The organism is Streptomyces sp. NPDC027189, assembly GCF_055566975.1.
Genome location: NZ_JBVHRI010000026.1, coordinates 1 through 56641 on the forward strand (window position 1 = coordinate 1; position 56641 = coordinate 56641).

Below are 56641 nucleotides of genomic sequence, written 5' to 3' on the forward strand. Positions count from 1 at the left end.
TGCGGACCCGAGCACCCGCGCAAGTCAGAGCAGTCCAGAGAAGCGCTTCCTCCCGGGCGTGAACGCCCGGGGTTCCGCGCTAGATCATGCTGAACGTACGGTCGCTTCAGCATTGCGGCCGGCAGGCCGGGTCTGCGGGGCCACTTCGCCCGAGGGCGTCGAGCACCCCTCCTGCGGCCGCGCCCCGTCCGTGAACTGTCCGGCGTCGGCACCAAGTCGGCCGACGTACTGGCTGAGTACGGCCTTCATACCGTCGCCGACTCCCCCAGCTCACCCCGCAGCGCCTGCTCGGCGCCCGCGCCGGCCGTACTCTCCACCGGCCTTGGTGCCCGGCATCTCCTCCGCAACGGCAACCTGGACAGGCCTACTCACCTCAAGCGAGCGTCCGGGTCCCACCAGACCGGCGGCCTGGTGGGACCGTCTCGTCGTCGGCCTTGAAAGGCCGCACCCGCTGGGTGATGCGCGGCTGCTGGAGTCGATCGGCCTGTCGGTCGAGCCAACGCCTCGGACGCAGTCGCCGTGTCAGCGGCCGCCGCCTGCGGCCGGCTCGGCGCAGGCGCCTGCGGCGCACGTGGTGAGCCAGTCGTCGAAGTCGGCGTCGTAGCGGGTGCCGATGTCGGAGTTGTAGACGGCGTAGCCGCCCGTGTAGTCGCCGGCTCGGAAGTGGGCGAGCATGCGCTGGATGTCCGCCGGGTGCTTCTCGAACATGTAGCGGACCGCGAGGTAGCCCCAGGGGTAGGTGCGGGTCACGTCGCTGTTGGCGTAGGTGTTCTGGAACAGCGTGCTCAGCGTGTAGGTGTGCCTGCCCGCCTCGGTGACCGCCTGGTCATCGGTGATCCCGCGGTAGCTGTAGGAGATGTATTCGGCCAGGCCCTCGATCCACCAGACATCGGGGACGGAGATCTGCTGGGTGAAGTCTCCCTTCATGTCTTCACGGGCGTCGAGGTAGTGCGTGTACTCGTGGTTGAGGTTCCAGATCCGCGCCACGAATCCGTCGTCGTAGTCCTTCTGGTACATGATCGAAAGGGGCTGGTTGTGGGGGTCGGCCGGATCTCCTACCAGGGTTATGCCGCCGTTGTCCGTGCTGACGCCGAAGATCGCCCCGGCGTAGGTCTGGTAGTCGGCGCGGCTGGCGAACACGACGAGTTGGATGGTTGATTCGTACTGGCCGGGTATGGGGCCCTCGTCCTGCACGAGGCCGTGGAAGTACGGGTCTTGGGCCAGCACGTCGGCGCATGTCGCGTCGAGGTCGGCGGCGGTCACATCCTGAGCCCGGATGGTGTGCGTCGCGTCGCAGGCGTGGGTGATCGGCAGCGCCGCCTTCGTCAGCCGGCCGGTCAGGTCGCAGACGTCGTAGTACGAGCAACTGGCCTTGTCGTAGTAGTCCACTTGGGTCGCGACCGCCACCCACAGCTGGGCTGTGGGCCCAGTGATCTCCGAGGCGTTCAACAGGCCCTTGGCCAGCGGCCGGGCCCGGTCCTGCAGCGCGGGGTGCTCAACGTAGCGGGCGAGGTTCATTCCGGCGTTGGCATCCAGGTAGGCGCGATCGGTCCCCAGGAGGTTCATGTGGTTGAGTGCGAACCCGTTGAGGGTGTCGATGATGCCCGGGTCGGCCGTGACCGCATTGACGTAAGCGGGGTTCCAGTTGCCGCGCCAGAGGGGGGTGTAGACGTCGTTGACGGCTGCCACCATGCTGGCGATGGCGTCGTAGGAGCTGTTGTATCCGCCCAGCACCCGCCGGTAGACGCTCAGGTAACGGTCCTGCAGGTCGGCGCTGTCGGTGAGGATGATGACGTCACCCAGGATGTCGCCGTTCGCGGAGGTGACATCCCTTGAATGTGCGCGGGCGAAGAAGGCGTCCAGGCCGGCGGCCGCGGCTGTGGTCAGGGCCGTGCCGTAGGGGCCGACGTCCGACGGGTTGTAGAACTGCACGAAGTAGCCGGCGCGCATGAACAGCACGAGTTGCCACACATGGGCCGAGTTGTCGCCGCCGTACCTCCTGGCCGCTCCCGTGAAGGCTTTCGCGACGGTTGCCATCTGGGCCTCGCGAAAGACGTTGTGCGCGTCTGTGCCGGTGACGGCGAACAGGCTGTTGATGCAGTCCATGGTCGACGCCTTGACGAATGCGACGAGTGCGGATCCGGTCCGGCTGCCGAAGTCGGCCGGGGTGCAGGAGGCCGGCCTCGGTGCGGTTTTCGGTCCGGCCGTCGCAGCCGGGTCGTGCGGGGGCGTCGCCGCCCTGAGGGGCGGGAGTTGAGCGGGAGTCACCCGTCGGTCTTGCACGGCCCGGTCGGAGGAGCCGAGGGTCGAGCCGGTCGGTGGCACGGGGGGCGTCGTGCTTCGGGATCCGATGACGGCGTTGGTGTCGGCCGGTGACGGGGGCGCGGCGAGCGCCGGCGTCGCCAGCAGGCCGGCAATGGTGACAACGGCGGCGAGAGAACCGACCACGCATCTGGGCAGGGTGAAGCGGTAGCGCATCTGGACTCCTTCACGGATAGATGCGCCTCGTAAGCGGTGATGAGGCGTGAGAGGCACCTTCTCAATCCCCGTCGCCGCCAACAATGGGGTGTGACATAGCACATTGCACGGCCGCTCCATAACATCCGGGCCCGACGTCACCATCCGGCCCGGCATCCGGCCGGACGCCCGGCGCAACCGATAGCCGCGCGCAACCCGGTGCGGCCTGAACCCGGCCCTACGGCCCGGGCACGCTCCACATCCGCGCGGCCCACGCCCTCAAGTGCGGCGACTGCGCGATGAGTTGGCGGTACGACGCAGTGGCGGAAACGAAGAGCGTCTCCGCCACCTCGTCGGGGACCCGGTCGCGCCGCCAGGCCAGCACGTAGCGGCACCACAGCGGTGTGCCGATCAGCGGTTTGATCAACACGTCCGGAGTCGGCCGGAGCGTCGCCTGTACCAAGGACACCCCGATGCCGTCGGCAATCATGTTCTGCAACTGCACTCGGTCGCCCAGGAATTCGTGCACCGCCACCGGCGAGAAGCCAGCCGCCTCACATGCGGCATAAAAGACTCCCGGCCAGCCGGCCCCGTCGTCAGGTGTCACGAACCACGCGTCATCCGCCAGATCGGCCAGCGTCACCTGAGGGCGATTCCTGAGTCGGTGACGAGCAGACAGGGCCACAAACGTCGGCTCGGTGACGATCCCGCGATGTGCCACTGCGGCGGAGTGGCGCAATTCCATTCCGGGATAGTCCGCGGCGATCGCCGCGTCCACCTCGCTGCTCTCCAGGAGTTCCACGATCTGAGAGGACGCGTACACGCTGCTCACCGTCAGCGACACGTCCGGCAGCCGACTCCGGACCCGGACCACCATGCCCGACAGAACGGGCGAGTTGGTCGCGGCCACGCGCAGGATCTGGCGCGTTCTCGCCGCGCCTCCCACTGGACGGAGCCCGATCGCCTCCGCGCGCGCGAGGACGTCCCGTGCCTGAACCACGACCTCCACTCCGTATCGCGTCAGCTTCACACCAGACACCCCTCGCTCGAACAGCGACTGACCGAAGAAGCGTTCGATCCGCTGAAGCTGGGTACTCATGGCCGGTTGCGAGTACCCCAGCTGCGACGCGGCCCGACCCAGGCTCCCCGCATCAGCGATCGCGCACAGGACGCGCAGATGCCGAAGCTCCAGCTCCATCCGCCTTCTCCCCGTTCGCATCACCGGGCCGCCGGCCACACGGCCCGTGACAACAATGCCGCCTTCTGGTCACACCAGCGGAGGGGAAGCGTTCCATCGCGCCGTCCCACCCACAAGACACGGATGCGCCGCCATTCGGCACGGGAGTTGATACCCGGCCGCCCAGCGCCGCGAGCGCACCCACTTCCGCAGCGCGAAGGCGTCCGCTGGGGAGGCCGCCCCAGAACCGCCGCAGCTTGAGCTGCCCGCTACTGCCGGCCGGGCAGCCGGGAGCCGCTTCGTCGATCAGCTGACATGGGCGGCGATGGTGCGCGCACACACCAGAGATTCGGTATGCGTCGTGTCCACCTCCAAGTCATAGAACACCCCTTCGTGAACCACATCCGCCTGCAACGCGGCCATTCCCCGGACCCGATCTCCCCGTGCGACCTCACGCCCCGCGGCGACCGCACTCTCACACCTGACGCCGACCCACAACACGTCCACTCCGTCAAGAGCCTTCTGCCACCGCTGCTGGGACGCCGCTCCGCCGAGGAAGACGTCATCGATGATGACCCTGGCACCCGCACGGGCCATCGCCACGACGCCCTCCACCCAGGCCGCGTCCAGCGCCCGGAAGTCCGCCCCGACGCTCACCCCGCCGTCCGCCGCGAACTCGATCCCCTCGTTCGACGCCTGCATCCTCGCGGGCATCGCGTCGACGAGCGAATCGACCCCGAACGCCAGCCACTGATCCGGCAGTACGGCCTGCAGACACCGAACGATCCCGGACTTCCCCGAGCTCGAACCACCGTTGAGAATGATCATCTGAGTCGTCACCGCGCCACAGTAGAGCGCCTCCCACACGGCACGAAACGAATTTCGGCAGGGCGTCTCACCCCTGGCCTACCGCCGCCCCTTCCAGGCTGCCGGCGCCTCCGCCCGAGCCGCAGGCGCCGAAGCCGCAGCGGCAGTCGGCACGGGGCCCCGGTCCGCGCGTGGACGCACGCGAAGGGATTGGCGGCCCCGATGCGCAGGTTCGGGGCGGTGACGTGGTTCTTGGTGGGCATAGGGATCTGCCTTTCCAGGGTTCAGCGCGTGTGCGTGGGCACAACGCGCCTGTGGCAAACCCAGGGGCTGCGGTCAGCCGCTGAAGGCACGGCGTCATACCGGAGCGGTTCCTGGCTGAGGCGGTGGCGCCGCGTTCGGCGGGCGGTCGACCGGAGGTCAGACGAGGGTGAGGACGGTTGTGCCGGACCCCGTCCTGGCGGCACCGGCCTGGTCGCGCGGAAGCGTCGCGGTGGCGCGAGCGCCGTGCCCGCGGCCTGGGCATCCGGCTCCGCTGCGGCGTCATCTCGGCGCAAGGACGGCGGCACGCCGACCTGGCTGCCTCTCGACGGCCGGCCACCTCCGCGCCCCGCTCCGGAGTGCTGTGACGCGGACAGACGGAACGTAGCGGCGCGGGCCGTCGACCGTCCGCCTCTTGCTCAAGGCAGGCCGCGCCGGGCTGGGCCGCAGGCCAGGGTACGGCCGACGAGGTCCCGATGGACTGCGCCGAGCTCGATCCGGCACCCTTCTCCGGGCAGCCGGCCCGCTGCGACAGGCGGGGCAGCCGCATGGCCGCCTACCGTAGAGGTATGAGCGAGATCGTCGTCGTGTACGAGCTCGACAAGTCGGCGGCCCATCGCACCTCCGCGGGCGTACCGCAGGGTGAGGATCAGCCCGTCCGTAGGGTGCACGCGGCCCCCGCCACCCCGGGAGCGCTCACCGCGGCTGGACCGCGGACGCTCTGCGGCAAGGACACCTTCGCCATGGAGACGAGCCGCTGGAAGCCGTCCGAGGACTCCGGAGCGCCGTGGTACCCCGGGGAGTATGCATCCGTGGTCTGCCCCGATTGCGACGCCGTGATGGAGATCTGACCCCCGTCTGCACCTCGCGTCGCTCGGTCTCGCCACGCTGCCGTGCCGGGTGACCATGACGGAGGCCGTGAGCGGCCTTCCTCGACCTGGCTGATGAAATGGCCTCTTGGTCATCCCGCGCAACGAGACCTCACACCCTGAACTCCCGTATCACCGTGTTCCGGAACAGTGCCGCACCGCCGATCGTGAACAGCGCGAGCCCGGTGTCGACGAGGTACGGGAACGCCTCCATCGAGTGCACGTACCGGCCGTCGTCGACGAACACCTCGACGGACGTGCGGTCCACGAGGATCCGTAGCATCACTTTGCGCGCGGAGGGGTCGAACGGGGTGTGACTCTCCTGCCACTTGCCGGAGGTGTCGGGGTTGACGGCACCGCGCCGGTTGACGAACGCGTAGTCGCCGTACACTCCCGCGTCGATGTGCCGGCTGCCATCGGCCGACCGGCGCAACTGTGCGCCGGCTCCCGCGAGTTGGTCCCAGGTGATCTCGCAGGTGAGCTCGTAGGCGACGCCGGCGTAGTCCAGCACTCGGCTGCCGTCGACCTTCAGGTCGCCGAGGCGCACCGTGCGCGAAACGTGGTCGTCCAGGGCGGCGATCGGCCGCGAGGCCAGGTAGTACGTGCCGGAAGCGGCACGCTCGAGCGTGATCTCGCGGACGATCGAGTCGGTGCCGTTGAAGCCGTCGCAGTCGATCGTAGGCGTGATATTCGGGTAGTCCCAGTTGTTCAGCCAGCCCATGGCGTACCGGGTGCGCGGGTCGACGGAGCCGTCGGCCCGGCGCTTTTCGAAGGTGACGGCTCCGTACCAGTCGAAGCCGTGGTCGAGCCACTGCGGGTCGGCGGCATCGGCGGTGAAGGCGTTTCCGTCGAAGGCGCCCGACCAGTACGCGTAGGTGTTCGGCAGCCCCGACCCCTTGCCGTTCGCGCTCACGCCCAGGACCCACGCCGCCGTACCGTCCGCCGCCGTGATGCCGAACAGGTCGGGGCACTCCAGCGTACCGAGCCCGTCCTTGACGAAACCGCCCGTGTACGTCCACTTCTTGAGGTCGTCGGAGTGGTAGAAGCCGATCTTCGTGCCCTCGGCAAGCGCCATCACCCATCGGTCGCGCTCCTCGTCCCGGATCACCTTGGGGTCGCGGAAGTCGCGCACGCCGGGGTTGGGCAGGACCGGATCGGTGCCGTGGTTCGTGAAGGTGCGGCCGCCGTCGGTGGAGTAGTACAGGTACTGCGCCTGAGAGGTGGGCCCGTCATCGTGGGACATCGTCGCGATGACAACGACCGCGCCCGCGCCGAAACCCGCGGTGTCGTCCGCGTCGACGACCGCCGAGCCCGACCAGACGTCCCCGTTGGGGGTCGTGTCCTTGGGGACGGCGACACCGCGGTCCCGGAAGGTAACCAGGTCGGTACTGGTGGCCAGGCGCCAGGCGGTGCCGACGGCTCCGGTGAAGTAGTCCGCGTTGTACAGGTAGTAGTAGTGGTACTCGCCGTCGATCCAGACCGGTCGCTGTGGGTCGTTCTTCCACGCGTCGGGGACCGTGAAGTGGTGCTCGGCGCGGTAACTCGCGCCGGATCTCGCGCCCTTGGGACGGGCTGCGGCCGGCATCGCGGGCAGTGCCACGGCTGCCGCTCCCGCGGCCGACCCGGCGAACAAAGCTCTCCTGGACATCCCACGCATCACGCATCGTTCCTCTCGTTCGAGTCATGCGAACGGCGGCTCATGTGAAACCAGGACTGTAGACCTAACTCGTTAAAGGTCAAGCGTTCGCGACCCTTGACAGGGCCGTGACCCGCTTCACATCATCTGGGGCATCACCCCTGAACTAACACGAGTTAGGCCCGTCCGATGACCGACTCGCACCTCTCCCGCCGCGCCCTGCTGCGGTACGGCGCCTACGGCGCTGGAGCCGCCGCCCTGGCCGGCACCGCCGCGAGCTGGGAGCGGCTCACCGGAGCCGACATCCCCGGCCGCGACGACGGCTCCCTCGTCGTCGCCACCCTGGGCTCCGCCTTCGACCAAGCCGCCGTCCGCACGCTCAGCGAGGGCTTCCGGAAGCTCCACCCGGGCATCAGGCTCCGGATCAACGCGGTGCAGGCCGTCGACTGGTCGGACTTCTTCGCGAAGATCCTCACCCAGATCGCGGCAGGCACCGCTCCGGACCTCGTCTACGTCGCCACCGAGGGCGTCCAGCTCTTCGCCCAGCGCCTCGGCGTCCCCCTGGACCGCTGGGTGAAGCGGGACGCGGCCGAACTGCGCGAGTACTTCGCCGACGTCCACCCCTCGCTGGTGGAGTCGATGATGTACGAAGGGAGCCTCTACCAGCTGCCGGTCGAGTTCAACGCGGCCGACATGTATCTCAACAAGCAGGTGCTCAAGCGGGCCGGCGCGGACTTCCCCGCCGCCGACTGGACCCACGACGAATTCACCGCGCTGCTGCGGGACATGAAGCGCTCCAGCGGCTCCCACTTCACGCCGTACTTCTGGACCAACCGGCTGTGGGGCGGCGTGGTGCCCTGGCTGTTCGCGAACGGCACCAACCTGCTCGCCGAGTCCAAGGCGCCAGGCGGTTCCTGGCTGTGGGACACCTTCTACCCGGCCGCCGAGCGGCACGGGCGCGGAGGCGGCTTCCGGTGGACCACCCCTCAGGCCACCGACCTCCGCGTGGAGGAGGCGTACGACTACCTCGCCTCGCTCATCCAGGACGACCTGTGCACCCGCCCCGAGGGCGGCAACGGCAGCAATCTCGTCGGCGTGTTCTCCACCGGCCGGGTCGGCGTCACGCCGGCGGGCGGCTTCTGGGCCGGCGGTCTGCATCTGGCGGGGATGCGGCCCAGCGGCTACGACGTGCAGTACTTCCCGCGTTGGCGCACCCGGCGCCACCAGTTCGGCGCGGCCGGCTACGCGTTGCTGCGCACGTCCAAGAGGCAGGACGAAGCCTGGGAGTTCATCAAGTACGCCGCCCGCAAGGACACGCTGACCCACCTCTTCAAGGGCAACCAGACCACCCCGGCGCGCCGCTCGATGCTCACCGCCGCCCGCTACCAGGAGACCGGCCCGGCGCACTGGCAGGTCTTCTACGACACCCTCGACAAGTTCCCCGACACGGGGCCGATCCCCGCGCCGCCGCAGGTCGCCGAGGTCGAGCAGGTGCTGCTCAAGCACACCGGTACCGCGCTGGCCTCCCCGCGGGCGGTGCGCCCGGCGCTGCGCCGGATGCAGGCCGACCTGGAGAAGGCCATGGAGCGTGACGTATGACGAACACCCAGATACCGGCCGTACGGACGCGCCCGGCGGCAGCTCGCGCGGTCGCACGGCGGCCCTCCCTCCGAGACCGCGGCACCCGGCTGCTGGCCGCGCTGTTCCTGGCGCCCACGATCGTCGGCATTGTCGTCTTCACCGTCGTCCCGATCGTCGGCTCGGTCGTCCTCAGCCTCTTCCACTGGAACGTGATCGACTCGCCGAGCTTCGCCGGGGCCGCCAACTACCGTGAGCTATTCGGCGATTCCACCGTGCTGGTCTCCTTCCGCAACACCCTCGTGTTCATGGTGTTCGCGGTGGCGCTGCAGTTGCTCATCGCCCTGGTGCTGGCACTGGCCGTCAACGGGCGAATGCCGGTGTGGCTGCGGTCGGTATTCCGCTCCGCGTTCTTCTTCCCGCTGGTACTGTCCGCCGCGTCCATCTCGGTGGTGATGAAGTACCTGTTCAACCAGGACTTCGGGGTCGTGAACTGGCTGCTCGGTCTCATCGGGATCGCCCCGGTGCCGTGGCTGACATCGGAGAACTCGGCGATGGCCGCCGTGATTCTCGTCTACGTCTGGCAGCAGTTCGGCTTCTCCTTCCTGCTGTTCGTCGGAGGCCTGAACAACATCCCCAAAGAGATACACGAGGCCGCCGCCCTGGACGGCGCGACGGGCCTGCGCAAACACCTCACCGTCACGCTGCCCCTGCTGTCACCCACGCTGCTGGTCGCGTCGGTCGTCGGCATCATCAACGCGCTCCAGGTCTTCGAGCAGCCGTACGTCCTCACGAAAGGCGGGCCCGGCGACTCCACCAGGACCGTCGTGATGGTCATCTACGAGAACGCCTTCGAGCAGCTCCGGTTCGGCGAAGCGTCCGCGGTGGGCGTGCTGCTGTTCGTGCTGATCATGGCGGTCAGCGCCCTCCAGTTCCGGCTCAGCCGGCGTTTCGTCCACTACCAGTGAGCCGGGTGAGTCCCATGAGCCAAGCAACGCTGTCCCTGAGCCGTACACGGCACTCACTCGCGCCATGGGCACGGATCGCCGCGCTGACCGTATGCGCCCTACTGACGCTCGGGCCGGTCATCTGGACCGTCTCCACCTCGCTGCGCACCCCGGCCGAATCCTTCGACCTTCCGCCGCGGATCATCCCGACGCATCCCACCACCGAGGCGTACCACGGGGTCTTCGACCAGATCGACGTATGGCTGCTCGCCCTCAACTCCACGCTCGTGACCGCGCTGATCGCCGTGGGCCAGATGATCACGGCAGGCCTGGCCGGATACGCCTTCGCACGCCTCGAATTCCGTTTCAGGAAGCCGCTGTTCGGGCTCGTGCTGGCGACGATGATGGTGCCGCTCCAGGTCACCATCGTGCCGGTGTTCCTGGTACTGAAGTCGATGGGTCTCACGGACACCCTGCTCGGTTTGATCGTCCCGGCCTTCCCGACCGCGTTCGGCACCTTCCTGATGCGGCAGTACTTCCTGGGCATGCCGAAGGACCTGGGCGAGGCGGCCATGCTGGACGGCGCCGGGCCCTGGCGGATTTTCCGGTCCGTGTACGCGCCGCTGGCCGCGCCCGGCCTCGCCATCGTCGGCGTGCTGGCCTTCAACTACCACTGGAACGAGTTCTTCCGGCCGCTGATCCTCGAGACCTCCGCCCAGAACTACACGTTGCCCCTGGGCCTCGTCTCGCTCCAGGGCAACCTCGGCACCGGCTCCATCTCGGTGGTCCTCGCCGGTGTCGTCCTCTCCATGATCCCCGCCGTCGCCGTGTTCGTCGTCGGCCAGCGCCCTCTCCGCGAGGGCATCACCTCCGCAGGAGTCAACCGTTGAGCCACGACCCCCATGCACCTCGCTTCCGGGTCCGTCCGCCCGCCCACTGGATCAACGACCCGAACGGGCCCTTCCGTTGGCGCGGCCGCCACCACCTCTTCTACCAGCACAACCCGGACGCGCCGGTGCACGCGAACATCCACTGGGGCCACGTCTCCAGCCCCGACCTCGCCCACTGGGACCACCACCAGGTCGCACTCACCCCGACGCCCGGCGGCCCGGACGAGGCGGGCTGCTGGTCCGGGTGCGTGGTCGACGACGGGGGTGTGCCGACCGCCGTGTACACGGGAGTCGACCGCCACCACACCGGCCTCGGCACCATCTGCCTGGCGCGGGCGACGGACCCCGACGACGACACGCTCACCGAGTGGAAGCCGCTGCCCACGCCGGTGGTGACCGGCCCGCCGCCCGGTCTGGACGTGGTGATGTTCCGCGACCCGTTCGTCTGCGCCGACGGCGGCCGGCGCTGGGCGCTGGTGGGGGCAGGACACGCCGACGGTACGCCGTCCGTCCTCCTGTACGACTGCGACGACTTGGCCGACTGGCGGTTCGCGGGGGTCCTGATCGACGGCAACGACCCTGTCGCCGCCAACGCGTTCGGCGACAAGGCGGCCGGCTGGGAGTGCCCGCAGATGTACGCGACGCCGAGCGGTGAATGGGTGCTGGTGGTGTCACTGTGGGACGGAGATCCGTGCGCCACCGGCTATCTGACGGGATGTCTGCAGCCATATGGCGAGGGAGAGTTGCGTTTCGAGGCGCGGGCCGGCGGTCGGCTCGACCACGGCCGGGACTTCTACGCCCCCGCCGTGCTCCAGGAGGCGGACCGAGCCCTGATGTGGGGCTGGTCCTGGGAGGCACGTGAGCAGGGCGAGGCCGTGCGCGCCGGATGGGCCGGCGTCCTCACAGCGCCCCGGGTGGTGGACGTACACCCGGACGGGTCACTGCGGGTCGCCCCGGCCCAAGAGCTCGAACTGCTGCGCGCCGCCGAGCCGTTCGTCACCGCACCGGGCCGGACCGCACTCCCGGAGGCGTACGACCTGAGCGTCTCCACTCGCGCCCGGACGACCGTAAGTCTGCTCCGGTCCGCCTCGGGCCTGGAACTGACGGTCCGCCTGGACCCGGAGGCGGGCACTGTGACGCTGGACCGCGGCGGCTGGGCCCGGGCGGGTGCCGAGGGGGCCCCGCCGATCGAGGTACGGGTGCCACCCCGGGAAGAGCTGCACATCCGGGCCCTTGTCGACGGCTCCCTGTACGAGTTGTTCGTCGACGACCGGGCCACAGTCACCGAGCGGGTCTACCGGCGTCCCGACGACGTGCAGGAGCTCGCCGTGACGGGATCGGCGGCGGTCATCGGGTGGGAGCAGGTCCCACCGACGCGCGGCTGATCACGGGGCAGGCGATGCGTCGCGTGGCGGAGGGGGGCATCCTGCCGGTATCGATGGCGTCGAGGAGCAGCCGGGTGGCGGCCTCGCCCATCGCCCGGTGCGGCAGCGCGACCGTGGTGAGGGGCGGCGCGAGAAAGGCGGCCATGTGCTCCTGGTCGTCGTAGCCCACCACCGAGAGGTCGTCGGGAACGGCGATCCCGAGCCGGGTCGCGGCGTGCAGGACACCCGCCGCGACCCGGTCGTTGTAGCAGAAGATCCCGGTGGGGCGCCGGTCGGCAGCGGCCCCGTCGAGCAGCCGCGCCGCACCCTCGTAGCCGCTGGAGATCTCACCCCCGGTCCGTACGACCCATTCCCTGGGAACGGTGACCCCTTCTGCCCGCAGCGCGTCCCGGAAGCCGCGCAGGCGCTCGACCGACGCGATGTCGTCCAGGCCGCCGACCAGCGCGATTCTCTGGTGTCCCTGGTCGAGGAGCAGGCGGGCCGCCGTACGGCCTCCGGCGCGTTCGGCGGGGATGACGGCGGGCAGGGAGTTGTCCTCGGGCAGGCAGTTAGCGAGGACGGAGTGAGTGCGGTGCAGGCCCTCGGGAACACGGACGCGCCGCAGGGACATGGCCGCGTAGATGATGCCGTCCACGCGGCGGTCGAGGAGTTCGGCGACCGCCGCGTCCTCCTTGGCCGCGTCGCCGCCGGAGTCGACGGTCAGGACGAGGTGCTCGCTGTCCCAGGCGGTCTCCATGGCGCCGCGCAGCAGGCGGCCCGCGAAGGGCGAGGAGGCGATCTCGTCGGTGATCAGGCCGATCACCGCGGTACGGCGGCGGCGCAGGCCGCGGGCAACGGGGTCAGGGCGGTAGCCGAGCTGGGCCGCGGCCTGGCGGATGCGTTCCTGGGTGGCGAGCGAGAGGTTGCCCTCGGCGCGGCCGTTGAACACGAAGGAGACCGCGGTGTGCGACACACCGGCGAGCCGGGCGACGTCCCGGGACGTGGGACGCCCGGTTCCCGTCGTGCGACTTTCCTCGATGCTGCCCATGCCGTCCGCTGCCCTCACCCCCACCCACCCGGTTGATCACTCCCCACCCTATCGGCGACCGGGGCGGCGGCGGTGTCCGCGTAGTCATCCGGGCGCGGGCGGAGCGGGGCGCGCGCACCGGGCGCAGGGCGGAGCGGCGGTCCATGCCCGATTTCCTGCCGGAGCCACTGCCCGCCGCGGCGACAAGCGGGCTTTGCCCCCTGGGGCAGGCTCAGGCGTCGGCTTCCAGCACCTGCTTCAGGGCCGCGAGCTCGGTGTCGACCCGGGCGGTCTGCTCGTCGAAGAACGCGTCGGTGAACGAGGCCGGCCGAAAGAAGGTGATCATGAATTCGCTACCGGCGCCATGGGGGACGACGCGGGCGGGGACCTGCCAGGAGGCCATGTCATCGACGTAGTCGTGGACGAGGACGCCTTGTTCGGCGTTGCCGCGGATGCGGAGCTTGGCGGGTCCGTGCGGAGTGGTCATCAGCCACCAGTCGGGCTCGTCGGTGGGCTCGATCGTCTGGACGTTGACTATGACCCGACGCAGGCCGGGCATGAACTGGTCCCCGAACTGGCCGCGATCGCCGCGTCGAGCCAGGATGTGCGACATAAAGTCTGAAGCACCTTTGCATGACCATGCGCGAAGATGCATACTCTTCCTATGTCTAAGGTCCTCACCTCCCTTCCCGCCGGCGAACGCGTCGGCATCGCCTTCTCAGGCGGCCTCGACACCTCGGTCGCGGTCGCGTGGATGCGCGACAAGGGCGCCGTCCCGTGCACCTACACCGCCGACATCGGTCAGTACGACGAGCCCGACATCGCTTCGGTGCCCGGGCGCGCGAAGACCTACGGTGCCGAGATCGCGCGCCTGGTCGACTGCCGCGCGGCGCTGGTCGAGGAGGGCCTGGCCGCGCTCACCTGCGGTGCGTTCCACATCCGCTCGGGCGGGCGTGCCTACTTCAACACCACGCCGCTCGGCCGCGCCGTCACGGGCACCCTCCTGGTCCGGGCGATGCTCGAGGACGACGTACAGATCTGGGGCGACGGCTCGACCTTCAAGGGCAACGACATCGAGCGGTTCTACCGGTACGGCCTGCTCGCCAACCCGCACCTGCGGATCTACAAGCCCTGGCTGGACGCGGACTTCGTGACCGAGCTCGGCGGCCGCAAGGAAATGTCGGAGTGGCTGCTGGCCCACGACCTGCCCTACCGGGACAGCACGGAGAAGGCGTACTCCACGGACGCGAACATCTGGGGCGCCACCCACGAGGCCAAGACCCTGGAGCACCTCGACACGGGCGTGGAGAGCGTGGAGCCGATCATGGGTGTGCGGTTCTGGGACCCCTCGGTCGAGATCCCCACCGAGGACGTGACGATCGGCTTCGACCAGGGCCGCCCGGTGACGGTCAACGGCAAGGAATTCGCGTCCCCCGTCGACCTGGTGATGGAGGCCAACGCCATCGGCGGCCGCCACGGCATGGGCATGTCGGATCAGATCGAGAACCGGATCATCGAGGCCAAGAGCCGTGGCATCTACGAGGCGCCCGGCATGGCCCTGCTGCACGCGGCCTACGAGCGCCTGGTCAACGCGATCCACAACGAGGACACCCTCGCCCAGTACCACAACGAGGGACGGCGCCTTGGCCGCCTGATGTACGAGGGCCGCTGGCTGGACCCGCAGGCACTGATGGTGCGCGAGTCGCTGCAGCGCTGGGTCGGCTCTGCGGTCACCGGCGAGGTGACGCTGCGGCTGCGGCGCGGTGAGGACTACTCCATCCTCGACACCACGGGCCCGGCGTTCAGCTACCACCCGGACAAGCTGTCCATGGAGCGCACGGAGGACTCCGCGTTCGGCCCGGTGGACCGGATCGGCCAGCTCACCATGCGCAACCTCGACATCGCCGACTCGCGCGCCAAGCTGGAGCAGTACGCCGGACTCGGCCTGATCGGCACCGGCAGCCCCGCCATCGGCGCCGCCCAGGCGGCCGCGACCGGGCTGATCGGCACCATGCCGGAGGGCGGCGCCGAGGCCATCGCCTCCCGCGGCGAGGTCGCCGGTGACGACGAGATGCTGGACCGCGCCGCGATGGAGTCCGGCACGGACTGACCGGCCCCGCCGAGCGGAGGGCTCGACACCCCCGGGGGGATGCATCACCGGAAAGGCCGGTTCGGCGCCAACGGCGTCGAACCGGCCTTTTCCACGTCCACCGAGCCCCCATCGGAACTCACCGTCACATACGGTCTGCGGCGTCGCCGGCATCGAGTACTCGCACGTCTACATCAGCGAATACATCGGGCCCGGCATGGACAGTTCCGCGCGGGAACCCGACTTCCGCACCGACGCCCCAGTGATCCGCACGCCTGGCCGACTCACCATCGTCAGCAACGTGCAGTCGCACGACGCTTGGGTGACGCTCATGCTTTCCGAGGCGGAGCCTGCCCAGCAATCGGAACAGTGGCAACGATTGGGCAGCTGGTCCTACCGGCCGGTGCAGGGAGGACGGATGGGTATATCCGGCCCCACCACTGGCCCCGCAATGCCTGCCATGGATGGCTGGTTTGGCAGCCGGTCCGACGCACGTCACCGGAAGTCCGCGGCGCGGTCCCGACTCGCGCTCGCCGGAGGAAGAGCATGGTGGCGACAACTGACATCGACCTGACCGGTGTTCCTTCGTAGGGTGGCAGCCACTGATCGTCCATTTCCCCACCGCGCGCCCGCAGAGGACCGAATGCCGACCAGACTTGTCCAGTACCTGACAGCAACATCCGCGGTTCTCACACTGCTGACCACAGCGCCGACCGCGGTCGCCGCCGTCCCGGAGCCCGTCGCCTCCGAGGCCCCGTCCCAGACCACTCCCCCGGCCGCCGACACCTGGCAGCCGCCGTTGTCCACCCGCGGCCGGTACATCGTCGATGCCCAGGGGCACCGGTTCCGACTGAAGTCGGCCAACTGGGACGGCGCGCAGGGCTCGTGGACGGGCAGCGGCAGCACCGCCGATCCCGCCAACCACCACGCCGACCAGAACTCGTACGGCATCCCCCTCGGCCTGGACCGCACCCCGCTGCCCCAGCTGCTCACCGACTTCCACGAACTCGGCATCAACAGCATCCGGCTGCCGTTCTCCAACGAGATGATCCACGCGACGGCCGCCGTGCCGGACGCCGCCGTCGCGGCCAACCCGCAACTGCGCGGCAAGACGCCCCTGCAGATCTACGACGCCGTCGTGGCCGCCCTCACCCAGGACGGGTTCGCCGTCATCCTGAACAACCACACCAACACCTCCCGTTGGTGCTGCGGCATCGACGGCAACGAACGCTGGAACAGCGGTCAGTCCACCCAGCAGTGGGCCGACGACTGGGTCTTCATGGCCCGTCGTTACGCCACCAACTCCCGTGTCGTGGGCGCGGATCTCTACAACGAAGTACGCCGCGACATCATGGACGATCCCAACTGGGGCCTGGGAGACAGCCACGACTGGTACGCCGCGGCGCAACTCGCCGCCGATCGCATCCTCACCGAGGCCAACCCCGATCTCCTCATCGTCATCGAGGGCATCAACTGGACCGGTCTGCCCGTCGACGGACTCCCGCACGACCGCCCCACCCTCACGCCCGTGCGCACGCTCTCGCACACCCTCGTGGACGCTCACAAGCTGGTCTACTCCGCACACTTCTACGGCTACACCGGTCCCCGGCACAGTGGCGCCACCGGAATCGGCGAGACCCACGATCCCCGCTACCAGGACCTGACCCGCGACCAGCTGTACCAAGTCCTCGCCGACCAGGCCTTCTTCGCCACCACGGAAGGGCAGCACTACACCGCGCCGGTGTGGGTCAGCGAGTTCGGCATCGGCGCCAACGAGACGGGCACCGCCGCCCGCACCTGGTTCGGAAACGTCACCGACTACTTCGCCGACCGTGACGCCGACTTCGCGTACTGGCCCCTGGTCGGCTGGGAGGGCCACGACGACTGGGCCCTGCTGCGCTACGACACCGCGGGACGACGGTCCGGCATCCTCGACCAGGGCGACTGGCGCCGCACCGCCTGGGACCACCTCATGACGTCCCCCACCCGCACCGGGTACATCGCGCCGGCACCTGTCTGGCGCATGCTGACCACCGACCACGGTGACCAGGTCCAGTCTCTGCGGGTGCGGGCCGGCGGCGACTGGGATCCGGGAGCCTACAAGGCCGCCTGCCCCGAAGGCCTGCGATTGATCGGCCTCGGCCACACGGGCGGCCGTGGCCTGTGCACCGACACGACCGGCGGAGACCTGCGCGCCGCGGGCAACGCCCAGACGGTCGTCACCGACGAACGCTACGTCCCCGCAGGCGGCGACTGGGCCGGCGGCTATACCAAACTCCAGTGCCCCGCCGGGCAGTTCCTCATCGGCTACAGCCGCCGCGGTGACCGTGTGTCGGCGGCCTTGTGCGCGCCCGCCCGTGCCTCTCTGGGCCGCACCGGACGGACCGTCTGGTTCGACCGGTCCGACAACCGGCCCGCCGATGGGGCCGGCGGCGACTTCGCCCAGGGCCACTACAAGGGCCAGTGCGCCGCCGACGAGTACGCCGCCGGTATCGCCTTCACCACCCGCCTGGGCAGCACGCCGGGCCCCGCGGCCCTGTTCTGCAGCCCACTGCAACCCTGAAGCGCCGGCTGTCCTGCCCGACCCCAGCGGACAGATGAGGGTGGACCCGGCCATGGAGGCGGCCGGGTCCAGCGCAGCCTCAGCCACCGGTACCGGGAGGAACAGGGGCCGGCGGCCTCGGGGTCAGCCGGAGCAGAGCGTCAGGTTGACGCTGTCCACCCCTGGATACCGTCCTCGGGGTGCGGGGGTCGGCCGCGATCACCGTCCCATCTGCTGCACGGCCATCATGAGAGCTGGATCACAGGACGAGGGCGGCACCGGCTCCGAGCAGGCGTAGGGCCGGGTCGCACGGCCGAGCCGCGACCCCCGGCGGAACCGCGTCCCGTCACCCCTGCCGGGAATGGTTGCACCGGCACATGGTGACATCCGTCACGTCGGACTCCCGCATCAACGCGGTTCGGTAGTACATGACTCGCGGGCGACATGTTCAGACTTGCCATCCGGAAACAGACAAACAACGCACATGATCTGGTGCAATGCGCCCCACTCTGTTCCCTCGCGCCGCTTACCGGGTGCATAAGGCCTCCTGACGGAGTGCCAGGTCATGTCGCGCTCCGGTGAACCGGGGCTGCACACCTGCGCACCCGATTCAAGGGCGATCGAGGACTACGAGGCCGGGTAGTAGTGCTGCTCGTTGCGGTCACTCACTCAGGTTTTAACAATGACGGCCCCAGCAGGCGTCACCGCAGCTCAGGCACCGCGTCCGTGCAGAGCCGAGCCCACCGGAGGCGCACCCGCGACGATGGAGCGAGGTCCGCATGAGCAAGCACCGCAGGAAGACGCGCCACCGGCAGATAGCCATCGCTGCCGTCGCACTGAGCGCGCTGGCCATACCGTCCGCCGCCATGGCCTGTATGAACCCGGGCAGCAAGAACGCCGGGTCCCACGGTCATTGGAGGCAGTGGAAGAACGCGTCCCTGCAGGAGCGGTGGAGGCCCGGTGAGTGGACCTCGCATCCCTCGGCGCCGACTTGGCAGACAGCCGGCGCACCCGCTTCGACCGCCCCAGCCAAACCCGCCGCACCCGCCTCCACGGCACCCGCCAAACCCAGCGCACCCGCCTCCACAGCGCCCGCCAAACCCGCCGCGCCCGCCTCCACGGCACCCGCCAAACCCAGGACGCCCACCGCCACATCCCCCAGCGCCCCCAGCACACCGGCCCCGGCATCCAGTGCTGTGGCTCGCGTCGTGGCCCTGGTGAACAGTGAGCGCAGCAAGGCCGGATGCTCCCCCGTGACGCTGAACGCGAAGCTCTCGAAGGCGGCCCAGGATCACAGTGCGGACATGGCGAGCCACCAGAACATGTCCCACACGGGCTCCGACGGTTCGGACCCGGGCCAACGGATCACTCGGGCCGGCTACACCTGGAGTGCCTACGGCGAGAACGTCGCGTACGGATACTCCACCCCCGAGCAGGTCATGGCGGGCTGGATGTCCAGCCCCGGCCATAAGGCCAACATCCTGACCTGCGATTTCAAGGAGATCGGCGTCGGCCTCGCGCAGCCCGGCAACTACTGGACGCAGGACTTCGGCCTGGCCCGCTGACCGCACGCGCCGGAATCCGCACCCATAGCGAGGCGCCCGACCCCGCCCCGGGATCCGTCCCGGGGCGGCCCCGATGGAGGGACTGCCGTCCCCGAGACGCTCCGTCCCAGTAGTCAGTGGGCGATGAGCTGCTGGCCCCCGTCAATGTCGTACGTCGCGCCGGTGAGGGCGTCGTTGCACATGATGTGTACGGCCAGAGCGGCAACGTCGGCCGGTTCGACGACCCGGCGGATGGGGAGCGTGGCGCGCAGTTCCTCGAGCCGGGCGTCGAGCTGATCGCCCAGGAGCGAGGCCGACAGGGGCGTGTCGACGAATCCGGCAGCGATGAGATTCACGCGGATCGGTGCCAGTTCTAGCGCCAGGTTCGCGGTGAGGGCGGGCAGCGCCGCGGTCAAGGCGGACACGATGGTCATGCCGACGCCCTGGCGCCGACCGCCGGTGCCGCCCATGAACAGCAGCGTGCCTCCGGCTCGGACCTTGTCACGGCTGTAGAGGGCGACCCCGAGTGTCGTGGCGAGGCGCTCGCCGAACTCACGTCGGGCGGCCGCGAGGTCCATGTCTGCCAAGGGGATGTAGGAGGGGCTGCCGGCTGTGACCATCACATGGTCGACCGGGCCGGGCAGATCCTGGAAGAACTGCTGGAGGCGGTCGGTGTCGGTGGCGTCGAACGCCGCTGTGGTCACAGGGTGAATCTCGCGTGCGGCTTCCTGCAGCCGTTCCGGATTGCGGCCGACCATGACCACCCGACCACCGCCCGCGCGTACCTGGCGGGCGGTTTCCAGCCCGATACCCGCGCTGGCGCCGATCACCACGACAGTCTGGTCGGCGAGGTCGGGCCGGTGATGGGTGCCGGTGGCGCCGGGTGCGGCAGTCATGGCACAGCCCCGCCGCCGAAGACCGTCACACAGTCGTAGTCCAGCTCGCTGCCCGTCATCCGAACCTCCGGATATCAGTCGCTCGTCCCAGTGTCGCGCCTGGGGCAGCTGATCGCCTGTCTGCCATCCGGCTGCCTGTTCTTCCGAGAACGGGAGCGTCGGCAACCGCATGATCGGCCGGCACGGACAAAAGGGCTGCCAGGAACGGTGCGCCACCGGCACGGCGCGCCGGCCGCAGGCGCGCGGCCCCGGGTTCAGCCACCCAATGCCGCTTGGACCACGCCCTTGGCCTCCTCCTGCACCGTACGCAGGTGGTCCTGTCCGAGGAACGACTCGGCATAGATCTTGTAGACGTCCTCGGTGCCCGAGGGCCGTGCCGCGAACCAGGCGTTGGCGGTCGTGACCTTGATGCCGCCGATGGGCGCGCCGTTGCCGGGGGCGTGGGTCAGTACCGAGGTGACGGCTTCTCCGGCGAGGGTGTCCGCGCCGACCTGTTCGGGAGAGAGCCGGGCGAGGAGGGCCTTCTCCTCGCGTGACGCGGGGGCGTCGATGCGCTCGTATGCGGGTGCGCCGAAGCGGTCGGTGAGCGTGGCGTAGTGCTCGGACGGGGTCTTGCCGGTGACCGCCGTGATCTCACCGGCGAGCAGCGCCAGGATGATGCCGTCCTTGTCGGTGGTCCACGCCGAGCCGTCCCGTCGCAGGAAGGAGGCGCCGGCCGACTCCTCGCCGCCGAAGCCGAGCGAGCCGTCGACCAGTCCGTCCACGAACCATTTGAAGCCCACCGGAACCTCGACCAGTTGACGGTCCAGGTCGGCCGCGACCCGGTCGATCATTCCGGACGACACCAGGGTCTTTCCGACACCCGCGTCTGCGGGCCAGTGGTCGCGGTGGGAGTAGAGGTAGGAAATGGCGGTGGCCAGGTAGTGGTTGGGGTTCATCAGCCCCGCATCCGGTGTGACGATGCCGTGCCGGTCGGCGTCCGCGTCGTTGCCCGTGGCGATCCGGAAGCGGTCGCGCTGTGCGATGAGCGACGCCATCGCGTAGGGCGACGAGCAGTCCATACGGATCTTGCCGTCCCAGTCCAGCGTCATGAAGCGCCAGGTCGGGTCGGTGAGGGGGTTGACCACCGTCAGGTCGAGGTCGTGCTGCTCGGCGATGCGGCCCCAGTAGGCGACCGACGCCCCGCCCAGCGGGTCGGCTCCGAGAGGCACGCCGGCGGCGCGGATCGCGTCGAGATCCAGGACGTTCGGCAGGTCGGCGACATAGGTTCCGAGGAAGTCGTACCGGGCGGTGCTGGAGGCGGCGAGGGCCCGGGCGTAGGGAAGGCGGCGCACGTCCTTCAGCCCGCCCGCGATGATCTGGTTGGCGCGGTCCTGGATCCAGGAAGTCGCCTCGGAGCCGGCCGGTCCCCCGTTCGGCGGGTTGTACTTGAAGCCTCCGTCGGCGGGCGGGTTGTGGGAGGGCGTGACGACTACGCCGTCCGCGAGACCGGAGGAGCGTCCGCGGTTGTGGGTGAGGATGGCGTGTGACACCGCCGGGGTGGGCGTGTAGCCGTCCGCGGCGTCGATGAGCACTGTCACCTCGTTGGCGGCGAACACCTCCAGGGCGGTGACCTTCGCGGGCTCCGACAGGGCATGGGTGTCGGCGCCCAGGAAGAGTGGACCGTCCGTGCCCTGGCCGGCCCGGTATTCACAAATGGCCTGGCTGGTCGCGGCGATATGGTCCTCGTTGAACGCGGTGGCCAGTGACGACCCGCGGTGTCCGGACGTGCCGAAGGCAACGCGCTGGCCCGGTTCGGCGAGGTCGGGGTGAAGTGCGTAATACGCGGTGACCAGTCGGGCGACGTCGACGAGATCCTCGGGACCGGCCGGCCTGCCCGCTCGCTCGTGCACCATGTGCCCGCTCCTCCACATCAGTTGACCGTCCCTTGCGGTCCCATCTTTCCCTGTCACGACCGCAGTCCGCGAGTGCCCCACCGCGGGCGAAGCCCGGGGGTCAGGACGAGCGTGCCTGCACCCGGTAGGAGCCACGGCCGCGACCGACATCGGACGCGGGTTCGGGAATGGTCGCTTCGGGAGCGGTCGCTTCGTGAACCGCCGGTTCGAGCAGGGCCGGTTTGCGGAGCAGCAGGAGCGCCGCGTCGTCGTGCAGTCGGCCGCCCACATGCGCCAGCAGTTCGTCGTGGAGCGCGGTGAGGGTGCGTGCCGGCTCGTCGGACACGTGGCGCGCCAGGCCCTCGGCGAGCGGGTAGAACTCCCGGCTGTGGTTGCGGGCCTCGGTGACCCCATCGGTGTAGAGCAGCAGTTGATCCCCGTCTGCGAAGGGCAGCACCTGGAGGCTGGCGGTCTCGCCCGTGAGGGCGCGCAGTCCCAGGGGAGGGGCCGGATGGGTGGGTTCTACCGCCACCACGACGTCTCCGGATTCGCGTACCAGCAGCGGAGGCGCGTGTCCGCAGTTGACCACCTCCAGATGCCCCGCCTGCGGGTATCCGGCGACTACGGCGGTGACGAAGTCGTCGAACCCGAGGTTGCGCGCCAGACTCCGCTCGATCCTGTCGACGACGGCGAGAAGATCGGGCTCGTCGTAGGCAGCCTCACGAAAGATGCCGAGCACAAGTGCGGCGGTCCCCACGGCCGGCAGCCCCTTGCCGCGGACATCGCCGACGATCAGCCTGACCCCGTACGGGGTGGGCACCAGTGCGTAGAGATCCCCGCCGATACGGGCCTCCGCCGCCGCGGCGCTGTAGCGGACGGCCACCCGGAAGGGCCCGACAGTCGCCGGTATGGGCGTGAGAAGCGCCTGCTGGGCGGCCTCCGCGACCGAGCGGACGGCGGCGAGCACGCGTTCACGTCGCCCGCCCAGCGCGCTGGCCAGGCCACTCGCCAGAGCGACGGCCACCACGGCGGAAAGTACGGCCGCCAGCTCGCGTCCCGGGGCAGCGTCCCGGGTTCCGAGCATGGCGCCCAGCACCACGGCGAGGAGACCGACACCGAGGACTCCGCGCGGCCCGCTGGTGGTGGCGGCCAGCGCGGGCCCGGCCGCGAGCAGTGACAGCCAGATCACCCCCGCTCCGCCGACGAGGTCGACGAGCGCGACGACGGCGACGATCAGTACGGGCAGTACCGGTGCACCGACGGCCAACTGCGCTGCGACGCGCCTACGGGCCGACGCCCCAGGACTGGCCACTGGCTTCCGGCACGGCCGTATCGTCCGGTGGCAGCCGCCATGGTCTCGGTCCTGACTCATGCTCTGTCTGCAGTCCTCACCTGGGCGCGGGGCACATTCCTGAAATGCCTGTTTCATCCAGGAAACGTCCTCCGCTCGGGCGCCACAAGAACAGGATTTTCAGATAGTGAGCGAAAGGCTCCTGGTCACACGACTCGCGGTCGGGAGCAGCCGCGCCCGGATCTCCTCGAGTCGGGAGAGCCGGTCCGCCGACAATGAGACGCCCAGCGAGCCGAGCGTGCCCCCGCTGTAGACGGGCACGGCGACACAGACCGTGCCGAGGGCGTACTCCTCCAGGTCCGTGACGGCCGGGGCCATGGGTGAGGAGTCGAGTCGCCGGAGCAGTTCCGGGAGGCTGGTGATGGTCCGTGGCGTGAGGTCGGCGAGGTGATGCCGGGTGAGGTAGTCCTTGCGGGAGTCCTCGTCCAGTTCGCGCAGCACGGACTTGCCCAGCGCGGTGGCGTGCCCCGCGTCCTCCATTCCCACCCAGAGGTCGACCCGGGGAGCCCGGGGGCCGTCGACGATCTCGGCAACCCGGATTTCGCCCTCCTCGTAGAAGGTGAGGTAGGCGGCCGTCGCGAGCTCGTCCCGCAGAGCGGCGAGCGTGGGACGGACCCGGCTGAGCAGCGCCTGCCTGCTGCCCGTGGCGCGCAGCCCCTGCAGCTTGTCGCCCAGGATGAACCCGCCGTCGCTCAGCTTCCGTATGTATCCGTCGTGCACCAGCGTTCGCAGCAGGTGGTAGGCGGTGGCCAGGGGCAGGTCCGTCTCCCGTGCCAGCTGCTTGGCCGGCGCGCCGTTCTCATGGGTGCTCACCGCTTCCAGCAAGCGGAAGGCCCGCTGCACGGAAGTGATGAGCGTCGGGCCGTCGTGAGCACCCATACGACCAGCGTGCGCCGGGCGCGCGGCGCAGGCAAGGCGCGCAGCCCTCGGCGGCACCGCTCGGCCCGCGCAACGATCGTGTCGGCGGCGCGGAGCGCGGCGGCACGTGCGGATGTGCAGCGCCGGGCCTGGGCCGGGGCAGGTCATCAGGTCGCGGCGGGCCATGCACCCCAGACCAGCGATCCGCGCACCCGGCCGGCAACACGTGGGCCCCCTGACATGCCGCCGAGTGGAGCAATGCCCCGTACGCCGTGCCGGGGCGCAGCAGGCTGGTCCTCTTGCCGAAATCCGTGCCAGGAGTCCCGTGTGTGCAGGCTGCGTCAGTCGAGCCGTCAGGTGCGTCGTCCGCTCACAGGCCCCGTCCCGGGACACCTCGCCGGTACGTCGGCGTCCGGGCGCAGGAGGGGGCAGTGAGGTGGCCGGGTCGCGCCGCGGAAGCAGATCACCGTGGGCCTCGGCCTGGCAGCCGGGGTGAGGGCTTGCCTGCACCACCGGTATGGCTGCGCTGGATGCCCGTTTTCTACGTCGCCGCCGTCCTGCTGATCGAGCCCATCACGCCCGTGCAATGGCCCGTGAGCTTCCTGCTGATCGCCCTGCCGCTGGTGGCCGCCTTCGCACACGGACCCGCGGTCGTCGTCGTCGTCACCGTGTTCGCCATCGCCTTCGAAGCGGTGCTGGCCGGCACCCCGTGCTGCGCGGGCCGTTCCGTCGGGTACCTGTGGGACCGCCACTATGTGGCCGCCTACCTCTGCACCGCTCTGGTCGGCACCCTGGGAACCTTCCTCGCCACCCACCGCACACGACGCGAACGCACCCTCGCCACCGTGCGCTTCGTGGCCGACATCGCCCAACGCGTCCTGCTCCGGCCGCTCCCCCATCGGATCGGCAACGTCTTGGTGGAGAGTTTCTATCTCTCCGCCGCAGCGGAGGCGCGCATCGGCGGCGACCTCTACGAGGCCGTGCCCACGACACACGGGGTACGCCTGCTGATCGGAGACGTACGCGGTAAGGGCCTGCTCGCCGTGGAAACCGCCGCCACCCTGCTCGGCGCGTTCCGCGAAGCCGCTCACGACGAACCCGACCTCGCCGAGCTGGCGGGCCGGGTGGAGACCAGCATGGGCCGCAGAGCAGCCCAGCTCCCCGGGAGCGACATGAGCGAGCGCTTCGTGACCGCCGTCTTCGCCGAGATCGTCGCCGACGACCACATCGTCCGTATCGTCAACTGCGGTCACCCACCTCCTCTGCTCATCCGTCCGGACGCGGTGAGTGAGCTGGAGACGTCCCGGTCCGCGCCGCCCCTCAACCTCGGCATGCTCGTCGGGGAGCCGTACCACGTCGACGAACACGCCTTCCGCCCCGGCGATCAGCTGCTCCTCTACACCGACGGCATCACCGAAACCCGCGACCCGGCCGGCTCCTTCTACCCGCTCATCCAGCGCGTCCGCTCCTGGGGCCCCCTCCCGCCCCGACAACTCCTGGACCGCCTCCATCACGATCTGCTCGCCTACAGCGACAACCGCCTGCACGACGACACCGCCGCCCTCACGGCCTGCCTCCTCCCCGAAGAGGCAGCACCACCGACCTAAGACCTAACCGGGCAAGCGGCCGAAGACCGGCCGTGCCCAGACCGGCGGATCCGGAGCCTGTCCCGGCTGCCGCGCGCCCGTAGCGCTCCAGGACCCCACCCGCGCCGGCGCATGCGCTCCCTCGCCGGCACCGCCCGCAGCGGCCCGCAAAGCCGCCACGAACTCCAGACAGGAGTCGTAACGGTCCTCGGGAACCTTCGCCAAAGCCTTCGCCAGAACACCGTCCAATGCAGGCGTGATCCCCGGCCGCTTCTCACTCAGGGCAGGCGGCTGATCGTATTGATGCGCCCACAGCAGCGCTATGTCCTCATCCCGTTGGAAAGGCGGACCGCCCGCAAGAGTTTCATAGACGACACAGGCAAGGCTGTAGAGATCGCATCTGCCATCCACCGGACGGCCCGAAATCTGCTCCGGTGCCACATAGTCCAGTGTGCCGACGAACTCGCCCACCGTCGTGAACCCGGTCAGCGACAAGGACTTCTTCGTCAGACCGAAATCCGTGAGATAGACGTGCTCAGGGTGGTCACTGTCAGTGCCCTGAGCAACCAGAATATTGCCCGGCTTGACGTCCCTGTGCACCAAATCATGTTCATGCGCCGCATCAAGCGCCGACGCCACCTGCGTGGCGATACGCAGCGCGGTTTCCACCGTCAACGACCCGTCCCGGTCGAGCATCGCGCGCAGGTCCAGCCCCGATACATAGCGCATGGCGATATACAGGACGCCATCCATCTCACCGGCTTCAAAGATCGGCACAATATGAGGATGGTCGATCGCGGCGGCCACACGTGACTCATGCGTAAAGCGGCGCCGGAAAGTGTCGTTGCGGGCCATCTCCGGAGCAAGCAATTTCAACGCAACCGTGCGCTCCAGACGCAAATCTCGCGCACAATACACAACGGCCATACCCCCACGGCCGATCTCACGCTCCACACGGTAACCCGCAATCTGCGCGCCGATCAGCCCTGAAGGCCGACCCGAATACGGACTCGCCCCATCCGGCGCCGAATCCATCGCGCATCACCCACATTCCACCGCGCGACAACCGTGAAACAAACCCGGACCGCCCGCCCCTGTCCGATTCTATTCCAGCCACCCGCACAACCGCCCGACCAGCCGTTTTGTCCGGCAGAGGCGACCGGGACACGAGTCGGTCGTCAGTCCCAGAGTTTGTACGTCACTTCTCGCTGCTGCAGCCGCGGCGGCGTGTCGTCGGTATAGATCAGCCGTAGCCGGGTGAAATGCTGCAGCCCAGGATGCTTTAGCCAAGGCTCCGGGCGGTCGAGCCGTACGGTGACGGGGTAGGTGTGGAATTTCCCGGCGGCACAGTAGGGCAGACAGTCGTTCACTGCGTCCAGGCCGCTGCCCACCGCGGTCGTCCGCCCCCAAACGGACCACCGCAGTGCCGTCAGACGGTTGTTGCCATCGCCGCAGGCCAGCAAGAAGTCGCCGGGCTGTATCTGCGCCTTCGAGAAACAGTCGACGGCCACCACCCGAGCTTCCGCGGGCGACTCCGCGGAAGCGGACGCCGGTGCCAATGCACCTGCCAGCGCTGCGACAGCACTCAGCAGAACCGCCGACTTGAGCTTCTGTTTCTGCATGCCGGCTCCCCACAGCTGCCTCGATGCGAGCCCACGCGGGCCTCGCTGCACACCTCATCCGCCCGCGCTCGGCGGTGGACGCGCCAGGAGCAGTTGCCCGTGACATCGGCGCCGCATCCAGCAGTTGCTCCTCACTCGACGCTACGACCGCGCCCCGCGATACACCACCCGAACACGCCCGACCACGCATAGGCCCAGGTCGACAGCGGTGCCCGCGCCGAACCGGGTCCCGTGCCGGGATGCGCAGCCCCTCCTCCATTCAGCCGCGCGCCACACCGGTTTTGGGCGGAAACCTCGTCGTGCGGGACCTGCGCCCCCGTAAGGCGGGGCACGCGATTCACGAGACGCGCCGCTCCGGTTCTCTGACACACGAGCACAAAACGTGTGTTATTCATCCATGCACACACATACGCGGCGCACCTTGCTCGGTGCCTCGATCGTGGCCGTCGGCTCGGGAGTCCTGTCTGCCTGTTCCGGGTCGGACTCCCACCCAGGGACCGCCTCCCGCACCGGGACCGACTCCCGCTCGGTGTCCGGAGCCCCCGCGGCGCCCGGCTCGCACCCGGAGCCCGGATCCCATCCGAGCGCCGGTTCCCACTCGAGGACCGAGACGGCCGGGCACGGCGACAGGGGCTTCGTCCCCAAGGGGCCCAAGGGATACGTGAACCCGTCCGACCCCGAGGTCATCGCCGCCGAGAAGGCACGCGGGCCCGGTCTCGTCCGCAGGTTCAGGCTCATCGCCGCCGAGACGTCCCTCGACCTGGGCGGGCGGACCGTCAGGTCATGGGCGTACGGCGACACACTGCCCGGCAAGGAGGTCAGGATCACCGCGGGCGACATCCTCGATATGACGCTCGCCAACCACCTACCGGTGTCGACGACACTGCACTCGCACGGTATCCGGATGCGCTGCGACATGGACGGGGTACCTGGTCTGACCCAGTACTCCATCAGGCCCGGCGCGGACTTCAGGTACCGCTTCGCCGTGTCACACCCAGGCACGTACTGGCTGCACTCGCACTCGGGAATGCAGCTCGACCGCGGCCTGTACGCCCCGCTGATCGTCGAGGACCGCAACGAGCCCCTGTCCTACGACAAGGAGTGGGTCATCGTCCTGGACGACTGGGTGGACGGCGTAGCCGGCTCCACTCCGGACGGCGTACTCGCGCAGTTGCGCCACGGCAAGGGTGCGCCGATGGGCATGGCGACGGATATGGACATGGCCGAGGACGGCGAACGCGACGAGTCCCCCCACGACAGGTCCAGCGGCCCGTCCCGCCTCCTGCAGCACTCCCACAGCCGCATCCTGCACAGCGAGGGTGGCAGTGTCGACTACCCGTTCTACCTGATCAACGGGCGTCTCCCGCAGGCTCCTTCGGTTTTCCGGGCCCGCCCCGGGGACCGCATCCGGCTGCGGATCATCAACGCCGGGGGCGACACGGCCTTCCGTGTGGCGCTGGGCGGCCACGAGATGACGGTGACGCACACCGACGGCTACCCGGTCCAGCACACGAGGACGGACGCACTCCTGCTCGGCATGGCCGAACGCTACGACGTGCTGATCACCGCCAAGGACGGAGTGTTCCCGCTGGTCGCACTCGCCGAGGGCAAGAACGCCCAAGCCCTGGCACTCCTGCGCACCGGCGGCGGCGCCAGCCCCCGGGCCTCCGTACAACCGCGGGAGCTCGAAGGCCAGATCGTGCCGGCCCGGCGCCTCGTGCCACATGAATCCGTAGCTCTCTGCGGACGCAAGCCGGACCGCGAGCTGCGCCTCAGACTGACCGGCAACATGAGGAAATTCGACTGGAGCTTCGACCACCAGCCGTACTCCCTCGAACAACGCCACCCGGTCCGGCAGGGCGAACGGGTCCGCCTCACCCTCATCAACGGCACCGACATGTGGCACCCCCTGCACCTGCACGGCCACACCTTCGCGCTCAAGGGCATCGACGCGGTCGGAACCCGCAAGGACACGGCCGTGGTGCTGCCGCACCGCAAGCTCGTCGTCGACTTCAACGCCGACAATCCCGGCCTGTGGATGCTCCACTGCCACAACCAGTACCACTCCGAATCCGGCATGATGACCCTCCTCGGCTACCGAAAGTGACGATGATGTCGACCACGCGCCCACCACCGTCTTCGTAGCCCCGCAATGGGCTTACCAGCCTCCGGAGTTGGTATGAAAACCTCCCCCTTGTCGTGTGCAGGACATAGAGGTCTCACCAGCTCCGGAGGCACCGAAGGGGCTCATAAATCGAATGCACGAACGACACCTCGGCGCGCTCTTGCCAGGTGCACGGCCGCAGATCTCTCGTAACGCGCAGTGACGACGATCGAACGCCACTCGCCGCTCGGCACCTTGATCATGAACAACACCCGCAGAACGATTGGGCGCCAATTGCTCAACAGCGAGCAGGAGTTGGACTCAGCGGCGCAGCCGACCCCCCGACCCCCGGGCCCACCTGCCGCGCTTGACTTCCACGCGATCTTATGCGTAAGTTAGAGGCGAATTAAACCAAATGTCCGTCTTATACCTGATGAGACGAACAATCTCGCCATCGCGACCGACGATCACCCGGTCGTCGGTTGTACGACGGACGAATGCCCCGCCGCGGGGACTGCCACACTGAGCAGCCCCGTCGGGCCCGATGCTGCGCATTCAGCGCATGAGTCGGCGACGGCAACTCCCGTCACTTTCAAGGCCGATGTACCGGACCCCCTTCGCAACGTATCAGCGCCTCCCTGGTGCTGACGTCACCGCGACCGTGCGGAGCTCGGAGCCGTCAACGCTCCCGGGAAGGGGAACACCATGCGGGTAACAACATCAACGGCTTTCCGGCTGTTCGCCAGCCTGTTCGCTGCCCTGGCTCTGGCCCTTGGCGGAGCAAGCGCCGCCAGTGCCACCTCCTCGAACCAGCACAATTCGTCCGACGACTCCTGCAGCAGCAGTTACTGGGGTCATGGCGATTCGTGCGATGACAACGGCTATGGGAACCATGACCGTGGTGGACACGACAACGGTGGACACGACCGTGGTGGACACGACAACGGTGGACACGACCGTGGTGGCCACGACAACGGTGGACACGGCAACGGTGGACACGACGGCGGTGGACACGGCAATGGTGGACACGGTAACGGTGGACACGGCGGCGGCGGCGGACACGGCGGCGGCGGCGGTGGACACGGCGGTGGCGGTGGACACTGACGGCTGAAGTTTGACGGCGAGTCAATTCGGCAAAGCCAGTTGAGCTCTCCCCGGTAGCCCCGCGTCGCCACAGCTGCGCGGGACTACAGGCCGTGCTACGCATGGGTGGTACCCCCGCAACAGCGGGAGTGCACGGGGAACGTACTCGGATCCCCTGGGATTCGAACGAGGGGCCGGAGCCCCCAAGGGCTCCGGCCCCTCCCCACGGGTCACTGCACGTCCGACGGACCATGACCGAGTAAAAACGGACCATGACGGAGTAAAAGATCCCGGCCCTACCTCGTCGGGCGCGCCAGGAGTGTGGTGCTGAACGGAGTGACAGGGCGCTCCAGAACTTCGCCGTCCACGGTGATGTCGACTGCTTCGTTGTAGAAGGCAATGAGCCGTTCGATGCCGGCCACTGCGGGCAGCGGGTGCGGATAGCTCCAGGCGAGGTTCGACGGGGCGTCGGTTTCGCCCTGCCAGGACCAGTACTCGGCGGTGCCCTTGTACGGGCAGCCACTGCTGTGGTCGGTGTGCACGAGCAGATCGAGGCGGACGTCCTCGCGCGGGATGTAGTAGCGCACCGGCAGACCGGTTTCGAAGAGCAGCACGGGCCGGTTCGTGTCCGCGACGACCGTGCCGTTGATCTCCACCTTGACGTGCCGACTGCTCGGCAGTGCGTCCACCCGCTTGTGCGGGTCGCGGGGGTGGATGAAGATCTCTTCCTCCTCCTCGTACCAGTGATCCAGTCCCTTGCCGCTGCGCTGGAACCACTCGAACGCGATGTGGTCGGCCAAGTCGTCGGCGGGGAAGGTCCAGGCCGCGTTCTCCAGTACTTCCTCGCCGATGTCGAGGTCGTAGAAGATCTGCGAGCCGGAGTGCGTGCCGAGCGGTGGGTTCTTGGCCGGGCGCAGCAGGTCGGCCCGGATCTCCTCGCGGGGGAAGGCGTACAGCGGGACCGGCCGACCGGGCTCCCAGACAAGCACCGGATGCCTGCTGTCGACGACGGTGATGGCGCCGGTGCGGCCGCGGACCCAGCGTTCGCTCGGCTCCCACAGGATGCCTTCTGGCGTCGTCCTGACGTGCCGCGCTGTGAGGAATGTGCTCATGACCGGCTCTCCTTCGGTTTGCGCAGAGGGTGACCACGGCATACGCGATGTGCTCGCGGCGGGCCGCGACCAGGGGGGGGTCGGCACCGTCATCCGTACGGTCGCACATGGGGTACGGCGACTACGCGCCACCAAGCCCGCCACCTGCGGTCAGTGAACGGGTCCATGGTGCAGGTGTTGCCCTCCGGAGCGCGTTGTGACGTAATCGGAGAATCCGCAGGGCGGATCTTGGCAGTGCCGTTGCCGCGCCGGAGGGAGCGGCTGACATGCACGGGTATGGGACCGGGAACGACGACGGGATCACCGCCGCGCCGGGCGGGCTGCTCGACCTGTTGCAGGTCGCGGCCGTGGTACTCGACAGCGGCGGGCGCATCGTGTTGTGGAGCCCCGAAGCCGAACAACTGCTCGGATATCGGGCTGAGGAGGCTCTGGGCCACGGCGCCGACGACCTCCTGGTGTCGCCCGACAACCGGCAGCGGGCGCGCGAGCTGTTCGCGCAGGTCCGGTCCGGAGCCAGATGGGCGGGTGTCTTCCCCCTGCAGCACAGGGACGGCACCGAACGCCCGGTGGAGTTTCGCACCATGCGGCTGCGCGACAGCCACGGGCAGGCCCACCTTCTGGGCCTGGCGGCGGACGCCACGACGGTACGGCGCGTGGAGCGGGACCTCGCACTTTCCCACAGCCTGGTCAATCAGACCCCGGTGGGCATCGCGGTCTTCGACACCGATCTGCGATGGGTGGGCGTCAATCCGGCCATGGAGCGGATCAACGGTCTGCCCGAGGAAGCGGTGCTGAGACGCCGTATCCGGGAGGTGCTGCCGGGTCTGGACGCGGACACCATCGAGTCGCGCATGCGGCTCGTCCTGGCCAGCGGAAAATCCCTGTTGGACCAGCAGACCGTCGGCAGGACGGCGGCCGAAACCGAGGACCGTGCGTACTCGGAGTCCTACCACCGCATCGAGGACGCCCAGGGCCGCGTCCTCGGGCTGGCGGTTGCCGTCATCGACGTCTCCGAGCGGCAGCAGGCTGCGGCCGAGATCGCCCAGGCCCGTGAGCGCCTGTCCGTGATCGCGGATGCCGGTGTCCGCATCGGCACCACGTTGGATCTTCAGCAGACTGCCCGGGAACTGGCCGACGTCGCCGTACCGGAGCTCGCGGACCTGGCCGCCGTCGATGTGCTCGAGGCGGTGGTCGCCCGCGGCACCACCACCGCGGTCACCGGTGACGCCCATGCCGAGTTCAGGGCGCTGGCCGTATCGGCCGGGTACCTCACAGACGCCATCCACGCCGCGGACCCGGTCGGTGAGCTGGCCACCTACGGCTCCACCCGGATCATCACCCAGTGCGTCCGGGAAGCCAGGCCGATCCTGGTGGAGCGTGTGGATCCCGCAATGATGCGACGCATCGCCAGGGACTCCCATGCCGCCCAGACCCTGCGTACGGCAGGCGTCCATTCCTACCTGGCCGTCCCGCTGGTGGCCCGGGGCGAAGTACTGGGCACGCTCAGTCTGTACCGCACCATCAACCCCCGTTCGTTCAACGAACAGGACCGCATCCTCGCCTCGGAACTCGCCGCCCGGGCGGCGATCTGCGTGGACAACGCCCGGCTCTACGGGCGCGAGCGCACCGCGGCGCTGACCCTCCAGCGCAGTCTGCTGCCGGTCATGCCCGTGGACCACGAGGGCCTCGACATCGCCGTCCGTTATCTTCCGGCATTGAGCGAAGTCGGCGGAGACTGGTACGACGTGCTGCGCCTGAGCCGGGGGCGGACCGGTCTGATCGTCGGCGACGTGATGGGCAAAGGCGTTCAAGCCGCGGCCATCATGGGGCAGTTGAGCACCGCCACCCGCGCACTGGCCCGACTCGACCCGTCCCCCGCCGAGTTGTTGCACCACCTCGACGACATCGCCGGCTCCCTCGGTGAGACGATCGCCACCTGCGTCTATGCCGTGTGCGACCCCCGTCGGGGCACCTGCGAGCTGTCGAGCGCCGGTCACCTCCCGCCCGTCATGATCCGTCCCGACGGCAGTGCGGAACTCCTGGACGTGCCCGGCGGCGTACCCCTCGGCGTGGGCGGCGTGCCCTTCGGCACCATGGAACAGGAATTGCCTCCGGGCTCCTTGCTCGCCCTGTACACCGACGGGCTGGTCGAGAGCCGCAGCCAGCCCATCGACATCGCGCTGGAGTCCATGATGCGGATTCTTCAAGGCACACAGCACTCCTTGGAGAGGACCAGCGACATGCTGCTCGGCACGTTGCGCCCCGATCCCGACGACGATGTGGCACTCCTGCTGGTCCGCACGCTCGGCTGAAAGGCGACAGTGGCCAGGGGGCGAGGGATGTCGGCTCCCGTGACCGACACTTGGCGCACGTCGTAGCGGGTTCTGTGAATCGGCTTGTCCGCGGCCTTGCTCATGCGCACCGAGGCCGCCGGTCTCCCCGTCCAGGCGTCCGCACCCACCGGCGCAGCGGCTTCGCAGGTCATCGGAACGACCGCGCCCGATCGCGGCCGTGCGGCCACGACCGGGCGTTGTCAGTGGTCGCCACTATGTTCAGTCGTGTTCCGCCGCTGTGGTGCGGAAGTTCCCCTGGATGCATAGGAGATGGTGCGTTGTCGGATTGGGAGAGGTCGAGCACGGCACGGGTGATAGCACCCGCGCGGCCGCGCAAGCTCGCCAAGGTCCCGTTCGTCGAGCTGGCCGACGGACGCCTGCAGGGCGTGGTGTCCAGCGGCTCGGACATCGAGCGGGTCTACGTCTCGTCAGTGATGGTCGGCAGCTACGCGTTCGCTTGCAGTACGAACAACAACCGGCCCTGCGGCGGCGCGCGGGGTTCGTTCTGCAATCACATCCGGGCCCTGATCAACGAGGCCGTGCTGCAGTACGGCGCCGAGCGCGTCGCCCGCTATCTGAGAGTCGAGACCGTGGACGGGGAGCCCAGCGCGCAGGCCATCACCGCCGTCATGAGCAACACACATCCCTCGCAGGGGGACACCAAGGCCGCCGCGCCCGTCTTCAGCCGGTTCCTTCGTCACCTGGCCTATCTGGAACTCGCCCCGAGTACCGCGCCATTGCCGGAGATGCAGTGGTTCCCGTCGACCAGAGCGGTGGCGTGATGCGCGCCGACCTGCTGTCCGAGACCATCGCCGGGCTCGACGAAGCCTTGGCGGCCGTCGACGCGTTCGACCGGGCGCTCGTCGCCGGCCTGCTCCGTCCCCAACCCGCTCAAGCCGCCGGGCTGACAGAGCTCGCCCACGCTGTCGCGGGGACGCCGCTGGCCGCCAGGGCCGCCGAGGCAGCCGAGAAGACGGCGGCCGGAGCCGCGAGCGAAGACCACTTCATCGCCCTCGCCGCCGCCCGCACTGCACTCCTCGGCTCCGTTCACGACGCCCTCGTGAGCCGCCTCGACGAGGCGATCGGCCGCACCCGCAGCGAGGAGACGGCTCCGCCGGCCGCCGAGCGGCAGGCGGCGAATCTGCTCGTCGCCGCCCGCTCCTGGGTGTCCGATCTGGCGCGCTCGGGATGGCAGGGCATCGACCACGACGTGGTCTCCGGGTCGGCACAGGTCGTCTCCGCGATGCTTCCGGACCCGGCCCTGCGCCGCCTGGCGACGCTGCTCGACGGATTCGCCGCCGAACTCGCCGCGTCCTGCCCGGGCGCGTCCCTGGAACGTGTCCCGGTACGCCGCTGGGGCGACCTCTGGTCGCGCGCGATGCTCCTGACGCTGCCGGGCGCCGCCGACGGGCCCGCGACCGGAACCGCCACCGGCCGCCTCCTGCCCCTCGGCGTCGACCTGCAGGAACACGCGACCGCGGTTCAGGCCCAGGTCCACGCCGTGTTCGAGCCCGTCGACGGAGCCGTGCCCCGTCTGGTGCGGGCAAGTGTGTCGGTGCCCAAGCCCGACACGGTCGTAGGAGCCGGCCTCTGGCAGCTGCTCCGCCCGCACATGTCGCTCCTCGCGGCCGTCAGCGAAGGGCGCTCGATGGACCTCGCCGACATGCCGATCACCGCCGAGGGTGACCTGGTCTGGAGCGACGAGCACGCACGCCCGAGCGAGCCCGCCGACGCCTTCGCCACCGCACGCGTCGCGCTGCCCACCGCCACCGACGCGGCGACCGCGCCATTGGACCGGCACCCGGCGCGCATCGCGGTCCCCGTGTTCCTGGAGGGCTACGTCGCCCGGAGAGATGACAACGCCCTCACGTTCACCATCGCCGGACACCCCCTCGCGGTCGACACCGACCGGATCCCGACCGCCGGGCCGCTCACCCCCGAGGCCGTCGCGGCGTCCGGCGCGTGCATCGGGCTGCTCCGCTGGGACGCAGGGACGTATCGCGTCCAGCCGCTGGCCGTCGAGACGACCGTACGGAAGAAGGCTGTCGCGATCCACGCCGGAGGATGGGCCGGGGGCACCACCGACAAGGCGGGCGTCAGGGCCGAGAAGGCGGCCACCGACGCCGTGGCCGTGCTGCGGGAGCGGGCGGGGAGGCTGTTGCGGAAATGACGGAGCACGCGACCGGAGAATCGCCCGTGTACGCGATCCCACAGAATCCCGAGGTGGACCCCCACGACAATCGCCGTCAGGTCCTGTACTGGCGGCTCCTCGCCCGCCTCTTCGACCACGAGGAGCAGGGGACACTGGAATCGGCGAGCCTCGCCGTCGTCGAGGACATCGGTCTGCCGTCCGCGCTGCTGGACCCGCAGGCCTCCGTCGACTCGATCGTGCAGCGCCACCCGGAACTGGCCGCCGAGTTCGACGGTCTGATGGCGCCCGAGCCCGCCGACGACGGTGCGCGCGACCGGGCAGCCGAAGTACGGCGCGCCGCCCTGGTGTCGAAGGTGCTGCTCAACGTCTTCGCCTCGGGCTCCGGCAACGTCACCGCCGGACAGCTGGCGCGCTGGCAGTCCGATGCGGGCTGGCTGGAGCTCGCGCTCGGCTGCAAGCCCGGCGAACTGCGCGGCGGCCGCGCCGGCGGACGGGCCGGAGCAGGCACCGCAGGACCAGGCGTCAGCCCGACCGGCACCGGCGGCCCGGGCACGACGCCCGATCTCAGCCGGCTGATTCCGGCGATCGGCCCGGAACTCGGCGCCATCGAGGCCGACCTCGTCAAGCGGATGCATCTGCGCGAGGTGCTGGCCGACCCCAAGTTGGCCGCGCAGCTGACGCCGAGCATGTCGCTGATCGAGCAGCTGCTGCGGGACAAGAACAACCTCTCGGGCGTGGCCCTGGCCAACGCCAAGGCCCTCATCCGCCGGTTCGTCGACGAGGTCGCCGAAGTACTGCGCACCCAGGTGGAGAAGACCACGGTAGGCGCCCTGGACCGCTCCGTACCGCCCAAGCGGGTGTTCCGCAACCTCGACCTCGACCGCACGATCTGGAAGAACCTCACCAACTGGAGCCCGGAGGAGGAGCGGTTGTACGTCGACCGCCTCTACTACCGGCACACCGCCCGCAAGACGACGCCCCAGCGGCTGATCGTCGTCGTGGACCAGTCGGGCTCGATGGTCGACTCGATGGTCAACTGCACCATCCTGGCGTCGATCTTCGCCGGACTGCCGAAGGTGGACGTCCACCTGATCGCGTACGACACTCAGGCGCTCGACCTCACGCCGTGGGTGCACGACCCCTTCGAGAGCCTGCTGCGCACCAACCTCGGGGGCGGCACCGACGGCACGGTCGCCATGGCGCTGGCCCAGCCGAAGATCGCCGAGCCCCGCAACACCGTCGTGGTGTGGATCTCCGACTTCTACGAATGGCGGACCGAGCAGCTGTTCGAGAGCATGGCCGCCATTCACCGCTCGGGGGCCAAGTTCATCCCGGTCGGCTCGGTGACCAGCTCCGGCCGCGGCAGCGTCAACCCGTGGTTCCGGGAGCGCTTCAAGGACCTCGGTACACCGGTGATCTCCGGCCACATACGCAAGCTCGTCCACGAACTCAAGACGTTCCTCGCCTAATACCAGTTGAGAAAGGCCCTGACATGTCCGACCTGCTGCGCGCCCCTGCCGAGATCAAGTATGCCGAGGAACTGAACTGGCTGGAGTCCATCGACGACAACCCCAAGCCCTTCTCCTGGCGGCTGTCCCCGAAGATGGTCCGCCTGTTCATCCTGGGTTCCGAGCGCTCCGACGGCCTCGAGCGGGAGATCCCGCAGAAGTGGTACGGCGACCGCAGTTTCGTCGAGCGGTCCATCGTCACCCTGGCCTCCGACCGCGGCCTGCTGCTCATCGGCGACCCCGGCACCGGCAAGAGCTGGCTGGCCGAGCTGCTGTCCGCCGCGATCTGCCGCAATTCCACGCTGGTCGTGCAGGGCACGGCCGGCACCACCGAGGACCACATCAAGTACTCGTGGAACGTGTCCATGGTCATCGCCAAGGGCCAGTCGCGGGAGTCGATGATCCCCTCACCGATCATGACCGCGATGGAGGCCGGCGCGATCGGCCGTTTCGAGGAACTCACCCGCTCCACCAGCGACGTCCAGGACGCGCTGATCTCGATCCTTTCCGAGAAGTACATCTCCGTTCCCGAACTGGACAGCGACAACATCGTCTTCGCCAAGCCCGGCTTCTCGGTCATCGCGACCGCCAACAGCCGCGACCGGGGCGTCAACGACCTGTCCTCGGCACTCAAGCGCCGCTTCAACTTCGTCCGCATCCCGGTGGTGACGAACAAGAAGAGCGAGGCCGAGATCGTCCGCTTCCGCACCGAGGAACTGCTGCGCCGTCACCAGATCGAGCTGGACGTGCCGCCGACGCTGCTCGACGTGCTGCTGCAGAGCTTCGCCGACCTGCGCGCCTCGGCGGCCGCGGCCGGCAGCGACGACGAGAAGCTGGAGTCCGCACTGTCCTCCGCCGAACAGATCGGCGTGCTCGAGGACGCCATCCTGCACAGCAACTTCTTCGGCGAGCGCGCACTGACCGCCCGTACGCTGGCTTCCTCGCTCGTCGGGTCACTGGCACGGCGCGAGCCCGAGGACCTGGCCATCCTCAACAAGTACCTGCACGGCGTCGTCGAGCCGCGCAGCAAGGAAGAGGGCGGATCCTGGCCGGAGTTCCTGGAGGGCGGCCGCGACGCGATCGCCACCCTGTCGTGACCGGCATGCACGAGGGGACCTTCGAAGCACTGCGTGCGCAGTTGCAGGAGGCCGCCGGGACGTTCGCCGACGGGCCCGACGCCCTGAAGGGCATCCTCCTCGGAATCGTCGACGACGTCGACCGCGCGGTGCGCGAGCCCCTGGAGATCTTCCCCGTCTGCCACCACTCGCCCGCCTCGGCGCTCGCGATGGCACGTCGCCTGCGGGAGAAGCAGCCGAAGGTCGTGTATCTGGAGCTGTGCGAGGACATGGCGCCGCTGTTGACCGAACTGCGCAACTGCAGGCTGCCGGTGGCGGTCCAGGCGTTCGCGACCGAGGTCGACGGCTTCCCGGCAGACTGGTCCCCGCTGTCGGTGGTCGCACCGATCACCGAGGCGTCGGCCGAGTACCAGGCGATCGCCTACGCACTGGACACGCCGGGGGTCGAACTGGTCCTCGTCGACCGCTCCTCGGACCACGTCTTCCAGTGGGACGCGCGCGCCGAACACGACGCCGAGCCGGCAGATCCGGACGCACCGCCCGCCGAGGAGGAGGCCGCGCTGCACGGTGACGCGGTCGGTGTGGAGATCGGCGACCTGCGGCCGCGCTTCGCCGAACTGGAGGAGCACCTGCTGCGCCACGGCAAGGTGCGCCATTGGTCGGAGTGGTGGCACCAGTACGTCGAACTGCCGCTCGGCGACAGCGACCACGACGCCTACCGCCAGGTCATGCTCCTGATCGGCAGCCTCTTCCGCCGCCTGGCACCCGGTGACCCGCACCGGGTGCGCGTGGACGAGGACCGCGAGCGGTACATGTGGACCAGGATGCGCGAGCACCTGGCCGCGACGGGTACCGATCCCGCGGACTGCCTCTATGTGTGCGGCGCCTTCCACGCGGCCAGTCGTGTCCCGGAGTTCGGTGTCACAGGCACGGACACCTTCGAGATCAGCCCGCGCAGTGCCACCAAGTGGCAGCACGGGCTGATTCCGTCCAGCCACGCGGCGATCGAGGCGCAATTCGGCCTCGCCGCGGGCTCGGTGTCGATCGCCGCGACGGTCTGGGCGAAGAACCTGAAGCGCACGCGCGTGGAGCCGTACCGTCTGGCGGGTCAGGCGGGCGCGAAGAAATCCAAGGCCAAGAAGAGCGCGGCTGCTCCGGCTCCCGTACCGGCGGTCCCGCCCTCGGACAAGCTGACCGGCTTCCTGCGGCAACCGCCCGTCCTGGACCGGCTGGACGAGACCGAACTGCTCGGTTGGTCGGTGGAGATCGTGCGCGCCGCGCGCCGCAACGGCTATCTCGCCTCCACCGCCGACGCCATCGCGGTGTTCGAGACGTCGATCCTGCTGGCCGGGATGCGCGACCGGGCCAAGCCGACGCCGTACGACTTCCAGGACGCGGCCGTCACCTGCATCGAGAAGGACATCGTGCCCGGCCGGCGCGATGTGCGCCGGCTCGTGGAGATCATGATGGGCGGCGACCGGATCGGCCAGGTCGGCTACGACGCGCTGCCACCCCTGGCCCGCGACGTGCACGACCGGCTCGCGCCGCTGAACCTGAGACTCCAGCAGCGCGGCGTACAACGGGCGCTGCTCGACATCGCCTCCCAGCCGGAACTGGGGCGCTGCTCCGACGTGTTGTGGATGCTGCGCTACCTGATGCCGCAGGGTGCCGCGCGGCCGGTCATGGGCGAGCGGAGACTGGGCGAGCGGCCGATCCAGGAGTCGTGGGATCTGGCGCTGGGCACCCACCAGCGTGCGCTCATCGAGCTCGGCTACGAGGGCGTCAGCATCGAGCAGGTTCTGGAGCAGCGCCTGCGCCGCACGGCGTACGCCCCGCAGGCCACCGCGGCGACCGTCCTGGAAGCCGTCGAGGACGCGACGCTGTATCTGAGCAGCCGCCGCCTCGCCGATGAGTTGGGCACCCGCGCCCTGGAGGTGCTGTCGGCGGAACGCAGCGTCGACGGCGCGCCGGAGGTATTGCGCCGCGTCCGGCGGCTGCTGGCCTACTACCGCACCAGCGAGCCGGTGCTGCCACCGTGGATCGAGTCCTTCGTCAAGACCGGATACGCGCACTACTGCACCCTGCTGCCGACGGCGTTCACGGACGACGACGCCACCGTCCGCCAAGTGGCGGCGATGCTGGGCTTCCTGTTCAGCATGGAGAGCCTTGCGCTGTCGCTGGGCTGCGACCGGACGCAACTGGAGTTGGCGGTCGCCCAGTCGCATCCGGAGGACCCGTCGAGGACGGCGCTGCTGTGGGCGGCTCAGGCGCAGCTCAGGCACCTCTCCCGCGCGGACCTGCGGGCGAGGTGCGACGAACTGCTGGGCAACCCTCTGGTAGTGCCCGCCTATCCGCGCTACCTCAGTGGATTCGTCCACGCCCTGGAGCCCGTCCCCGGTCTGACCGACTTCGTCGTGGAGGCGGTGTCGAACGCGTTCGGGCGGCTGCCGGACCCCGTGCTCCTGCCGTGGCTGCCGACCCTGATCACCACCCTGCGATCGGGCGGCGCCGAACTCGCTCCGCTGCTGATCCGTGAGGCCGGGCGCATCTTCCCCGGCCGGCTCGCGATGCTGGACGAGTGGGTGCCGCCGTGGCGGGCGCAGCCGGAGCCAGTCGCCGCACAGCCCGAGTGGCGCGCGGACGGCAGCCGCGGCGTCATGCTGCTCGCCGCCCACCCCGCGACGTGCGACGCGGTGGCGAGCCTGCTGGGCTGCGACGGGGTGTGGGAGACGGCGGCCCCTCACCCGCGAGGCGCGGAACTGGTCGGGCGCCATCCGGATACGGCTGTGGCGTTGGAGGTGTTGCTGACCGACGCATGACATCGGCGTGGCGGCCTGGCGGCGCAGGCCGCCACGTCCCCCGGCGTGGCCCGGACTCGGCGTTCGGGCCGCGCCGGGCCGGGGCCCCCGGACGCACCCGGCGACATCTGATCACGCCGGACCTCGCACGTGGTTCGCACCAGGACCGCGACCTGCGAGTGGGTTCCCGCACGCGTATGACCAGGCAGCCGTGATCTCGGGCGTGTCCGACTCAGCCGTGGGCAAAGTCCGCCTCGGCCCACACACAGTGCAGCGTGTCAGAAGAGTTGCGCGAAACAGCCGAAGGCGATCACGACCGCCGCCAGGACTGCCGACAGGTTCTTGAGGATCTTGGTTGTCTTCACGTTCGACTCACAGACAGGTTCGGACGAGCCACTCGTCGGGGTCGTACGCGTGCTTCGCCGGATCCGGCACCGTGGCCGGCTTCTCTTCCACCGTGTCCTCCAAGCGGATTCGCTCCGGCAACCTGCCGAACCGTGCATGGCGCAGGACCTCGGCGGCATCCGAAGTCTTCTTCTCCTCGCGCGTCATCTCACCCTCCTCAGCTTGCGTGGTCATGATGCTTGCACTCGATGCGTCACCTGTCAAGACGGTGATCGATCGAGGAGAAGTGCCTATCCACCGCATATGAGAACGGCACCTTGCTAGATTGTCACCGGTTTGACAGGTGATTAAGACCTCTGCAAAGGTCATGGCCCACGGGCCATGGCACACGCCGGGACCGCTGATCGAGCGCAAGCCCCGCAATCGCGCGAGGCTGGTACTGCCCGATGCCGGCGGAGGGACGATCTCTGATGTTCAACAGGCGAGGCTTTGGCAAGGTCGCTGGTGCGGGTGCGGTCGGAGCATCGTGGGCTGGTTGGGCCTCGTCTTCGGCGCCGGCGGAAGCAGCCACAGGCGAGGGGAGCTCGCCGACGCTCTCGACGCCCATGCAGCGGCATACGTCGTTCGCCTCACTGCGGCGGATCAGGGCCGGTGTCCTCGACGTCGGTTACGCGGAGGCCGGTCCGGCCCACGGCCCCGCCGTCATCCTTCTGCACGGATGGCCTTACGACATCCACAGCTATGTCGACGTCGCCCCGCTGTTGGCAGCACGGGGATACCGAGTGATCGTCCCTCACCTGCGCGGCCACGGGACGACACGTTTCCTCTCCAGCACGACGTTCCGCAATGCGCAGCAGTCGGTGGTCGCTCTCGATGTCATCGCCTTGATGGACGCGCTGCGGATCGAGAAAGCGGTCCTTGCCGGGTTCGACTGGGGATCGCGGACGGCCGACATCATCGCCGCGCTCTGGCCGGAACGCTGCAGGGCCTTGGTCTCCGTGACGGGATACGTCATCACCAACAGGGAAGCCAACAAGCAGCCGTTGCCGCCCAAGGCCGAGTGGGCGTGGTGGTACCAGTACTACTTCTCGACGGAAAGGGGACGGCTCGGGCTCGAGAACGAGGAATACCGGCGCGATCTGGCAAAGCTCGTCTGGAAGTTCAACTCCCCGTCGTGGCACTTCGATGACGCCACGTTCGAGCGCACCGCCGCGGCTTTCAAGAACCCCGACTACGTCGACATCGTGATCCACAACTATCGCTGGCGGCTGGGTCTCGCATCGGGCGATCCGCGATACGACGCGCTTGAGCAGCGGCTTTCCCAAGGGCCCGTCATCGGAGTTCGCACGGTCACCCTTGACGGCGAACTGGATCCGTTCACTGCCGCCGGGGACGGAGCGATGTATCGGGACAAGTTCTCGGGCCCTTACGCACACAGGACCTTGAAAGGCATCGGACACAACGTGCCACAGGAGGCCCCCGAAGTCTTCGCCGAAGCCGTGGTCGAGGCCGACGGCCTGGAACGCCGCTGAGCCGTGACCGACACGACGATCGAAAACCGACGCGGCGACAGCAGATGCCGGGCTTCCTGCCCGGAATCCATCAGCGAGCGGCAGGCTCGTGGTGATGCTGCTTCTTGCGTGCCCGGTAGGCAGCTGCCTTGAGCTTGTTCCCGCAGGACTCCATTCCGCACCACTGCCGGCGCATGCCTCGCGAACGATCGATGTAGACGCGGGTGCATTCCGGATTCCCGCACTCCTTCAACAGCGGCACATCGGGTCCGCTCAAGAGCTCGACGGCATGCCGCGCCACCGTGGACAACGCCTCCTCCGACGTGGCGTCGGTCCACCGCCCCGTCGCGGTGAGCTGCGGCGTCGCGCAAGGTTTCCGGGCCGTGCTGTTCACCACGGCGAGCGCCCTCCTGTCGAACGCCTCCCCGGCCCGCCGTGCGGTGACCAGCTCATAGATGGCCTCCCGAACGACGACCGCCTGTTCGACATCGGATGCACGGCTCGGGGTGACGGCGTCGACGATGCCGGACTCCATGTACCAGGCGTCCAGCCGGTCCGGCGACACGAACATCTCGAACCGTGCCGACCGGCGGGCGCGAAGCGTCGCGGCGAAGTCGAGGGCGGGATTCCCGCACGGAAAGACATGGTCCAGGTTCACGTCACCATTTTGGCAGGTGACTCTGACCACCTGCAAGGCTCGCACAGGGGAGCCCCTGGCCTGGCCACAGTGCTGCAACCCGCGCCGACGCCCCCGCCAGAGCGCCGGCCACACTGCCGTACAGGGCCGTCACGGCCCTGTACGGCGCCCGCGTCACGGGGCTCGCCAGATGTTGTCGAAGGCCGCTTCTTCGATGGCTCGCCGTTGTCGCACGGCCACCAGTTCCGTCACCGCGTCATCGACGGCAGCAAGCACGGTCAGCACCGCGTCGTCGGTGACGGTCGGGAAGTCCTCCGCCGACGTGTCACTGATGCCGACGACCGTTGCGAGAGCGGTGAGCACGGGCTCCTGCGAGGCCCAACGGTCACCCGCGCTACGCCGAGCGGGTGAATCTGCCGGCACCGATTGGGGGGTCCGGGAAGGCAACCAACGTCGGCGTTGCCGCGTGCCCGGCCCTTCCGCCTCAAGATCGGCCAGATACGCCGAGTACAGACCACGACCTCTGCGCCACAGCCACTCCTCGACCGACTCGTACGGCGCCTGTCGAGTGATGGACGACGCGGCCTCGGCCAACAGCCGATCAGCGGGTTCCGACCAGCCACCCGGCACGATCAGGTCGCCGTCCAGCGTGACGGCCTGGGCATCGAGCAGGTCGATCACCTCGGCTCCCGCGAGCGCCAGCGACAAGTCGCCCGGCTCCACGGGACGGGTGCGCTCCGCATCCAGGGCCACGACGAACAGGTCCCGCGGTGTGCTCATCAACAGCTCCACGTCAGGGGAAGGCGACGCCGGCGGTTGCGGCGGGCGCGAAGCCCCCACCGGACGCCACAGAGAGGGCGTTTCGGGAAAGGCACTTCACGCCCATGGTCGCGTACATGGTCGACTGTAGCGCGGCTTCGTCAGGGGCGGTCGGTCGAAGCCGCGGCGGCTTCCGCCGGTACGGAGCGCAGTCCCGGAACGGTGTGCCGTACGACGCCCAACTGGTGCGGGAAGCCGATGCGCAGAACGCCCGCCGCAGCGGCTGCGGCGACAACCACGACAGCCGCGAGGACCAGGGCCTGCTCGTAACCGTGGTGGAGGAGGGGAGCGACGGCCAGGGGCCCGAGGATCTGGCCGACGGAGTACCCGGTGGTCAGCAGGGCGACGGAACGGGGAAACTGCAGGTGGGCGCCTGCGGCCAGGGCGATGGTGCTGACACCGAGGAACGTCGCGCCGAACAGGAACGCGGACACCAGAGCGGCCGCCACTCCCCCGACGAGGGCGGGCAGGACGATGCCGACGGCCTGGACGACGAGCGCGGCCAGCAGCAGGTCGGGGCGGGACCAGCGGCGCCCCAGCCAGGCCCAGAGCGCCGAGGACGGCACGGCCGCCAGGCCGACCAGTACCCAGGCACCACTGCCGATCCAGCCAGGTGAGCCCTGTCCGATCGCCGCGACCAGGAAGGTGCCGGCGACGATGTAGCCGACCCCTTCCAAGGTGTAGCTGGTGAACAGGGCACTGAACCAGCGGTGGGTGCGCCGCGCGGGCCGGCTGACCGGTGCCGCCCCGGATTCCCGGGGGGCCGTGACACGGATTTCGGGACGGAGGTTCCAGGACGCCGCGGCGAGGAGTGCCGCGAGGCCGGCCGAGGCCCACCAGGCGGCCTGCCAGTCGGCGACGGTTCGCAGTATGAGAACCAGCAGCCCGGACAGGGCGATACCGGCACCCACTCCGCCGAAGGCCCATCCGGGCAGGTGGGCGGGCTGGTCCCGGAGGTGGCTGAGGAGGGAGCTGACCGCGATGACGAAGATCAGAGCGCTGGCTCCCCCGGCCAGCAGCCTCAGCACCATCCACACGGGCGTGCTGTGCGTGGCGGACATCCCGGCCAAAGTGCCGGTCAGGACGACCAGGGAACCGCGCAGCACCATGGGCGAGCGGACCAGCGCCGGGACCAGGATTCCCGCGAGCGCGCCGACGAGGTAGCCGACGTAGTTGGCGGTGGCAAGGTTCGCGCCTGCGGCGGCGGACAGCCCCGCACCGCTGTACATCAGGGGAAGGATCGGGGTGTAGACGAACCGGCCGACACCCATACCGGCCGCGAGCGCGGCGGCGGCGCGGGCGACGTGGGCCCAGGGCGAGCGGAGTGCGGTTCCTGTTTCGCGGGTTTCTGTTTCGCGGGTTTCTGTTTCAGGGGTTCCTGTTTCGGGGCTTCCTGATTCGGGGGTTCCTGTTTCGGGAGTTCCCGCGCCGGCGGGAGAGGGGCGCCGTATCCGCGCGCTCATGACAACGTCCTCGTGATGTGGTCCCCGTATCCGGGGCAGGACACACTTGCCACCGACGCAGCGGCGAGTACGGAAAGTACGGACAGTGGCCCGGTTGGTCAGGACGCGGCGTCGGCCCTGCCCGGGTCATTGGGGTGGGACTCGAGCGCGGTGACGTCAAAGGTCATCCACGGGCGCAGCGGGAGCGTGCCGAGCACCTTCTCATACAGCTCGTCCTCGTCGGTGGCCCGCCAGATGCCGAGGCTGCGCAGCTCGCCGACCGGGCGCCACAGCCGCGCCAGGTTGCCGGTGGCGGCCAGTTCCTTGGCGCGGACGGCTTCGGCGGCGCGCCGCCGGTCGACCTCGTCCTGGCTGGTGCCCTCGGGAATGGTGGTGGTGATCTCGACCAGGAACTCTCGCATGATCTTTCTCCCAGGGGCCGGGCGCTCGCCGGGAGCGGGAACGCCGTGGGTGGTGAAGGGGGTCTGTGTTCTCGAACGGTGGCCGATCAAACGGTGCGGCGCTTGCAGTCGTCGGCGTCACCCGGCGATCCGGTTGCCCGGCGGCACTCGCCGGCGGCCAGGCGCCCGGGGCCTTCGGCGTCCGCACCGGACGCCGTGCGCGAAGCGTTCGGCGTCGGAACCATCCCCCACAAGCACGGGGCGGCATGGGCGAGGTTGCCGATCAGCGGCACCGCGATCGCCCTCCGGGCGTCGGCCGGAATCTCCGCGGTGACGCGGTGTCGCGTTTCCATGCGTCCATCGTCGGCCCGACACCAGGGCGGCCGCCACGACAGGGTTCCTCCCTGCTGGTAGGCGGAGCCTTCCAGCGACGTAACATGACGAGCGTGGAGCTGCGCCAGCTGCGGTACTTCGTCGCGGTCGCCGAGGAACTGAACTTCGGCCGGGCCGCCGAGCGACTATTGATCGCCGGCCCCTCACTTTCGCAGCAGATCAAGGCACTCGAACGCGACCTCGGCGTGCGACTGTTCGACCGAGACCGCCGCTCCGTGGCCCTCACTCCGGCCGGAGCCTCCCTCCTCCCCCACACCCGCTCCCTGCTGGAGCGGGCCGACGACCTCCAGCGCCGCGCGGGCCGGCTGGCCGGATCGGAGACGGTGCGTCTCGGCTACGTCAACTGGTTGCCCACGGACCTGACCACCCGCACCGCCGCGGTGGCCCAACTGCACGTCGACGCATGGGTCGCCCCTTCCCACACCCAGGCCGCCCGGGTCGCCGACGGCAGCCTCGACTTGGCGGTGTGCTGGGCAGCGACCGCGGATCTGGAACGACAGGGGCTGGAGGCCCGACTCCTCGGCGCCGACCGGCTCTACGCCGTCGCCACCGGCGACGACAGCAGCGACGTACGGGTCCAGGACGCCGTCGTTCTGCTCGACGACGACACCACGTCGTGGGCGTCCTGGAACACCTTCGCGGAACAGCTGTCCCACAGCACCGGCGCCCGCGCGCTCCACATCCGCGACGGCGGCATCACCGGTTCCGCGTTCTTCGACCACGTCCGCCGCAGCCGCCGCCCGGTCGTCAACTCCCCCAAGGGCCAGACCACCCCGCTGCCACCCGACCTGGTCCAGCGTCCCCTGATCGCGCCGAAGGTCTACTGGACCTGGTCACTGGTCTGGCGCAGCGGCGAAGAACGTGCCGCGGTCCGGGCCGTCGTCGACGCCCTGACCAAGGGCGTCAGCGACCTCGGCATCCACGCGCCCGACGCCTGGCTGCCCGACGACGACCCGCACAGGCAGTAGCCGCGCCCGGGCGCGGGACCGTTCTCAAGAACCCTCCGGCGCCCACACCCGGTCCGCGTAGTCCAGGAAGTTCCTGCCAGGATCTTCTCGACGCGCTCGCAGCGGTAGCCGCGCCGTTCCACCAGGCGGATCAATTCCCGGAAATGGTCCACTCCACGCAGGTCGAGAACGAAGGGGAGCGCGTCGCCGCGTTCCCCCGCCGCGCCGACGCCGGCCTGGCGGCGCAGGGCCACGTGCTCGGCGAGACGCGCCCGGTAGGCGTCGAGGTCGTCGATGGACGTGATGGTTCGTCAGTGCCGATGCCGACGTGGTCCTCACCGCACACGTTCACCGCGGGTTCGATGTGCTCGACGACATCCGCGGCACTGGCATGACCGGAGAGGCTGAGGAAGGGCATGAATTGAAGTTCTCTCCGCGCTGAAGTGAATCCGGGCGAATCCAGTAAGCGCGTGCCCGGATCGGACTGCTCGCGGCCGTCGATCCCACGCTCCCCGTGGTCGCCGCCAGCCGCGACCCACGACGCACGGACCGCGCCGCCCTCCACCCCGCGGCCCATGTCGCAGCCAGCATGGAGTCGGCGGTACGCGAGGCCGACACGGTCTTCTGCTGCACCGGAGCCGTCCAGCCGGTGATCCGCCGGGCCTGGCTGGAGCCCGGTGCGCACATCAGCTCGGTGGGCGGCTCCCACGGGCCAGAGCTGGACGCCGACGCCGTCCGCGACGCCACACTCTTCACCGAGTGGCCAGGCGCCGCCACGACCCGACCCCCCTACGGCGCACACGAGTTGCAGGACCCTCCTGCCCAACGGCCGGTCACACTCCTCGGCTCCGTCCTCGCCGGCCACCACCCCGGCCGACGGGACGAGACCGGACTCACCCTCTTCAAATCCACCGGCCACGCCGCGCTGGACGTCGCCGCCGCACATGTCGCCCACACCATCGCCGATGCCGGTGGTTGGGGCACACGCATCGGCACGTGACCGGCTCAGGAAGGCTCAGGGAGCCCTAGAAAGGTGTCAGTGTGAGGCGGATCGCCGTGGGCGCGGTGTCCTGGATGTAGGAGGCGAAGTCGGCGACGTCGTCGAAGGCGAAGCCGTAGGCCTTGCCGTCCTCGGTCGCCGCGTGGATCGCCTTGGAGTAGTGATTCGTCAGCTCGGTCTTGTAGAAGTCGCCTGCGCTGGTGGCCGGTTGGGCAGGGTTGCTGAGCAGCGTGGAGCGGTTGAAGCCGGCGCCGAGAACGGCGGCGACCGGGCCGGTCGTGCCGTCGTTGGGCGCGGCGAGGTTGCCGTCGCAGAAGAGGACGTCTCGGGTGGAGGGCTTGCCGAAGGAGACCGAGGCGGGGCCGTCGAAGGTGAACTTGTCTGCGCGCACCCGGCCGGTGAAGCTGCCGGCGTTGGTGGTGACGGTGAGGTCCTTTCCCGTGTAGGTGCTCCAGACCTCGTCGATGTACGGGGCGAAGTAGTCCTTGGCGAACAGACCGGCGTCCAAGCCGTGCCCGGGGGCGATGACGCGCACGTCGTCCACCACCAGCGGCGCGAAGTCCTCGATCTGCCGTAGCGCGGCGAAGGCGGCGGCGCGTCCGCCGGCGCGCAGGGCGCCCGTGGTCTGCTCCTTCTCCCCGTTCAGCCGGATGCTCATCGGCACGCTGAACATGTCGACCATCGTCGTGTTGCAGAACATGCCCGCCGCGTTGTACGTGAACTCGGCACAGTCGTGCAGCACGGCGTAGTTGGGGTCCGAGGTGACCCAGCCGGCCGGATACTGCAGGGCCGCGTTGCCATTGCCGTCCGCCACGGCCTTGAACTTCAGCTTCCCTCCCAGCGACACGTAGATACGGCCTGACATGTACGGCAGGGAGAGCTGTGTCTCGCCGCTGCCGGACAGCGGGAGCGCGTAGTCGGTGAAGCCGTCCGCACCGTTGTCCGAGAGGGATATGGGTGCCAGGGTGCCGTCCCGGGTGACGCGGACCTGCTTCCCGTCCTGGTTGCCGACGATGTAGACGTGCACCGACGCGTTGTCGAACGAGCCGCTGTTGTTGACGATCGTCAGGGGCAGCGAGCCGGCGGCCGCCCTGGTCGAGCCGTCGGTCGTTCCGGCAAGGGCGTACGGCGCGACGGCGGCGAGGGCCGGAGCGGCGACGGCCGCGCCGCCCAGAGCGAGGAACAGCTTGCGGCGGCTGAGGTTGCGCTGGTGACGAGGTGTCATATGCGGTGTGCTCCTTGGTACTTGTGCCTCTATGAGGCGGTGGGGGGATGATGAGAAGAGCGCGGCCGGTACCCAACGGCGCCAAGGGCAACGTTGTCGGGGCCCTTTGCCCAGTAGCCGATGCCTCGCATGCTTGAGAGCGCTCTCTCGCTAGCGACGGGCTCCGCCGATGGGCCCCGATGCTACGCACGAACCACTCCGCGGCCAACCGGCCCGCGCGATCGTCAAATCCCCCTGGCCTGGGGTTATTTGAAGTAGTCCGCACGGAGGAAGATTGCTTAAGGCATGTTTAACCCGCCATTAGGGCTGTTCGGCAAGCGTCAGAGACAGACGCTGTGCCGTACTCGATGCGGACGTGAATTCACGGCAGTTGACCACGGCCCGCATGACCTGTGTCGCCGCCCTGATGAGGTCAAGTCGTGGCGGCCGGCTCGTGCCGACGACAAGGCGGGCCTCCATCCAGGTCGTGGTCGCGCTGACGTCGGTACGTTCGGTGCGCCGCCCGGCGAGCCATCGTGTCGTGTCGCTGACACCGGTCCCGCGCAGGACGGGGACGCCGACGACGTCTGCACTCAGGCTGCCGTCGCCGTGCAGCGTCCAGCGGGCTCCGCGGAGACGGTCGCCCAGGTCCTGGGCCTGAGCCTTGGATCCGGACAACGCTTCGACGGATGTGACGCTCAGGGTGCGGAAGGTGCGCGGTCCGTCCGCCGGGGGTGGTGCCGCCCCACCGGACGCCGCCGGGCCTCCTCGCGTGAAGGAAGGGAGCCCGGGCGGACGCGCCGGATCAGCCGGTGCCGAACGGCTGGGGCACTCCGTCGACGCGCCGTCGGCAGTGTCGTCGCCGCCCTCGCTGGGTACCCCCGTGGACGCGGTGGCGCGCCCGCCCCGGCCGTCGGCGAAGACATCCCCGGCCGGGCGGGACGTCAAGGGCAGCAGTCCGACGAGCAGGACAACCGCGGGAAGCAGGGCGGCTGTCGCGTACACCCTCGGCGAGACGGAGAAGGCGGGCAGCACTCCGGTCGAGGATCGGACGCCGGTCGCCAGGGGCCAGACAAGGACGGCGGCGAGCGTCGCCCACCATGCGGGGTCCGTCGTGAGCGTGTCGTGGGCCAGCGCGAGAACTTCCCTGGTGGCACGATCCTGCGACGCACCCAGCAGCACGTACGCGGGCACCGCGCCCAGCATGGACAGCAGCAGCTGAGCGAGCAGAGCGGCCGGCCACAGCAGCGTCAGCAGGAGCTGTGCCCCGCCGCTTTCGCCGCGCGAGGCGAACCAGATCCGTACCCGTACGGGCGGGTGGTGGAGCCGGGCGAGGCCTCCGTGATCCTCCTCTTCCAGGCGACGCAGCGCGCGTACGAGCGTGCCGGGCCCCTCGGCTTCGGCAGCGCACCGGTCTGCCCCCAGTTCCGCCGACCAGAGCGCGGCCACCACGAGGAGCAGCACCTTCGGCACGCTGCACAGAACCAGGACGACCTCGGCGAGGGTCAGGCGGGCGGTCGCATTGCCCGTGACGAACAACAGGGTCACGGGCAGTACGACCAAGCCCACGAGCACATAGGGCCAGACGCGGACGAGGGCGGTGAAGGGGCTGCCGAGCCCGGCGACATGCTGTTCGCCGCGGCGCAGATGCCCGAGCTCGTGCAGGAGAACCGCGTGGGCCGCCTCCACGTCCGTCTCCCACAGGTGGACGAGCGGAGCGAAGACGCCGACCCGGGTGCCGCGCCAACTGCTCGGGTAGACGCGGGCGGAGAGTCCGGATTGGGTGCTGAGGCGCAGTTGAGTGCCTGGCGCGTGCTCCTTCAAGAAGGCCGTCATCCGGTCGTGGAAGTGCGGTTCAGGGACTTCGCCGGGCGCCGGCGCCGGCCCCGCCGCCGGGGCCATCAGCGGATGGTCGGGCGGCAGCAGTCCGTAGCGCCGCTCGACGAAGTGGCAGCGCATCCGCGGTGCGAGGATCGCGAGGACGGCTGCGAGCAGGAAGAAGAGCGGCAGGAACTGCACCAGACTGAGCATCGCGGTGACGAAGCGGCCCCGGCGCGCCCCGTCGAATTGCTCCAGCCCCGTGCCCACCCCGAAGGCGTGGCCGATGAGCGAGGGGGCCTGTGTCATGAACAGGACCAGCATCAGCCAAAGCCACGGAGGCGGACTCCATGAGCGGGCGGGCCGAGAGGACGCGGACCCGCTCATGGCGTCGTAGGGCGGTGTCCGCCGTGTCGGCACGGTGGGTGGAAGTATCCGGTCGGCGATGGGCTCATTCGTGGTTCGTTCCGTCCGGACCGGACGACGGTCGGGGACTCGTCGTGCGCGGCCGTCCGACGCGGGACAGCAGGCCCGAAGCGGCGGAAGTGAGGCGGTGCAGTCCGGTACGCCGGGGGTGGGCCCCGCGCACGGCCGGCTGCGGCGGCTCTTCGGCGACGAGGGCGTCCAGAAACGCTGCCACCTCGAACGGATCGTCGTGGGCGAGCAACTGGGCGGTCACCCGGGCGGCCAACTCGTCGGCCTCGGACGGCTCGATCCCCCGGGCTCGGAGCCGTCCGCTCATCTGCAGGGCGGCTCGCATGACCTCCATCGTGGGCGCTGCCGATGCCCGGGTGTCGTCCGTGGTGGAATCCGGGTCAGGTCTGTGCGCCTGACCGGCCTGGTCCTGAGCATCCCCGCTCACTTCCGGATCCGCGACGTCGTCCGCGTCGGCGTGTCGCGGCAAGGCCGGGTCGCTTCCCTCCACGGCATGTCGCGGCAAGGCCGAGTCGCTTTCGTCCACGGCGTGTCGTGTCGACGCCGGCTCGCTTCCGTCCACGGCGTGTCGTGACGATTCGGAACGCTGCGCCCGCAGTCCGAGCAACAGCCCGGTGGCGGACAGCACGTTGCTCAACTCCGGGCTCCCCAAGGCCGACTTGATGGCCTCGGCGGCGTAGGCCAGTGCGTCCAGCACCGCGGGCAGGACGGAGACCGTCCCGCCGCCCATCCCGCCGGGTGCGTGTCCGCGCGAAGCGAAGAGGTTCCGGCGAGTGGTGCCACCCGCGGCGTAGGCCCGAGCAGTCTGAGCGGCCAGCGCGGTCTCACCGGGCGCGGCCCACGCGGCGATCCGTACGCCCCAGCGGTCGAGTCGGTCGGTCGTCGTCATCCGGCCTCCCCGCGTCCGGCCTTCTTGCGTCCGGCCCCCACGCGTCCGGTCTCCTTGTGTCCGGTCTTCCACGCCCACCGCCTCACGAGGCGGCCCCTTCGTACTCGAAGCGGAACTCGATCTGGCCGTCGGTGCTGCTGCCCTCTGCCGTCAGGGATGCCGTGGAGCCGTCGAGTTGTCCCGAGAAGGTGGTACCGGAGGCCAGTGCGTGCGGATAGCCTCCGGGCAGTTGGCCGAGGTCGGACCGACAGGCCACCACCGGGCTGGGCCAGTTGAGCAGATTGAGAGCCACGGCCTCCTGGGTGTGCGGGTCGGTCAGCCGGGCGTCCAGTTCGCCGTCGGACCAGCCCACATCCCAGTACGTCAACAGCAGTTGCGGATCACGCGGGTTGCCGGCCAGGTCCTGGCCGGAGGTCGTGCTGACCGCCGAGGACCAGAACGACACCGCACCGGCCTGGGACGGATCGCCCGCCGCGAACAGCAGGGAGAACGGGTTGTCCTCGGTCGCGTCGCCGCCGGTCCGCGGTCGGCTCAGGTTGAGCGTGCTCGTCAGGGAGTAGGTCTGGCTGTCGGCCAGGCGGCGGGAGCCGTCGGCGTTGCAGTAGTCGTAGATGTCGACGGAGATGTCGGCGGTACCGCTGTACGCCTTGCCCCACAGCGCCGAGGCGTCCGACGCGCCGTCGGTCACCGGTTCGTCCTGTGGAGACTCCGTGACCGGGTCGTCGGCCTCGGTCGTCGCTACGTCGCTGACCGAGGGCGTCGGCTCGGGCGGCGACGTGGACACCGTCGGACTTAAGGCGAAGGTGCCGGGTGGAGCCGACGACGCTGCGGCATGTGTCGAGCCTTCGTCCCCGCACCCGGTCAGCGTGGCGCATATGAGCCCCAGACAGACCGCCGCGACCAGGCGGGCCCGAGCGATTCCGGGCAGCCCTCGTACACCTGTCATGACGGACATGACATCCCCTCCCCCACACCTGGTGGCTCCCCCACGAGCTCCCAGGACAGGGGACGTTACGCTTCGGAGTCGGTCAATTACGCCATACAAATCGTTCGTTACCGTTTCGTGCCCACGGGCGGCGAAGGGGCTCCCGGGCGGACTGATGCACCATGGGCGGGCCGGGCTCAATGGCCGGTTTCCGGCGACCTGGGGGTGTGTGGCGATGAGCGGAGACTGGGGCCGTGTCCTGGTCGTCGACGACGACGCGGCGATACGGCGCTCGCTGGAACGCGGGCTGCGGCTCGGCGGGTTCACCGTGGACCTCGCCGACGGCGGCCGTCCTGCGCTGGCCGCGGTCAGACGGACGCCACCGGACGCGATCGTGCTGGACATCTCCATGCCGGACCTCAGCGGCATCGACGTGTGCCGGACGCTGCGCGGCGAAGACAACGACGTGCCCGTCCTGATGCTCTCCGCGCTCGACGAGACCACCGACCGGATCGCGGGACTGCAGGCCGGCGGCGACGACTATCTGGTCAAGCCCTTCGCCCTGCAGGAGTTGGTGCTGCGCCTGCAGGCCCTGCTCCGGCGCCGACGTCCGCGGGACACCGACACCGTACGAGTCGGCGGGCTGCTACTGGATCCCGCGGCCCGCCGGGTGAGCCTCGACGGGAACCCCGTGGAACTGACGCGGCGCGAGTTCGAGCTTCTGCACGTGCTCGCGCGCAACGCCGGCCTCGTCCTCAGCCGCGACCAGCTCCTCGACCGTGTCTGGGGGTACGACTTCGAGGTGCGCACCGACGCGGTGGACACGTTCGTGAGCTATCTGCGGCGCAAGCTGGAGGCATCGGGCCGTCCCCGGATCATCCACACGGTACGAGGAGTGGGTTTCGTGCTGCGGGACGACGGTGCGGGGGCCGGGCGATGAGGCTGTCCACTCGGATCGCTCTGGCCGTCGGGGCCACCGTGCCCGTACTGGTCCTGGCCACCGGATGGCTGCTGTTGCGGCTGGTCGCGGCGGATCTGCACGACGAGCAGGACACTCACCTGCGGGAGCGCGCCACGGCCGTGGCCAAGGACGCGCGCGGTCTGCTCCGCGCGAGCGCTGCCGACCGGTCGGCAGCGGTGGAGCAGGCCCGCGAGCGGCGGCTGTTCACCTCCGCCCTGGACGTCGGCCTACGGCTGATCGGCCCCGAGGAGACCTTCGCCGGCGGCCCGCAACCCGACGAAGGCGTGGCGCTGCCCCAGAGCGCGCCGGTCCCGGTGACGCTGCGGGCCGACGGCCGGAGCTGGCGGGTCCTGTCCACGCGGGTGACCGGCGCGCGGCCCGGCGTACGCGGCACGCTCTGGCTGTTCGCGCCGGACACGGCCGGTGAGACCCAACTGCGCCTGGTCCGCAGACGTGTGGTGACCGTGGCGCTGCTCGCCGCGCCGCTGTCCGGACTGCTCGCCGGGGCCGTCGCCACCCGCGCGAGCCGTCCGCTGCGCCGCCTGCGGGACCGTGCGAGCGGCCTGGACCCGCGCACCAACACGGCCCGGCTGGAACACGCACCGACGAGGATCGCCGAGGTCGACGACCTGGCGCACACCCTGCAGACCGTCCTGACCCGCTACGACCAGCAGGCCGCCAGAACCGCCGAGGCACTGGCCACGGCCCGTTCGTTCGCCTCGGCGGCCTCGCACGAGCTGCGCACTCCGCTGATGAGCATGCAGACCAATCTGGAGATCCTCACCGAGCATCCGGAGCTTCCCGGGTCCGACCGCGACGAAGTGCTGGGCGACCTGCGCCGCGAGCACGGCCGACTGCTGGGGCTGCTGGTCATGCTGCGCGAACTCGGTCGCGGCGATCTGGTCGAGGCGGACGCCTTCGGCCCGGTGGACCTGGCGGACGTCGTCGAGGCGAGCGCGCAGGAACAGCGGCGACGCCATCCGCGCGCCCTGATCTCGAGCGACTGCACGGTGGGGCTGCGCGTCCACGGCTGGGAGCCCGGACTGCGCGTGGTCGTGGACAATCTCCTCGCCAACGCACTCGTGCACGGCTGCGCGGACGGTATGCCCGGGCAAGTCGAGATCACGCTGCGCGCGAGCGGTGGCTCCGCGGTCCTCATCGTCGACGACCGGGGACCGGGCATCCGGCCCGACCGTCGTGCCGAGGTCTTCGAACGCTTCAAGCGCCGACCGGACAGCCCGGGTTCCGGCCTCGGGCTCACCCTCGTCGCCCAGCAGATCGACCTGCACCGGGGCGGGATCCGCATACTGAACCCGCCGACAGGGCCGGGCACTCGGATCGAGGTCACCCTGGCGCTCATCAGCGGCTCGGCC

Annotated in this window: 46 protein-coding genes (1 of these 46 cut by a window edge); 23 read left to right on the forward strand and 23 right to left on the reverse strand. The window is 69.5% G+C overall.

Annotated elements, in window-relative coordinates; translation table 11 throughout:
* Nucleotides 1-522: 522 nt before the first annotated feature.
* The 3 genes from ACZ4RZ_RS39915 to cpt form a co-directional block, all read right to left on the reverse strand.
* Nucleotides 523-2478 carry a collagenase gene (locus tag ACZ4RZ_RS39915; RefSeq protein ID WP_467752232.1) on the reverse strand — a complete coding sequence of 652 codons (1956 nt, stop codon included), beginning with the start codon at nucleotides 2476-2478 and terminating at the stop codon, nucleotides 523-525.
* A gap of 217 nt (nucleotides 2479-2695) precedes the next feature.
* Nucleotides 2696-3655, reverse strand: coding sequence for a LysR family transcriptional regulator (locus ACZ4RZ_RS39920; RefSeq protein ID WP_467752234.1), 960 nt, complete (start codon nucleotides 3653-3655; stop codon nucleotides 2696-2698).
* Between the two features lie 285 nt (nucleotides 3656-3940).
* Nucleotides 3941-4474 (reverse strand): chloramphenicol phosphotransferase CPT, encoded by a 534-nt coding sequence (gene cpt, locus ACZ4RZ_RS39925; RefSeq protein WP_467752413.1) that lies wholly within the window; start codon nucleotides 4472-4474, stop codon nucleotides 3941-3943.
* Between the two features lie 797 nt (nucleotides 4475-5271).
* Here cpt and ACZ4RZ_RS39930 point away from each other — a divergent pair.
* Entirely contained in the window at nucleotides 5272-5553 is a 282-nt protein-coding gene (locus tag ACZ4RZ_RS39930; RefSeq protein WP_467752236.1) for a hypothetical protein, read from the forward strand.
* 130 nt (nucleotides 5554-5683) lie between these two features.
* Here ACZ4RZ_RS39930 and ACZ4RZ_RS39935 read toward each other — a convergent pair whose 3' ends face one another.
* The gene (locus tag ACZ4RZ_RS39935) at nucleotides 5684-7228 is read right to left on the reverse strand and encodes a glycoside hydrolase family 32 protein (protein ID WP_467752237.1); all 1545 of its coding nucleotides are present in this window, start codon (nucleotides 7226-7228) and stop codon (nucleotides 5684-5686) included.
* Between the two features lie 168 nt (nucleotides 7229-7396).
* Between ACZ4RZ_RS39935 and ACZ4RZ_RS39940 the strand changes: the two genes are divergently transcribed.
* From ACZ4RZ_RS39940 to ACZ4RZ_RS39955, 4 genes are read left to right on the forward strand one after another with little or no spacing between them, the layout of a single operon-like run.
* Complete coding sequence (locus tag ACZ4RZ_RS39940; protein WP_467752239.1) at nucleotides 7397-8806, forward strand: extracellular solute-binding protein; 1410 nt, start codon at nucleotides 7397-7399, stop codon at nucleotides 8804-8806.
* Nucleotides 8803-9753, forward strand: a complete 951-nt coding sequence (locus ACZ4RZ_RS39945; protein WP_467752241.1) for a carbohydrate ABC transporter permease — start codon at nucleotides 8803-8805, stop codon at nucleotides 9751-9753. The genes ACZ4RZ_RS39940 and ACZ4RZ_RS39945 overlap by 4 nt, the downstream gene beginning before the upstream one ends.
* A 14-nt stretch (nucleotides 9754-9767) precedes the next feature.
* Nucleotides 9768-10622 (forward strand): carbohydrate ABC transporter permease, encoded by an 855-nt coding sequence (locus tag ACZ4RZ_RS39950; RefSeq protein ID WP_467752243.1) that lies wholly within the window; start codon nucleotides 9768-9770, stop codon nucleotides 10620-10622.
* Complete coding sequence (locus ACZ4RZ_RS39955) at nucleotides 10619-12007, forward strand: glycoside hydrolase family 32 protein (RefSeq protein WP_467752245.1); 1389 nt, start codon at nucleotides 10619-10621, stop codon at nucleotides 12005-12007. Before ACZ4RZ_RS39950 ends, ACZ4RZ_RS39955 begins: the two co-directional genes overlap by 4 nt.
* On the opposite strand, the gene ACZ4RZ_RS39960 is transcribed toward ACZ4RZ_RS39955, so the two are convergent.
* Complete coding sequence (locus ACZ4RZ_RS39960; protein WP_467752415.1) at nucleotides 11970-13034, reverse strand: LacI family DNA-binding transcriptional regulator; 1065 nt, start codon at nucleotides 13032-13034, stop codon at nucleotides 11970-11972. The genes ACZ4RZ_RS39955 and ACZ4RZ_RS39960 overlap by 38 nt on opposite strands.
* A gap of 211 nt (nucleotides 13035-13245) precedes the next feature.
* The gene (locus ACZ4RZ_RS39965) at nucleotides 13246-13626 is read right to left on the reverse strand and encodes a hypothetical protein (RefSeq protein ID WP_467752247.1); all 381 of its coding nucleotides are present in this window, start codon (nucleotides 13624-13626) and stop codon (nucleotides 13246-13248) included.
* A gap of 51 nt (nucleotides 13627-13677) precedes the next feature.
* On the opposite strand from ACZ4RZ_RS39965, the gene argG reads away from it, so the two are divergent.
* The 3 genes from argG (at nucleotide 13678) to ACZ4RZ_RS39980 (ending at nucleotide 19209) form a co-directional block, all read left to right on the forward strand.
* Nucleotides 13678-15123, forward strand: a complete 1446-nt coding sequence (gene argG / locus ACZ4RZ_RS39970; protein ID WP_467752249.1) for an argininosuccinate synthase — start codon at nucleotides 13678-13680, stop codon at nucleotides 15121-15123.
* Nucleotides 15124-15745: 622 nt separating this feature from the next.
* Nucleotides 15746-17665, forward strand: a complete 1920-nt coding sequence (locus tag ACZ4RZ_RS39975) for a glycoside hydrolase family 5 protein (RefSeq protein ID WP_467752251.1) — start codon at nucleotides 15746-15748, stop codon at nucleotides 17663-17665.
* Between the two features lie 758 nt (nucleotides 17666-18423).
* Nucleotides 18424-19209 (forward strand): CAP domain-containing protein, encoded by a 786-nt coding sequence (locus tag ACZ4RZ_RS39980; RefSeq protein WP_467752253.1) that lies wholly within the window; start codon nucleotides 18424-18426, stop codon nucleotides 19207-19209.
* A gap of 113 nt (nucleotides 19210-19322) precedes the next feature.
* Here the strand turns inward: ACZ4RZ_RS39980 and ACZ4RZ_RS39985 are convergent, their stop codons facing one another.
* From ACZ4RZ_RS39985 to ACZ4RZ_RS40000, 4 genes are all read right to left on the reverse strand, one after another.
* Nucleotides 19323-20084, reverse strand: coding sequence for an SDR family oxidoreductase (locus tag ACZ4RZ_RS39985; RefSeq protein ID WP_467752255.1), 762 nt, complete (start codon nucleotides 20082-20084; stop codon nucleotides 19323-19325).
* 254 nt (nucleotides 20085-20338) lie between these two features.
* Complete coding sequence (gene pgm, locus ACZ4RZ_RS39990; protein WP_467752256.1) at nucleotides 20339-21979, reverse strand: phosphoglucomutase (alpha-D-glucose-1,6-bisphosphate-dependent); 1641 nt, start codon at nucleotides 21977-21979, stop codon at nucleotides 20339-20341.
* Between the two features lie 100 nt (nucleotides 21980-22079).
* Nucleotides 22080-23330, reverse strand: coding sequence for a PP2C family protein-serine/threonine phosphatase (locus tag ACZ4RZ_RS39995; RefSeq protein ID WP_467752258.1), 1251 nt, complete (start codon nucleotides 23328-23330; stop codon nucleotides 22080-22082).
* Nucleotides 23331-23429: 99 nt separating this feature from the next.
* Entirely contained in the window at nucleotides 23430-24188 is a 759-nt protein-coding gene (locus ACZ4RZ_RS40000) for an IclR family transcriptional regulator (RefSeq protein ID WP_467752260.1), read from the reverse strand.
* A 479-nt stretch (nucleotides 24189-24667) separates the two neighbouring features.
* On the opposite strand from ACZ4RZ_RS40000, the gene ACZ4RZ_RS40005 reads away from it, so the two are divergent.
* Nucleotides 24668-25774, forward strand: a complete 1107-nt coding sequence (locus tag ACZ4RZ_RS40005; protein WP_467752261.1) for a PP2C family protein-serine/threonine phosphatase — start codon at nucleotides 24668-24670, stop codon at nucleotides 25772-25774.
* Between the two features lie 3 nt (nucleotides 25775-25777).
* Here ACZ4RZ_RS40005 and ACZ4RZ_RS40010 read toward each other — a convergent pair whose 3' ends face one another.
* Both ACZ4RZ_RS40010 and ACZ4RZ_RS40015 read right to left on the reverse strand, forming a co-directional pair.
* On the reverse strand, nucleotides 25778-26788 hold the full coding sequence (locus ACZ4RZ_RS40010) for a serine/threonine-protein kinase (RefSeq protein WP_467752263.1): 1011 nt from the start codon (nucleotides 26786-26788) through the stop codon (nucleotides 25778-25780).
* 143 nt (nucleotides 26789-26931) lie between these two features.
* A complete protein-coding gene (locus ACZ4RZ_RS40015) occupies nucleotides 26932-27375 on the reverse strand; it encodes a hypothetical protein (RefSeq protein WP_467752265.1) in 444 nt (147 codons plus the stop codon).
* 397 nt (nucleotides 27376-27772) lie between these two features.
* On the opposite strand from ACZ4RZ_RS40015, the gene ACZ4RZ_RS40020 reads away from it, so the two are divergent.
* Together ACZ4RZ_RS40020 and ACZ4RZ_RS40025 are read left to right on the forward strand one after the other, a co-directional pair.
* Entirely contained in the window at nucleotides 27773-29482 is a 1710-nt protein-coding gene (locus ACZ4RZ_RS40020; RefSeq protein ID WP_467752267.1) for a multicopper oxidase family protein, read from the forward strand.
* 880 nt (nucleotides 29483-30362) lie between these two features.
* A complete protein-coding gene (locus ACZ4RZ_RS40025; RefSeq protein WP_467752268.1) occupies nucleotides 30363-30590 on the forward strand; it encodes a hypothetical protein in 228 nt (75 codons plus the stop codon).
* A 268-nt stretch (nucleotides 30591-30858) separates the two neighbouring features.
* Here ACZ4RZ_RS40025 and ACZ4RZ_RS40030 read toward each other — a convergent pair whose 3' ends face one another.
* Nucleotides 30859-31674: a DUF427 domain-containing protein gene (locus ACZ4RZ_RS40030; RefSeq protein ID WP_467752269.1), complete on the reverse strand. Its 816-nt coding sequence runs from the start codon at nucleotides 31672-31674 to the stop codon at nucleotides 30859-30861.
* Nucleotides 31675-31940: 266 nt separating this feature from the next.
* Here ACZ4RZ_RS40030 and ACZ4RZ_RS40035 point away from each other — a divergent pair, with 266 nt between their 5' ends.
* The 6 genes from ACZ4RZ_RS40035 to ACZ4RZ_RS40060 all read left to right on the forward strand — a co-directional run bounded on the left by ACZ4RZ_RS40035 (nucleotide 31941) and on the right by ACZ4RZ_RS40060 (nucleotide 41562).
* Nucleotides 31941-33986 (forward strand): SpoIIE family protein phosphatase, encoded by a 2046-nt coding sequence (locus ACZ4RZ_RS40035; protein WP_467752271.1) that lies wholly within the window; start codon nucleotides 31941-31943, stop codon nucleotides 33984-33986.
* A 332-nt stretch (nucleotides 33987-34318) separates the two neighbouring features.
* Nucleotides 34319-34789 carry a hypothetical protein gene (locus tag ACZ4RZ_RS40040; protein WP_467752272.1) on the forward strand — a complete coding sequence of 157 codons (471 nt, stop codon included), beginning with the start codon at nucleotides 34319-34321 and terminating at the stop codon, nucleotides 34787-34789.
* A complete protein-coding gene (locus ACZ4RZ_RS40045; RefSeq protein WP_467752417.1) occupies nucleotides 34789-36177 on the forward strand; it encodes a hypothetical protein in 1389 nt (462 codons plus the stop codon). Before ACZ4RZ_RS40040 ends, ACZ4RZ_RS40045 begins: the two co-directional genes overlap by 1 nt.
* Nucleotides 36174-37628 carry a VWA domain-containing protein gene (locus tag ACZ4RZ_RS40050; RefSeq protein ID WP_467752273.1) on the forward strand — a complete coding sequence of 485 codons (1455 nt, stop codon included), beginning with the start codon at nucleotides 36174-36176 and terminating at the stop codon, nucleotides 37626-37628. The genes ACZ4RZ_RS40045 and ACZ4RZ_RS40050 overlap by 4 nt, the downstream gene beginning before the upstream one ends.
* A gap of 23 nt (nucleotides 37629-37651) precedes the next feature.
* Nucleotides 37652-38764, forward strand: coding sequence for an ATP-binding protein (locus ACZ4RZ_RS40055; RefSeq protein WP_467752275.1), 1113 nt, complete (start codon nucleotides 37652-37654; stop codon nucleotides 38762-38764).
* A 5-nt stretch (nucleotides 38765-38769) separates the two neighbouring features.
* Nucleotides 38770-41562 (forward strand): DUF5682 family protein, encoded by a 2793-nt coding sequence (locus ACZ4RZ_RS40060; RefSeq protein ID WP_467752276.1) that lies wholly within the window; start codon nucleotides 38770-38772, stop codon nucleotides 41560-41562.
* Between the two features lie 351 nt (nucleotides 41563-41913).
* Here the strand turns inward: ACZ4RZ_RS40060 and ACZ4RZ_RS40065 are convergent, their stop codons facing one another.
* Nucleotides 41914-42093, reverse strand: coding sequence for a hypothetical protein (locus ACZ4RZ_RS40065; protein WP_467752419.1), 180 nt, complete (start codon nucleotides 42091-42093; stop codon nucleotides 41914-41916).
* A 263-nt stretch (nucleotides 42094-42356) separates the two neighbouring features.
* On the opposite strand from ACZ4RZ_RS40065, the gene ACZ4RZ_RS40070 reads away from it, so the two are divergent.
* Complete coding sequence (locus ACZ4RZ_RS40070; RefSeq protein ID WP_467752277.1) at nucleotides 42357-43418, forward strand: alpha/beta fold hydrolase; 1062 nt, start codon at nucleotides 42357-42359, stop codon at nucleotides 43416-43418.
* A gap of 70 nt (nucleotides 43419-43488) precedes the next feature.
* Here the strand turns inward: ACZ4RZ_RS40070 and ACZ4RZ_RS40075 are convergent, their stop codons facing one another.
* From ACZ4RZ_RS40075 to ACZ4RZ_RS40095, 5 genes are all read right to left on the reverse strand, one after another.
* Nucleotides 43489-44055: a CGNR zinc finger domain-containing protein gene (locus ACZ4RZ_RS40075; RefSeq protein WP_467752279.1), complete on the reverse strand. Its 567-nt coding sequence runs from the start codon at nucleotides 44053-44055 to the stop codon at nucleotides 43489-43491.
* Between the two features lie 153 nt (nucleotides 44056-44208).
* Nucleotides 44209-44814, reverse strand: coding sequence for a GOLPH3/VPS74 family protein (locus tag ACZ4RZ_RS40080; RefSeq protein WP_467752281.1), 606 nt, complete (start codon nucleotides 44812-44814; stop codon nucleotides 44209-44211).
* A gap of 140 nt (nucleotides 44815-44954) precedes the next feature.
* Entirely contained in the window at nucleotides 44955-46124 is a 1170-nt protein-coding gene (locus ACZ4RZ_RS40085) for a YbfB/YjiJ family MFS transporter (protein WP_467752421.1), read from the reverse strand.
* Between the two features lie 290 nt (nucleotides 46125-46414).
* Nucleotides 46415-46717 (reverse strand): muconolactone Delta-isomerase family protein, encoded by a 303-nt coding sequence (locus ACZ4RZ_RS40090; RefSeq protein WP_467752283.1) that lies wholly within the window; start codon nucleotides 46715-46717, stop codon nucleotides 46415-46417.
* Between the two features lie 86 nt (nucleotides 46718-46803).
* Complete coding sequence (locus ACZ4RZ_RS40095; RefSeq protein WP_467752285.1) at nucleotides 46804-47049, reverse strand: hypothetical protein; 246 nt, start codon at nucleotides 47047-47049, stop codon at nucleotides 46804-46806.
* An 84-nt stretch (nucleotides 47050-47133) separates the two neighbouring features.
* Here ACZ4RZ_RS40095 and ACZ4RZ_RS40100 point away from each other — a divergent pair, with 84 nt between their 5' ends.
* The 3 genes from ACZ4RZ_RS40100 (at nucleotide 47134) to ACZ4RZ_RS40110 (ending at nucleotide 49036) form a co-directional block, all read left to right on the forward strand.
* Complete coding sequence (locus ACZ4RZ_RS40100) at nucleotides 47134-48057, forward strand: LysR family transcriptional regulator (RefSeq protein WP_467752286.1); 924 nt, start codon at nucleotides 47134-47136, stop codon at nucleotides 48055-48057.
* Between the two features lie 143 nt (nucleotides 48058-48200).
* Nucleotides 48201-48431, forward strand: a complete 231-nt coding sequence (locus ACZ4RZ_RS40105) for a hypothetical protein (RefSeq protein ID WP_467752288.1) — start codon at nucleotides 48201-48203, stop codon at nucleotides 48429-48431.
* Between the two features lie 119 nt (nucleotides 48432-48550).
* The gene (locus ACZ4RZ_RS40110) at nucleotides 48551-49036 is read left to right on the forward strand and encodes a hypothetical protein (protein WP_467752289.1); all 486 of its coding nucleotides are present in this window, start codon (nucleotides 48551-48553) and stop codon (nucleotides 49034-49036) included.
* Between the two features lie 25 nt (nucleotides 49037-49061).
* On the opposite strand, the gene ACZ4RZ_RS40115 is transcribed toward ACZ4RZ_RS40110, so the two are convergent.
* The 4 genes from ACZ4RZ_RS40115 to ACZ4RZ_RS40130 all read right to left on the reverse strand — a co-directional run bounded on the left by ACZ4RZ_RS40115 (nucleotide 49062) and on the right by ACZ4RZ_RS40130 (nucleotide 54166).
* Entirely contained in the window at nucleotides 49062-50261 is a 1200-nt protein-coding gene (locus tag ACZ4RZ_RS40115) for a beta-1,3-glucanase family protein (RefSeq protein WP_467752290.1), read from the reverse strand.
* Nucleotides 50262-50561: 300 nt separating this feature from the next.
* Nucleotides 50562-52382: a M48 family metalloprotease gene (locus tag ACZ4RZ_RS40120; protein WP_467752292.1), complete on the reverse strand. Its 1821-nt coding sequence runs from the start codon at nucleotides 52380-52382 to the stop codon at nucleotides 50562-50564.
* Between the two features lie 127 nt (nucleotides 52383-52509).
* On the reverse strand, nucleotides 52510-53382 hold the full coding sequence (locus ACZ4RZ_RS40125; protein ID WP_467752294.1) for a hypothetical protein: 873 nt from the start codon (nucleotides 53380-53382) through the stop codon (nucleotides 52510-52512).
* 82 nt (nucleotides 53383-53464) lie between these two features.
* A complete protein-coding gene (locus tag ACZ4RZ_RS40130) occupies nucleotides 53465-54166 on the reverse strand; it encodes a hypothetical protein (RefSeq protein WP_467752295.1) in 702 nt (233 codons plus the stop codon).
* A gap of 376 nt (nucleotides 54167-54542) precedes the next feature.
* Here ACZ4RZ_RS40130 and ACZ4RZ_RS40135 point away from each other — a divergent pair, with 376 nt between their 5' ends.
* Nucleotides 54543-55247 (forward strand): response regulator transcription factor, encoded by a 705-nt coding sequence (locus ACZ4RZ_RS40135; protein ID WP_467752297.1) that lies wholly within the window; start codon nucleotides 54543-54545, stop codon nucleotides 55245-55247.
* On the forward strand, nucleotides 55244-56641 hold the 5' portion of the coding sequence (locus ACZ4RZ_RS40140; protein WP_467752299.1) for a sensor histidine kinase. It continues 87 nt past the right edge of the window; the window shows 1398 of its 1485 coding nt (coding positions 1-1398); it begins with the start codon at nucleotides 55244-55246; the stop codon falls past the right edge of the window. Before ACZ4RZ_RS40135 ends, ACZ4RZ_RS40140 begins: the two co-directional genes overlap by 4 nt.

What these genes read in the sequence shown, in the direction of transcription:
- argG (WP_467752249.1), top strand. Translation starts at nt 13,678, where the DNA reads ATGTCTAAGGTCCTCACCTCCCTTCCCGCCGGCGAACGCGTCGGCATC.
- ACZ4RZ_RS39985 (WP_467752255.1), bottom strand. Translation starts at nt 20,084, where the DNA reads ATGACTGCCGCACCCGGCGCCACCGGCACCCATCACCGGCCCGACCTC.
- ACZ4RZ_RS40025 (WP_467752268.1), top strand. Translation starts at nt 30,363, where the DNA reads ATGGGAACCATGACCGTGGTGGACACGACAACGGTGGACACGACCGTG.
- ACZ4RZ_RS40095 (WP_467752285.1), bottom strand. Translation starts at nt 47,049, where the DNA reads ATGGAAACGCGACACCGCGTCACCGCGGAGATTCCGGCCGACGCCCGG.
- ACZ4RZ_RS40080 (WP_467752281.1), bottom strand. Translation starts at nt 44,814, where the DNA reads ATGAGCACACCGCGGGACCTGTTCGTCGTGGCCCTGGATGCGGAGCGC.
- ACZ4RZ_RS40135 (WP_467752297.1), top strand. Translation starts at nt 54,543, where the DNA reads ATGAGCGGAGACTGGGGCCGTGTCCTGGTCGTCGACGACGACGCGGCG.
- ACZ4RZ_RS40065 (WP_467752419.1), bottom strand. Translation starts at nt 42,093, where the DNA reads ATGACGCGCGAGGAGAAGAAGACTTCGGATGCCGCCGAGGTCCTGCGC.
- ACZ4RZ_RS40085 (WP_467752421.1), bottom strand. Translation starts at nt 46,124, where the DNA reads ATGGGTGTCGGCCGGTTCGTCTACACCCCGATCCTTCCCCTGATGTAC.
- ACZ4RZ_RS40105 (WP_467752288.1), top strand. Translation starts at nt 48,201, where the DNA reads ATGGTCCACTCCACGCAGGTCGAGAACGAAGGGGAGCGCGTCGCCGCG.
- ACZ4RZ_RS40020 (WP_467752267.1), top strand. Translation starts at nt 27,773, where the DNA reads ATGCACACACATACGCGGCGCACCTTGCTCGGTGCCTCGATCGTGGCC.
- ACZ4RZ_RS39920 (WP_467752234.1), bottom strand. Translation starts at nt 3,655, where the DNA reads ATGGAGCTGGAGCTTCGGCATCTGCGCGTCCTGTGCGCGATCGCTGAT.
- ACZ4RZ_RS40120 (WP_467752292.1), bottom strand. Translation starts at nt 52,382, where the DNA reads ATGCTGGTCCTGTTCATGACACAGGCCCCCTCGCTCATCGGCCACGCC.
- ACZ4RZ_RS39950 (WP_467752243.1), top strand. Translation starts at nt 9,768, where the DNA reads ATGAGCCAAGCAACGCTGTCCCTGAGCCGTACACGGCACTCACTCGCG.
- ACZ4RZ_RS39945 (WP_467752241.1), top strand. Translation starts at nt 8,803, where the DNA reads ATGACGAACACCCAGATACCGGCCGTACGGACGCGCCCGGCGGCAGCT.
- ACZ4RZ_RS40000 (WP_467752260.1), bottom strand. Translation starts at nt 24,188, where the DNA reads ATGGGTGCTCACGACGGCCCGACGCTCATCACTTCCGTGCAGCGGGCC.
- ACZ4RZ_RS39960 (WP_467752415.1), bottom strand. Translation starts at nt 13,034, where the DNA reads ATGGGCAGCATCGAGGAAAGTCGCACGACGGGAACCGGGCGTCCCACG.
- ACZ4RZ_RS40115 (WP_467752290.1), bottom strand. Translation starts at nt 50,261, where the DNA reads ATGACACCTCGTCACCAGCGCAACCTCAGCCGCCGCAAGCTGTTCCTC.
- ACZ4RZ_RS40050 (WP_467752273.1), top strand. Translation starts at nt 36,174, where the DNA reads ATGACGGAGCACGCGACCGGAGAATCGCCCGTGTACGCGATCCCACAG.
- ACZ4RZ_RS39995 (WP_467752258.1), bottom strand. Translation starts at nt 23,330, where the DNA reads ATGAGTCAGGACCGAGACCATGGCGGCTGCCACCGGACGATACGGCCG.
- ACZ4RZ_RS40045 (WP_467752417.1), top strand. Translation starts at nt 34,789, where the DNA reads ATGCGCGCCGACCTGCTGTCCGAGACCATCGCCGGGCTCGACGAAGCC.
- ACZ4RZ_RS40060 (WP_467752276.1), top strand. Translation starts at nt 38,770, where the DNA reads ATGCACGAGGGGACCTTCGAAGCACTGCGTGCGCAGTTGCAGGAGGCC.
- ACZ4RZ_RS40090 (WP_467752283.1), bottom strand. Translation starts at nt 46,717, where the DNA reads ATGCGAGAGTTCCTGGTCGAGATCACCACCACCATTCCCGAGGGCACC.
- ACZ4RZ_RS39935 (WP_467752237.1), bottom strand. Translation starts at nt 7,228, where the DNA reads ATGCGTGGGATGTCCAGGAGAGCTTTGTTCGCCGGGTCGGCCGCGGGA.
- ACZ4RZ_RS40055 (WP_467752275.1), top strand. Translation starts at nt 37,652, where the DNA reads ATGTCCGACCTGCTGCGCGCCCCTGCCGAGATCAAGTATGCCGAGGAA.
- ACZ4RZ_RS39965 (WP_467752247.1), bottom strand. Translation starts at nt 13,626, where the DNA reads ATGTCGCACATCCTGGCTCGACGCGGCGATCGCGGCCAGTTCGGGGAC.
- ACZ4RZ_RS40100 (WP_467752286.1), top strand. Translation starts at nt 47,134, where the DNA reads ATGACGAGCGTGGAGCTGCGCCAGCTGCGGTACTTCGTCGCGGTCGCC.
- ACZ4RZ_RS40070 (WP_467752277.1), top strand. Translation starts at nt 42,357, where the DNA reads ATGTTCAACAGGCGAGGCTTTGGCAAGGTCGCTGGTGCGGGTGCGGTC.
- ACZ4RZ_RS39940 (WP_467752239.1), top strand. Translation starts at nt 7,397, where the DNA reads ATGACCGACTCGCACCTCTCCCGCCGCGCCCTGCTGCGGTACGGCGCC.
- ACZ4RZ_RS40125 (WP_467752294.1), bottom strand. Translation starts at nt 53,382, where the DNA reads ATGACGACGACCGACCGACTCGACCGCTGGGGCGTACGGATCGCCGCG.
- ACZ4RZ_RS40030 (WP_467752269.1), bottom strand. Translation starts at nt 31,674, where the DNA reads ATGAGCACATTCCTCACAGCGCGGCACGTCAGGACGACGCCAGAAGGC.
- ACZ4RZ_RS39980 (WP_467752253.1), top strand. Translation starts at nt 18,424, where the DNA reads ATGAGCAAGCACCGCAGGAAGACGCGCCACCGGCAGATAGCCATCGCT.
- ACZ4RZ_RS39915 (WP_467752232.1), bottom strand. Translation starts at nt 2,478, where the DNA reads ATGCGCTACCGCTTCACCCTGCCCAGATGCGTGGTCGGTTCTCTCGCC.
- ACZ4RZ_RS40010 (WP_467752263.1), bottom strand. Translation starts at nt 26,788, where the DNA reads ATGGATTCGGCGCCGGATGGGGCGAGTCCGTATTCGGGTCGGCCTTCA.
- ACZ4RZ_RS40035 (WP_467752271.1), top strand. Translation starts at nt 31,941, where the DNA reads ATGCACGGGTATGGGACCGGGAACGACGACGGGATCACCGCCGCGCCG.
- ACZ4RZ_RS39930 (WP_467752236.1), top strand. Translation starts at nt 5,272, where the DNA reads ATGAGCGAGATCGTCGTCGTGTACGAGCTCGACAAGTCGGCGGCCCAT.
- pgm (WP_467752256.1), bottom strand. Translation starts at nt 21,979, where the DNA reads ATGGTGCACGAGCGAGCGGGCAGGCCGGCCGGTCCCGAGGATCTCGTC.
- ACZ4RZ_RS40015 (WP_467752265.1), bottom strand. Translation starts at nt 27,375, where the DNA reads ATGCAGAAACAGAAGCTCAAGTCGGCGGTTCTGCTGAGTGCTGTCGCA.
- ACZ4RZ_RS39975 (WP_467752251.1), top strand. Translation starts at nt 15,746, where the DNA reads ATGCCGACCAGACTTGTCCAGTACCTGACAGCAACATCCGCGGTTCTC.